The organism is Methylobacterium sp. 391_Methyba4, from assembly GCF_029691625.1.
In the GTDB taxonomy this organism is placed as follows: domain Bacteria; phylum Pseudomonadota; class Alphaproteobacteria; order Rhizobiales; family Beijerinckiaceae; genus Methylobacterium; species Methylobacterium fujisawaense.
This window is the reverse complement of record NZ_CP121475.1, coordinates 6,047,632-6,103,127: the sequence shown is the minus strand read 5'-3', so window position 1 is coordinate 6,103,127 and position 55,496 is coordinate 6,047,632. Positions and strand designations below refer to the sequence as shown.

Sequence of the window (55,496 nt, the reverse complement as noted above, 5' to 3'; positions counted from 1 at the left end):
CCGCAGCCTGCATGCCGGACAGGCCGGGGCGTCGCGGTCCAAGATCCAGCTCGCGCCCGCCAACCTCCACTGGTGCTCCGACGCGGCCCTCGAAGGGCTCGCCGGCCTGTCCGAATCCTACGACGTGCCGATGCACATGCACCTCGTCGAGACCGCCTACCAGAAGGCCTATGCGGAGAAGCGCGGCGGCGGCACCGCCGTCGAGTATCTCGATCGGTTCGGCATGCTCGGTCCGCGCCTGACCCTCGGCCACGGGGTCTGGCTGAACGAATCCGACATCGAGCGGGTCGCGGCGACCGGCACCTGCATCTGCCACAATTGTTCGTCGAACTTCCGGCTGCGCTCCGGCGTGGCGGCGCTCAACCGGTTCGAGGCGAAGGGGATCAACACGGCGATCGGCCTCGACGAGGCCGGCATCAACGACGACCGCGACATGCTCCAGGAGATGCGCCTCGTGCTCCGCGCCCACCGGGTGCCCGGCATGGACGAGGCCGACGTGCCGAGCATGGCGCAGGTGCTGCGCATGGCGACCGTCGGCGGCGCCCGCACCACGCCCTATGGCGATAGCCTGGGCACGATCGAAGTCGGCAAGGGCGCCGACATGGTCCTGATCGACTGGGACCAGATCGCCTACCCGTATCTCGACCCGGAGACGCCGCTCCTCGACGCCGTGATCCAGCGGGCCAAGACCGGCGGCGTGACCACGGTGCTGTGCGAGGGCGAGGTGCTCTACGCCGACGGCCGCTTCACCCGGGTCGACAAGGATGCCGCCCTGAAGGCGCTCCACGACGACCTGTCGCGGGCGCTGTCGGACGACGAGGTCGAGCGGCGCCAGCTCTCGAAGGCGCTGCTGCCCCACGCGCGGCGCTTCTACGCCGATTACATCGACCCGTCGCGGCACGAGCCGTTCTACCGCCCCAGCTCGCGCGTCTGACGGCGCAGGCCCGGGCCGGGCTTCAGCGGACCAGGCAGGGCTTCTTGTTGTCGAAGCTCCAGCCGGGGATCAGGAACTGCATGGCGGCCGCGTCGTCGCGGGCGCCGAGGCCGTGGTCGCGGTAGAGGGCGTGCGCCTCCTCCACCGCCGCCATGTCGAGCTCGATGCCGAGGCCCGGCCGCTCCGGCACCCGCACGAGGCCGCCGCGGATCACCAGCGGCTCCTTGGTCAGGCGCTCGCCGTCCTGCCAGATCCAGTGGGTGTCGATCGCCGTGACGTTGCCCGGGGCCGCCGCGGCCACGTGGGTGAACATGGCGAGCGACACGTCGAAATGGTTGTTCGAATGCGAGCCCCAGGTCAGGCCGTGGTCGCGGCAGAGCTGGGCCACCCGGACCGAGCCGGCGAGCGTCCAGAAATGCGGGTCGGCGAGCGGGATGTCGACGGCGCCGAGCTGGATCGCGTGGTTCATCTGCCGCCAGTCGGTGGCGATCATGTTGGTGGCGGTGGGCAGGCCGGTGGCGCGGCGGAACTCGGCCATGATCTCGCGGCCCGAGAACCCGCCCTCGGCGCCGCAGGGATCCTCCGCGTAGGCCAGGACGTGGCCCTGGCCCTTGCAGAGGCGGATCGCCTCGTCGAGGGACCACGCGCCGTTCGGGTCCAGCGTCACCCGCGCCTTGGGGAAGCGCGCGTGGATCGCGGTGACGGCGGCGATCTCCTCCTCGCCCCGCAGCACGCCGCCCTTCAGCTTGAAATCGTTGAAGCCGTACCGGTCGTAGGCGGCCTCGGCGAGGCGGGCCACGGCCTCCGGTGTCAGCGCCTCCTCGTCGCGCAGGCGGAACCATCCGTCGCGGGCGGTCGGCGCGCGATAATCGAGATCGGTGCGGGTGCGGTCGCCGACGTAGAACAGGTAGCCCAGCATCTCGACGGCGTCGCGCTGCTGGCCCTCGCCCAGGAGGGCGGCCACGGGCACGTCGAGGTACTGGCCGAGCAAGTCGAGGAAGGCGGATTCGACCGCCGTCACCGCGTGGATGGTTATGCGCAGGTCGAAGGTCTGCAGCCCGCGCCCGCCGGAATCGCGGTCCGCGAAGCGCGTCCGCATGGCGTTCAGCACCGCGTTCCAGGCGCCGAGCGGCTGCCCGACCACGAGGTCCCGGGCATCCTCCAGGGTCTTGCGGATGCCCTCGCCGCCGGGGACTTCGCCGAGGCCGGTGGCGCCGGTGGAGTCCGTGAGGATCACGAGGTTGCGGGTGAAGTACGGGCCGTGCGCGCCCGAGAGGTTGAGGAGCATGCTGTCGTGGCCGGCGACCGGCACGACCTTCATCTCGGTCACGGTGGGCGTGTTGCGCGCGGCATGACGGCTGTCGTTCGGCATGGCGTCCTCCTCGAAGATCCCCGGCCGGCCTGAGCCGGGCGCGGGGCGGGTTCGGAACGGGGCCGGTCCGGCCCGCGGGTCAGTGGGCCTTCAGCTCGACGCGGCGGATCTCGCCGACCACCACGAGGTAACAGAAGCAGGCGACGAGGGCGTTCAGGCCCACGAAGACCAGGGCGCCGTTGAACGAGCCCGTGCTCTGGACGATGTAGCCGATGGCGATCGGCGTGGTGATGCCGGCGGTGTTGCCGAAGGTGTTGAACAGGCCGCCCGAAAGGCCGCCGCTCTCCCGCGGGGAGGTGTCGGCGACGACCGCCCAGCCGAGCGCGCCGATGCCCTTGCCGAAGAAGGCGAGCGCCATCAGCCCGACCACGAGGGCATCCGCCTGGACGTAGTTGCAGCCGATGATGCTCATCGACAGCAGCATGCCGCCGACGATCGGGATCTTGCGGGCCGCCGTCAGGGAGAAGCCGCGGCGCAGGAGCAGGTCGGAGATCACGCCCCCGAGGATGCCGCCGATGAAGCCGCAGAGCGCCGGCAGCACCGCGGCGAAGCCGGCCTGGAGGATCGACAGGCCGCGCTCCTTGACGAGGTAGACCGGGAACCACGTCAGGAAGAAGTAGGTCAGCACGGTGATGCAGTACTGGCCGATATAGATGCCGAGCAGCATGCGGTTGGCGAGCAGCTGGCGCAGCGTCCGGCCGGCATCGCCCTGCCTGGTCCGGCTCTGCCCGTCCATGTCGAGCAGCGCGCCACCGGCCTCGATGTAGTCCCGCTCCGCCTGATTCATGGACGGGTGGTTCTTCGGGCTGTCGACGACGCGCAGCCACACCACCGCGAAGGCGAGGCCGAGCAGGCCCATGCTGGTGAAGACGTGGTGCCAGCCGAAATTGTGGACGATCCACGCCATCAGCGGCGTGAACAGCACAGTGGCGAAGTACTGCGCCGAGTTGAAGAACGCCGACGCCATGCCGCGCTCCCGGGTCGGGAACCACGCGGCGACGATCCGGGCATTGGCGGGGAAGACCGGCGCCTCGGTGAGGCCGACGGCGAGCCGCAGGGCGAACAGCAGCACCACGGCGGTGAGGCCGGAGAAGAAGCCGACGGCCCCCTGGACCAGGGTGAAGCCGGACCAGAGGGCGACGGCGGCGGCGTAGACCCATTTGACGCTGTAGCGGTCGAGGAGCCAGCCGCCCGGAATCTGGGCCAGAACGTAGGACCACGCGAAGGCCGAGAAGACGTAGCCCATCTGGACCGGAGACAGGCCGAGTTCCTTGGCCATGTCGGGTCCGGCGATCGAGATGGTCGCGCGGTCGGCGTAGTTGATCGTGGTGGCGGCGAACAGCATCGCGACGATCAGCAGGCGGACGCGGGTGCGGCGACCCGCATCGGCGGCGTCGAGCAGGGTGCTCGCCGCGCCGCTCGAACTGGCACTCATGGACGTTCTCCCTGGCTCGTCGCCGCCCGGTTGATCCAGGAGGCGGGTCGTTGCCGCCGTTGGCTCGGCGGGTCTGTCGTTGGTCGTCTCGTGGGGGCTCAGCGGCGGTCGCCGATCAGCGCCGTCAGCTCGGCGCGCTCCGCCGCGTCCAATTCGGTCAGCGGCGGCCGGACCGGGCCGGCGTGGCGGCCGACGGCGCTCATCCCCGCCTTGACGATCGAGACCGCGTAGCCGCGCTTGCGGTTGCGGATCGCGATGTAGGGGAGGACGAAGTCGCGCAGCTCCCGGTAGACGGCGTCGCGGTCCCGGCGGCGCACGCTGTCGTAGAAGGACAGCGCCCATTCGGGCAGGAAGTTGAAGATCGCCGAGGAGTAGGTGGTGACGCCCATCTCCAGATACGGCAGCGCGAAGGTCTCGGCGGTGGGCAGGCCGCCGACATAGGTCAGGCGGTCGCCCAAAGCGGCGTAGATCCGGGTCATCAGCTCGACATCGCCGACGCCGTCCTTGAAGCCGACGAGGTTCGGGCAGCGCTCGCACAGGCTGGCGAGCGTCTGCTCGTTGAGCTGGGCGTTGGCGCGGTTGTAGACGATGATCCCGAGAGAGGTCGCGCGGCAGACCGCCTCGATATGGGCGGCGAGACCGGCCTGCTCGGAGCCGACGAGGTAGGGCGGCAGCAGCAGAATTCCGTCCGCGCCGGCGGCCTCGGCGGCCCGGGCCATCTCGACCGCCAGGGCGGTGCCCTGGCCGGCGGGGGCGATGACCGGCGTGCGGCCGCGGGTCTCCGCGACGGCGGCGCGCAGGACCCGGTCGATCTCGGCGGGCGTCAGCGAGAAGAACTCGCCGGTGCCGCCGGCCGCGAACAGGCCCGAGACCTTGTAGTCGGCCAGCCGCCCGAGATTGTCCCGATAGGCGGTCTCGTCGAAGCCGAGATCGTCGCGGAAATGGGTGACCGGAAACGACAGCAGGCCGGAGCCCAACACGCGCGCCATCTCGACCGGGGTCATCCGCGCCATCGATTCCTCTCTCTGATGCGCACCGTTCGGTGTCGCGTCCGGGGTTAGGCGCAGGCCTTCGATGCGTCCAACGTTGATTTTGGCTGGATTATCCCGGATTTTGCATCAATGTTCGATCTCGGCCACGCCCGCAGCTTCATCGCCGTCGCAGAGGAGATGCATTTCGGCCGGGCCGCGGCACGGCTGAACCTGACCCAGTCGCCCCTGTCGCGGCAGATCCAGATGCTGGAGCAGACGCTGGGCGTGACGCTGCTCGAGCGGACCACACGGGCGGTGCGCCTGACCCCGGCGGGCCGGACCTTCCTGGCGGAGGCCCACCGGGTGCTGGCGGCGGCCGAGAACGCCGCGCGCATCACGCAGCGCGCCGACCGGGGCGAGAGCGGGGTGCTGCGCCTCAGCTTCACCGCCGCCTCGGCCTACCGGACGCTGCCCCAGGTCGTCGCCCATGTCCGCCGGACCCTGCCCGAGGTCGACCTCGTGCTGGAGGAGATGGTCTCGGACGAGCAGATCCTGGCTTTGGGCGAGAACCGCACCGATCTCGCGATCCTGCGGCCAAGTCCGGTCCTGCAGGATCCGAAATCCGCGATCGCGACGGCGCCGCTCGCACGGGAACGGCTGCTGCTCGCGGTCCCGCGCGGACACCGCCTGGCGACCGCCCGCACCCCGACCCTGCGGGATCTCGACGGCGAGGCCTTCGTGACGTGGTCGCCCCGGGGTGGCCGCTACTTCATCGACCTCCTCGACAGGCTGTTCGAGGCCGGGGGCGTGCAGCCGCGGATCGTGCAGCGGGTGAATCAGGTCCACGCGATGCTGGCGCTCGTCGGCGCGGGCATCGGCGTCGCGCTGGTGCCGGGCAGTGCCCGGGGCAACAGCATGGCCGATATCCGGCTCCGGCCGATCGCCCTGCCCGCCACGACCGGGCCGGAGCTGTGGCTCGCGTGGCGCACCGACAATGCCAATCCGTGCCTGCCTTCCGTGCGCGCCGCCGCGCTCGAAACCGGCGAGGCGTGACGGCCGGCTCGGCAGCGCCCTGGAAAGTCGATGCGGCCGGCGATAGCCTGCCGGCCCGCCCCGCGTCCGGTCGCAGAACCGTGCGGGGCCGCTTCCCCCGGATCAGGCAGGCACCATGAAAGTTTCGGCCGACCTCTGCATCGTGCCGATGGGCGTCGGCCCGTCGGTCTCGCCCTACGTCCGGGCGATCAAGGACATCATCGAGGCGAGCGGGCTCACCGCCACGATGCATCCCAACGGCACGAACATCGAGGGTGAGCTGTCGGAGATCTGCGCGCTGGCCGAGCGATGCGAGGCGAAGCTCGCCGAACTCGGCGTCCAGCGGACCTTCTTCACGCTGATCTTCTCGACGCGCCGCGACAAGGATCAGTCGATGGCCGACAAGCTCGCGGCGGTCTCCTGACCGCGAGGACGGGCACGGACGCAGAGCCGCTCCCGATCAGGTCGGCGGAGTGACGACAGCCGAGCCCGCGCCGAGCGAGGCGCGGGTCCCCTCTCCCGTGCGGGAGAGGGACAGGGTGAGGGGCGAGAGCTTTCCGGAAAGACCTGATCCCTCACCCCAACCCTCTCCCGCACGGGAGAGGGGGCGCGTCGCGGCTGTCTCGACCAAAGATGCCTTCTCCAGACCGTCGCAGCGCGATTGCGAGCGGCCCTAGCCGTGGCAGGCGCAGCCGGCGTGCTCGCAGCCGGCGTGATTCTTGTGGCCGTCCGCGCAGTCGTCGCAGCAATAGGCCTTGCCGTCCCGCGACACGGCCTTGGAGACCGGAATCACGCAGACGCAATCCTGGCACGCACACTTCACCATCTCGACGTCGACGCTGGCCATGGTTTCCTCCTCCGGCGGTCGGTCCGCGGCTCGACGTTAGATCCGCGCCATCGGCAAGGAAAGCCGTCCAAGAACGCGGTGACGCGCCCGTGATCCCATTCGCTCCCTCGTGCGTTCCCTTCGTCCGGTGATCGATGCGCCGGATGGGAGGACGGCATGGCCGATCAGAAGACCGACGACGTCCGGATCGAGCCCTATGACGGCCCGGCGGGCGGCTGGGGCTCGGCCCGCTCCCTCGTCGAGATCCTGACCCGTGAGGGCGTGCCGATCACCGGCTCGGCGATGCTGCTGAAGCAGAACAAGCCGGACGGCTACATGTGCACGTCCTGCGCCTGGGCGAAGCCCGCCAAGCCCCTCGCCTTCGAGTATTGCGAGAACGGCGCCAAGGCGACCGCCTGGGAGCAGACGCGGCGGCGGGCGACCCCGGACTTCTTCGCCGAACACACGGTGACCGAACTCCTCGGCTGGAGCGACTACGCCCTCGAAGAGCAGGGACGCCTCACCCATCCGATGCGGTACGATCCGGAGACGGACCGCTACCGGCCCGTCGCCTGGGCGGAGGCCCTCGCGGAGATCGGCCGGGAGCTGAAGGACCTGCGCGCGCAGGACCCGAAATCGGTGGTGTTCTACGCCTCGGGACGGGCCTCCCTCGAGACCAGCTACATGTGGGCGCTGCTCGCCCGGCTCTACGGCAACAACAACCTGCCGGATTCCTCCAACATGTGCCACGAGCCGACCTCGGTGGCCCTGCCGCAATCGATCGGCGCGCCGGTGGGCACGGTGCTGCTGGAGGACTTCGAGACCACCGATCTGATCTTCTTCTTCGGCCAGAATGTCGGGTCGAATTCGCCGCGGATGCTGCACCCGCTCCAGGAGGCGCGGCGCCGGGGGGCCCAGATCATCACCTTCAACCCCCTCCGGGAACGCGGGCTGGAGCGCTTCACCGACCCGCAATCGCCGGTAGAGATGCTGACGCGCTCCTCCACCAAGATTTCGACGCAGTATCACCAAGTGAAAGCCGGCGGGGATCTCGCGGCGCTCACCGGCCTGTGCAAGGCGCTGCTCGCCCTCGACCGGGCGGCGGACGCCGCCGGCCGGCCGGGGGTCCTCGATCGCGCCTTCATCACCGAGCACACCCACGGCTTCGAGGCCTTCGTCCGCTTCTGCGACGGGCAGGATTGGGCCGCCCTGGAGCGGCGCTCCGGACTGACCCGGACGGCGCTGGAGGCGGCCGCCGGCGTCTACGCCCGCGCGAAGGCGGTGATCGGCATCTACGGGATGGGCCTGACCCAGCACCGCAAGGGCACCGAGACCGTCCGGATGCTCGTCAACCTGCTGCTTCTGCGCGGCAATATCGGAAAGCCCGGCGCCGGGATCTGCCCGGTGCGGGGCCACTCGAACGTGCAGGGTCAGCGTACCGTCGGCATCACCGAGAAGCCCGAACTGGCACCGCTCGACCGGCTGAAGGAACTCTACGACTTCGAGCCACCGCGGGAGAAGGGGCTCAACACGGTGGAGACCTGCGAGGGGCTCCTCGATGGACGCGTGAAGGCGTTCATCGGGCTCGGCGGCAACTTCCTGCGGGCGATCCCCGATACCGGCCGGATGGAGCCGGCCTGGCGCCGGCAACGGCTCACGGTGCAGGTCTCGACCAAGCTCAACCGCTCCCACCTCGTGAACGGCGCCGTCGCCTACATCCTGCCGTGCCTCGGCCGGATCGAGATCGACCGGCAGGCGAGCGGCCCGCAGGCCGTGTCGATCGAGAGCTCCACCGCGCAGTTCCATGGCTCGCGGGGGGTGGCCGATCCGGTCGGTCCGCATGTGCGCGCCGAACCCTGGATCGTGGCGGAGATCGCCAAGGCGACCCTGCCGCCGAATCCCCGCATCGACTGGGATGCCTGGGTCGCCGATTACGCGCGGGTGCGCGACGCGATCGAAGCGACCTACCCGAGCGTGTTCCACGACCTGAACGGTCGGATGTTCCAGCCCGGCGGCCTGCTGAAACCGCTGGGCGCCCGCGACCGCAAGTGGGAGACCGAGACCGGGAAGGCGAATTTCGCGGTCCCCGAGGGCCTCGAGGCCGATCCGGACCTTCCCGCCCGCGGCCCGGACGTGCTCGATCTGATCACCCTGCGGTCGAACGATCAGTTCAACACCACGGTCTACGGCTACGACGACCGCTTCCGCGGGGTGAAGGGCACCCGCGACGTGCTGTTCATGAACCGGCGGGACATCGCCCGGCTGGGGCTGAGGGACGGCCTCACCGTCGCCGTGGCGACCGAGGCCGAGGACCAAGTGCCGCGGCGCGTCGGCGGCCTGCGCGTGGTGGCCTACGACATCCCGGAGGGCAACTGCGCCGGGTATTATCCGGAGCTGAACGTGCTGCTGCCGCTTTGGCACCATGACGAGCAGTCCAAGACGCCGGCCGCCAAGGCGATCGCCGTGCGGGTGGCGGCCGCGACCCAGGGCCCGTGAGCGGCGTGTCTGGCGTCCGGTCGCGCGTTCCGGCAAGGAACGACCATGGACCAAGCGACCCCACCCGATGCACGACCGGACACTCCGGTGGAGTCGCGGCTGCGCGCCCTCCTCGACCGGATCGCCGGCGGGGCGCCCCTGCATGAGCCGGGCGCGGACCTGTCGCAGCTGAGCGCCGGGCCGGACGCGCTCGCCGCACAGCCGGACGCCGGCATCGGCACGGACGTCGAGTCCGGCGGACTGGCGCTGGCCGGTGCGGACCTGTCCCGTGCCCGCATGGAGCAGGCCGACCTCTCCGGCGCCAACCTGCGCCGGGCACGCCTCGCCGGCGCCGTCGGACGCTCGACGCGCTTCACCGGCGCGATCCTGGAGGAGGCCGACCTGTCCGAGGCCGACCTCTCGGGGGCGGACTTCACCGGCATCGTCGCTGGTCAGGTGAAGTTCGCCGGGGCGATGCTGGAGGATGCCCGCTTCGGGCACGCCGCGATGCGCTTCGCCGACCTGTCCGGCGCCCTCCTGGACGGGACCGATTTCGCCGAGGCCGACCTCTGGGGTGCGGATTTCTCCGGGGCGGATGCGGACGACACGGTCTTCCGCGGGGCGCGGCTCGACGAGGCCAAGCTCACCGACGCCAATCTGACCCATGCGGATTTCGCCGAGGCGAGCCTGACCAAGGCGTCGCTCGCCGGCTCGCGGCTGCGGGGGGCGCATTTCACCGGGGCGAAGCTCGACGGTGCCGATCTTTCGGGCGCGGATCTCTCGGACACCGACCTCGTACGGCTGAACCTCGGCACCTGCCGCCTGCGGCATGCCCGCTTCGCCGGCGCCTGGCTCAACGGAACGCGGATGAGCGTGGAGCAGCTCGGCGGGGCGGTGGGCGAGGAAGTGGCCGGCGCCTACGAGGCCGCCCAGGCGAGCTACCTCGCGCTGGAGCAGAACTGGAAGAGCATCGGAAGCCACGACGCGGCGAGCTGGGCCTACAAGCGCGGCCGGCGGATGGGCCGCTTCCATGCCGGCCAGCAGGCCCGCGGCGCCTGGGGCGCCCGGGACGGGGCCGGCTTCCTGCGCCACGGCTATCGCTGGACCGCGGACCGCTTCGTCGAGTGGCTGTGCGATTACGGCGAGAGCCTGTCGCGCATCGCCCGGGCCTTCGCCCTGCTGATCGTGGTGTTCGCGGGCCTCTTCGGGCTCACCGGCGGCCTGTTCATCCTGGAGGGGCCGGAGGCGGGGCCGACCTACAATCCCCTCGACCTCCTGAGCTACAGCGCGCTCAACATGATGACCGCCAACCCGCCGGAGATCGGCCTCAAGCCCACCGGCCGCGTCACCAACCTGCTGGTCGGCATCGAGGGCGGCGTCGGCATCATCCTGATGGGGCTCTACGGCTTCGTCCTGGGCAACCGCCTGCGGCGGTGAGGCCGATCGCTCCAGCGCGGCGCAAGCGGCTCATCGCGGCTCCGAGGGCGCCTCAGTCGCTCACGCTGAGCCGCTCGATGACGAGGCTGAGATCCTTGCGGAGGGCGCGGATCTCCGGCTCGCTGAGTTCGAGCTGGCACATCACGCTCTCGCGGACGGAGACCGCGTCGGCGCGCAAAGCGGCGCCCTCGGGCGTCAGGGCGATCTCGACCTCGCGCTCGTCGGACTGGCGGCGGGTCCGGAGCAGGAAGCCCGCGCCCTCCAGGCGCTTCAGCACCGGTGTCAGCGTGCCGGAATCCAGACGCAGGCGCCGGCCGATCTCCGACACGGTGACGCCGTCCTGCTCCCACAGCACCAGCAGGACCAGATATTGCGGGTATGTCAGTCCGAGCCGCTCGAGCAGGGGCCGGTACGACTTGGTCATTCGATGCGCGGCAGCATAGAGCGCGTAGCAAAGCTGGTTATCGAGAAGCAGCGGATCCGTCTCCGGCTCCGCCTCAGCCGTATCGGCAATATACGCCATATCGTTCGCCCATCGCGGTCCACGCACCGCCACTCTCGACCGCGACCGCAGGTCCGTCATTATACCATAACACGGGATGCCGGCGCGCAAGATCCAGACGTGTGATCCGTTCTCTCAACAACCCTATGTGGTTCGTCGCCCGTCTTCAGCGCGCGTCAGCGCCGCCAGGGCGGCGAGGAAGCCGGCCTCGTCCTCCAGGGTCCGGAGGTCGAGGCGGACGGCCTCGTCGCTGATGCGGCCGATCACCGGCACCGGAAGCCGGCGCAGATCCTCGGCGAGCCGCCGGCACCGCCCGCCGCCGCCCCGTCCCCCCGGGGCGTTCGGCGTCAGGACCAGGGCGGCGCTGGGAAGCGTCTCCACCGGCAGGGCGCCGGATCCGATCTGGCTGATGCAGTCGGCGACCGAGACCGTGGCCCGGCCGGCGAGCCGCTCCGCCACCGCGGGGGCGAGGCGCTCGGCCTGTGCGGCGATCGCGTGCCGCTCGCGGGTGAGGAGCCGCAGGGTCGGCAGCTCCGCACGCAGCCGCTCGGGATGCAGATAGAGCCGCAGCACGGCTTCGAGGGCCGCGTAGGTCATCTTGTCGACGCGCAGGGCGCGCTTCAGGGGGTTCTTGCGCACACGGGCGATCAGGTCCTTCCGGCCGGCGACGATGCCGCACTGGACCGCGCCGAGCAGCTTGTCGCCGCTGAAGGTCACGACATCCGCCCGCTCCAGGGCGACCCGGACCGTGGGCTCGGGGGGCAGGCCGTAGGCCGCGAGGTCGACGAGGCTGCCGCTGCCGAGGTCGTCCGCCAGCGGCACGCCCCGCTCCCGGCAGAGGGCGTGGAGGGCGACGGGATCCGCCGCCGCGGTGAAGCCCGCGATGGCGTAGTTGCTCGGATGCACCTTCATCACCAAGCCGGTGCGGGGCCCGAGGGCCTCCGCATAGTCGCGCAGGTGGGTGCGGTTGGTGGTGCCGACCTCGCGCAGGCGGCAGCCGGCCCGCACCATCACGTCCGGCACCCGGAACGAGCCGCCGATCTCCACGAGCTCGCCGCGGGAGACCACCACCTCCTTGCGCATGGCGAGCGCGTTCAGCACCAGCAGGACCGCCGCCGCGTTGTTGTTGACGACCACCGCGGCCTCGGCGCCGGTCAGGCGGCAGATCAGCGCCTCGACATGGTCGTCGCGCTCGCCGCGGGCGCCGGTCGCCAGATCGAATTCGAGGTTGCTCGCCTGCACCATCACGGCGGCCACCGCCTCCGCGGCCGAGCGGGGCAGCAGGGCGCGACCGAGATTGGTGTGGAGCACCGTCCCGGTCAGGTTGAAGACCGGCCGCAGGGACGGGCGGCGCTCGGCGGCGAGCCGCGCGGACGCTTCGGCCCGGATCGCCGCCGCGTCCGGGACGGGGCGGCCCCCGGCCCGGATCCCGGCCAGAACCGTCCGGATGGCATCCGTGAAGGCCGTCCGTCCGTAGGTCTCGAGTTCCGCGGGCGACGCGGCGCCGACGAGGCGCTCCACCGAGGGGATCCGGCGCGGGGACGGCACCGGATCGTCGGCCGGGGGGGTGGGGACGGGCGCATTCATGTCAGGTCAGAAATAACCATCCCCCGGCACGGAGCCAGTCCGTTCCGGCGCGGATAATGCGCGCAGCTTGTTCAGTCTCCGCCCCGACGGTAAGGGCAGATCTGGAAATCGGCGGCCGAGAGTCCATCGCACCCGCGCGGGGCGGGCTCGGCCGCGCCCCCGCCGAGCCCTCTCGGGAGACGCCGCCATGTCCCGATCTTCGATCCAGATCCACCCGATGATCCTGTGCGGGGGGACGGGGACGCGGCTGTGGCCGGCGTCGCGGGAGAGCATGCCCAAGCAGTTCGCCCGGCTGGTGGATGCCGAGCGCTCGACCTTCCAGGCGACGCTGGCGCGGGTGTCGGACGCGTCCGTCTTCGCCAGGCCCACGGTCATCGCCTCGGCGGAGGCCCGCTTCATCGTCGCCGAGCAGCGTGACCAGCTGGGTCTTGCCGCCGACATCCTGCTGGAGCCGCAGGGCCGCGACTCGGCCGCCGCCGTGGCGGTGGCCGCACTGCACGCCGCCGCCGCCGACCCGCAGGCCGTGGTGCTGATCCTGGCCGCCGACCATGTCGTGCCCGACACGGAGGCCTTCGTCGACGCGGTGCGGCGCGCGGCCGCCGGCGCCCAGGCCGGCTACACCATGACGCTCGGCATCGAGCCGGACCGGCCCGCCACCGATTACGGCTACATCCGCCGGGGCGAGCCGATCGCCGAGGCGCCCGGCGCGGCCCGGGTCGCCCGCTTCGTCGAGAAGCCCGACCGGGCCGGCGCCGAGGCGCTGATCACGGACGGCGCCCTGTGGAACTCGGGCTACTTCCTGTTCCGCGCCGACCTGATGCTGGCCGAGCTGGAGGCGTTCGTCCCCGAGGTGCTGGCGGCCGCGCGGGCGGCGCTGGAGGCGGCGGTGACCGACCTCGACTTCGTGCGCCTCGATGCGGCGGCCTTCGCCCAGGCGCCCAAGATCTCGATCGACTACGCGGTGATGGAGCGGACCGCCCGGGCCGGCGTGCTGCCGGTGTCGTTCTCGTGGTCGGATGTCGGCACCTGGGACGCGGTCTGGCAGGTGCTGGACCACGACGCGGAAGGCAACGCCGTGCGCGGCCGGGTCTCGCTGATCGGCACGAAGAACAGCCTCGTGCACAGCCAGGGCGAGGGCCTGACCGCGGTGGTCGGCCTGGAGGACGTGGTGGTCGTCTCCACCCCCGACGCGGTGCTGGTGGCCTCCAAGGCGCATTCGGGCCAGGTGAAGGATCTGGTCAACGCCCTGCGGGCCTCGGGCGCGCCGGAGGCGGACGCGCATCTGCGGATGTACCGGCCCTGGGGCTGGTACCAGCGCATCGACATCGGCGAGCGCTTCCAGGTGAAGCGGATCCAGGTGGTGCCGGGCGGGCGGCTATCGCTGCAGAAGCACTACCACCGGGCGGAGCACTGGGTCGTGGTGCGCGGCACCGCCGAGGTGACGATCGACGACCGGGTGGTGCTGGTCCACGAGAACGAGGCGGTCTACCTGCCGATCGGCTCGATGCACCGGCTGGCCAATCCGGGGAAGATCCCGCTGGAGCTGATCGAGGTCCAGGTCGGCTCCTACACCGGCGAGGACGACATCATCCGCGTCGAGGACATCTACGGACGCTGAGCGCGCAGGACCCGACGTCCCTGCGACCCGATCGCCCGCAGGCGCGCTCGGAACATGCGGCCTCCCCGATCGATAGCACAGCGTGTGGCCGCTTCCGTGCGGCCGCGCCGGGCAGCATCGGGGATACCGCATGACGCATAAGCCGCTCCGCGCGCAGGTGATCGTGATCACCGGCGCCTCGTCGGGCATCGGCCTCGCCACGGCCCGTATGGCGGCCGAACGCGGCGCCCGGGTGGTGCTGGCGGCGCGCAGCGGCGACGCCCTGGCGCGCATCCGGGCCGAGATCGAGGGCGTCGGCGGCAAGGCGATCGACGTCGTGGCCGATGTCGGCCGGCGGGCCGACGTGCAGGCGGTCGCCGACCGGGCCGTGGCGACCTTCGGCGGTTTCGACACCTGGGTGAACGTCGCGGGCGGCTCGATCTACGGCCGGCTGCGCGAGGTCAGCGACGCCGACCATGAGCGCCTGATCCAGACCAACTTCTGGGGCACCGTCTACGGGTCCCTGGTGGCGACCGAGCACCTGCGGCAGCACGGTGGCGCCCTCATCAACGTCGGCAGCATCGCCTCGGATCTCGCCTTCCCGTACCAAGGCATGTACGCGGCCTCGAAACACGCCGTGAAGGGCTTCACCGATGCCCTGCGCATGGAGCTGATGGACGAGAAGGCGCCGGTCTCGGTGACGCTGATCAAGCCGGCCTCGATCGACACGCCCCTGCCCCAGCGGGCGCGCAACTACATGGACCGCGAACCGAGCCTGCCGCCTCCGATCTACCCGCCGGAGGAAGTCGCCAACGCCATCCTGCACGCGGCCGTGCACCCGCAGCGCGACATCATCGTGGGCGGGGCCGGCAAGGCCTTCGTGGCCGGCAAGGAATTCGCACCCGGGGCCTACGACCACCTCAGCTCGGCGATCATCGCCCTGCAGAAGCGGACGGACGCGCCGCGCAATCCGAACGGCGCCCTGCATGCGCCGGTGGCGGCCGGCGAGACGCGGGGCGACCCGCCCGTCCCGGTCATGCGGACCAGCGCCTATACCCGTGCGAGCCTGCACCCCCTCGCCGCCGCGGCCGGCCTCCTCGGCGTCGGCGCGGTCACGGCCTTCGCGGTGCTCGGCCCATCGTCCGGGCGCCGGCGGCGCCTGTAAGTGGCCGCTGGCACGGAGGCTCTGCCCGGCGCCGCTCGGCCGGCGCAGGGAGCCGGGGCCGATCCCCGGATCGTGCCGCGCCGGATCGTCGCTTTGGCGCAGGACCGGACGATCGCCTACGCGGAGACCGGCACCGGACCGGACCTCGTGGCGATCCACGGCACGCTGATGTGCCTGGAGGACGTCTGGCTCGGCCCCGTGCCGGCACTGGCCGAGCATTTCCGCGTGGTCGCCGTCGACCGACCGGGCCACGGCTTCAGCCGACGCCCGCGGGGCGCCGCCGCCGACATCTGGGATCAGGCCGCGAGCATCCGGGAAGCCGTGCAGCGCCTCGGCCTGCGGCGGCCGGTGATCCTGGGTCACTCGTTCGGCGGGGCCGTCGCCCTGGCGTACGGGATGCTCCATCCTGAGGAGATCGCCGGCGTCGTGGCCCTGGCGCCGATCTGCTTCCCGGAGCCGCGGCTGGAGCAGGTGCTGTTCGGGCCGCGGGCGCTGCCGTTCGGCGGCGACGCTCTGTCGGCCCTCCTGGCCGCGAGCAGCGACCGGATGCTCCTGCCGCTCCTGTGGAACGCGATGTTCTTTCCCGAGGCGATGCCGCCGCGCTTCGCTCGGGACTTCCCGTTCGATCTCGCGGGTCGCCCGGGGCAGATCACCGCCGAGGGGGAGGATGCCGGCTGGCTCTGGCCGGCGCTGACCCGCAACGTCCTCGGCTACCCGTCGCTGCACCGGCCCGTCCGCATCCTGGGCGGCAGCGCCGACCTGGTGGTGAACAGCACCCTGCACGGAATGCGGGCGGCCGGGATGATCCCCGGCGCGCGGTTCGAACGTCTGCCGGACGCCGGCCACATGCTCCATCATTTCCAGGCCGCTGCGGTCGTGCGCGCGGCCTGCGCGGTGCAAGCCTGCGCCTGACGCGTCCGGCGGCCCCGCGCGTGGCGAGGGTGCTTGAAGATGCTGCCCCGTGCAGATTCCGATCAGTCCACCGGACATGGCCCGATCACGGCCCGATCACGGCCTGCGACGGGAATGTTCCGATCCAACGACGCGCCGTTCACCTCGATCCAGCCCGTTATCGCTGCCCGTCGCCGCCGCCGTCGCTTTGACCGCCCGGTTTCCCGCGCAATAAATCTCAGCCGACCCGGAACTTTTCGCCTTCGCATGCGTCGGGCACGCGGATGCGGTGCCGCCAATCCCTGCGCGCGCCCGAAACCTCTTGCGCACACAAGTCGAAAATCGCGACACCAAGGAAAAAAACGCGCGATTAGGATTTTCTTTATCCGATACCCCGAAGATTGAGCACGTAATTCCAGCTCAATCACCTCGGATACTGGCGATCCACATGCCCCGCCTGACAATCGGCCGCAAACTGATTTTGTCGTCCGCCGTGACGGCCTTGTTCGCTACTGGCGTGATCTACAACCAATGGAACAGCGACCGTCGGATCGCGGAAGCGACCGACGCCGTCGCCCGGGAGCAGACGATCCTGACCGGGATCTCGCAGGCGCAGGTCGCCCTGAACCGGATCCAGCTGAGCTTCAAGGCCGTCGATCTGGCCCGGACCGCTTCCGAGGCCGACGCGGCCGTCACCCGGGCGGCCAAGGAAGCCGAGCAGGCGTCACGCGGCCTCGAGCGCCCGATCGCCATCGCGTTGAAGCCGCAGATCCTGCGTGACAGCGGGACAGCGTTGCAGGATCTGGCCGGCGCCGTGAGGACCTATGCCGACGCCGGACGGACGGACCTGCGCGGCGGCGCGGTCGATCCGGACGCGGCGAACGCGGCACGACGGTCGATCACGGAGCAGATCGCCCGGGCCGAGGGCATGATCGATCAGGCCGTGGCCAACGCGCGCGGCTTCACCGACAAGGCCATGGAGACCACGACCGAGCAGGTCAGCGCAGCGACGCGCTTCGGCCTCTTGGCGGGTGCGGCCATGCTGCTGAGCCTGCTCACGGCCGCGATCCTGCTGATGCTCAACATCCAGCGCCCGATCACCCGCTTGGTGGCGGTGCTGGAGCGCATGGCCGCCGGCGAGATCGACGCGGAGATCCCCGAAAGCCAGCGGGGCGACGAGATCGGCGCGCTCGGCCGCGCCGTCGACAACATCAAGACCATGGTCGCCCGCAAAGCCGCTGAGGAAGCGGAACTCCGGCAGATCGCCGATGCGGCCGCCGCGGCGGAGCGCCGGCGCACGATGGTCGAACTGGCCGACAGCTTCGAGCGGGCGGTCGGCGGCATCGTCAGCATGGTCTCTTCGTCCTCCACGGAGTTGCAGGCCACGGCGGAGCAGATGACCGCCAATGCGAGCCAGACGGCCGCGCAATCGACCACGGTCGCCGCGGCGGCCGAGGAGGCGGCGGCCAATGTCGGGACCGTGGCGGCAGCCGCCGAGGAATTGGGGACCTCCGTGCAGGAGATCGGCCGGCAGGTGGCCGGCTCGGCCGGGCTCGCCCAGGCTGCGGTGGCGGAGGCGGACCAGACCACGCGCCTCGTGCAGGAACTCAGCCAGGCCGCCGAGCAGATCGGCGCGATGGTGGGAATGATCTCGAACATCGCCGGCCAGACCAACCTGTTGGCCCTCAATGCGACGATCGAGGCCGCCCGGGCGGGAGAGTCGGGCCGCGGCTTCGCCGTGGTGGCGGCCGAGGTGAAGGAGCTGGCCAATCAGACGGCACGGGCCACCGAGGAGATCGGCCGGCGGATCGGGCAGGTGCAGGGCGTGACCGACCAGGCCGTTTCGGCCATCGGTGGGATCACGGGGCGGATCCGCGAGATCAACGACGTGGCCTCCAGCATCGCGGCGGCCGTCGAGCAGCAGAGCGCCGCCACGCAGGAGATCGTGCGCAACGTGGCGCAGGCTTCGAGCGGCACGGCCGAAGTGACCGGCAACATTGCGGGTGTGGCCCACGCCTCCGAAGACACGGGCGCAGCCGCCGCGCACGTCCTCACCTCGGCGTCCGAGCTGTCGCAGCAATCCGAACATCTGTCGGCCGAGGTGCGACGCTTCCTGACCACCGTCCGGGCGGCCTGAGCCCGCCCGGCAGGCCTCCTCGCGATGCCCGATCGGGTCGCGCCTGGCGGTGCGACCTAATCGGCCGAGGCGTAGGCCGGCCCCGAGGTCGCGATTCACACGACGTGCGCCGATCGGCCCTCGATACGCCAGACCGGCACATGGCTCTCAAACAATTGCAATCGTTGACGTTCGGAGGCGCTGCCGCTCAGCCCACAGATCGATGCTCCACCCCGGGCCAAGTGGCGCGCGGACAGATGCGCAGGATCGAAAGGTACGCATTGGCCCTCGGTCCTGCCGCAGAAGACGCCGTCGAAACCGACGCGCCGCCGGACCGCGCGTGATCCCCTCCGGGACCTCGTTACGAGGCCCGGCTCGCCCCCTGGCGCGCTTTGCCGGCTCGGTGGCGTGGCGGTGCCGTCAGAACGGTCCCCGCGCAGAACGTGCGACCGATGGAACGGCCAGCTCCGCGAAAGAGGGAGGTTTCTGGTGGGCGGTGAGGGACTCGAACCCCCGACCCTCTCCGTGTAAAGGAGACGCTCTACCAACTGAGCTAACCGCCCGGCCGGCGACCGTTACGGCATGGCGCCGGTGCGGTGCAAGGGGCTCCGTTTCGGATCGGCGTCAGGGATCGACGAGCCGCGCCGCCAGTGCCGGCGCCAAGCCAACGCTCTCCACGGGCTCTGGCCTGAACCGGACCGTCCCGGTCGCCCCCGCTGCCAGAACCGCACGGGTTCCCGCCTCGACCGAGCAGATCAGCGGAACGGGAACCTGCGCCGCGATCCGCCGCGCCAGTCCCGCGAGGCCGGCACCTCCGAGAATGACGCGCTCGGCGCCGGACGCCGCGCAGGCGCGGCAGGCCTCGGCCAGGGTCGCCAGGGCGGCGTCCGGATCACGGGCGATGGAGCCACCGCTCGGAGCCACCGTGTGGAGCGCCGCCAGAGCATCGGACAGGCCGAGGGCCGCCACGAATTCCCGCAGCATCGGCTCCCAGGCCGCGCCCCCGGTGACGATGCCGAAACGGCCCGCCGCGGCGGCCTCGCGACAGGCGGCTTCCGCCATGCCGATGACCGGCACCCGCGACAGCTCGCGCAGGGCGAGAAGACCCGGATCGCCGAAGCAGGCCAGATACACCGCGTCGCACTCAGCCCCATGCTCCGCGAGGGCGTCGAGCGCCGCATGGCCGGCGATGGATGCGGCAGCCCGGCTCGCGATGTAACGCGCCCCGAAGCGGCCTGTGACGGCGCGCAGTTCCGCTTGGTCACCGAGTTGCGCACGGACATGGGCGGCGACGAGGTCGGTGACATGCGCGCTGGTGTTCGGGTTGATCAGCAGGACGCGCATCCAAGCCTCCGCGCATGAAAAAGCCCCCGGGGCGCGAAGCTCCGGGGGCTCGTATCATTCGGACGTCTTCGTCAGTGAGCCACGAAGGCGGCGCCGTCTTCCTCGGTCCGGGCAGGCTTGGCCACCGGCAGCGGCTCTTCCCACTCGATCGCCTCGGGCTGACGGACCAGCGCCTTCTCCAGCACCTGATCCATCCGCGAGACCGGGACGATCTCCAGCCCGTTCTTCACGCTGTCGGGCACCTCGGCGATGTCCTTGGCGTTCTCCTCGGGGATCAGCACCGTCTTGATACCGCCGCGCAGCGCGGCGAGCAGCTTCTCCTTCAGGCCGCCGATCGGCAGGACCCGACCGCGGAGCGTCACCTCGCCGGTCATCGCGACGTCACGGCGGACCGGGATCCCGGTCAGCGTCGAGATGATCGCGGTGGCCATGGCGATGCCGGCCGACGGACCGTCCTTCGGGGTCGCCCCCTCCGGAACGTGGACGTGGATGTCGCGACGCTCAAAGAGCGGCGGCTCGATCCCGAAGTCGATCGCCCGGGAGCGGACGTAGCTCGCCGCCGCCGAGATCGACTCCTTCATCACGTCCTTCAGATTGCCGGTGACCGTCATCTTGCCCTTGCCGGGCATCATGACGCCCTCGATCGTCAGCAACTCGCCGCCGACCTCGGTCCAGGCCAGACCCGTGACCACACCCACCTGATCGTCCGCGTCGATCTCGCCGTAGCGGAACTTCGGCGGGCCGAGGAAGACCGGAAGGGTCTCCGTCGTCACCGCGACCGACTTGGTCTTGGTGATCAGGATCTCCTTCACCGCCTTGCGGATCAGGTTAGACAGCTCGCGCTCCAGGTTCCGGACGCCGGCCTCCCGCGTGTAGCGGCGGACCAGCATCATCAGCCCGTCATCGTCGATCGACCACTCGTGCGTCCCCAGCCCGTGCTTCTTCAGGGCGTTCGGGATCAGGTGCTTGCGCGCGATCTCGACCTTCTCCTCCTCGGTGTATCCGGCGATGCGGATCACCTCCATCCGGTCCATGAGCGGGCCCGGGATGTTGAGGGTGTTGGCCGTGGTCACGAACATCACGTTCGAGAGGTCGTAATCCACCTCCAGGTAGTGGTCGTTGAAGGTGCTGTTCTGCTCAGGGTCGAGCACCTCGAGGAGCGCCGCCGACGGATCGCCGCGGAAGTCCATGCCCATCTTGTCGATCTCGTCGAGCAGGATGAGCGGGTTCGAGGTCTTGGCCTTGCGCATCGACTGCACGATCTTGCCGGGCATCGAGCCGATATAGGTCCGGCGGTGACCGCGGATCTCGGCCTCGTCACGGACGCCGCCGAGCGACATGCGCACGAACTCACGACCCGTCGCCTTGGCGATGGACTTGCCGAGCGAGGTCTTGCCGACGCCGGGGGGACCGACGAGGCACAGGATCGGACCGGTGAGCTTATTCGCCCGCTGCTGCACGGCGAGGTACTCGACGATCCGCTCCTTGACCTTGTCAAGGCCGAAATGGTCCTCGTCGAGGAGCGCCTGCGCGCCGAGCAGATCCTTCTTGATCTTCGAGCGCTTGCCCCACGGGATGCCGAGCATCCAGTCGAGGTAGTTGCGCACGACGGTCGCCTCGGCCGACATCGGCGACATCTGGCGCAGCTTCTTCAGCTCCGCCGTCGCCTTGTCGCGGGCCTCCTTGGAGAGCTTTGTCTTCTCGATCTTCTCTTCCAGCTCAGCCAGCTCGTCGCGGCCATCCTCGGAGTCGCCCAACTCCTTCTGGATCGCCTTCATCTGCTCGTTCAGGTAGTACTCGCGCTGGGTCTTCTCCATCTGCCGCTTGACGCGGGTCCGGATGCGCTTCTCCACCTGCAGCACGGAGATCTCGCTCTCCATGAGCGACAGCACGCGCTCGAGGCGCTGCGCCACCGTGGGGGTCTCCAGGATGCCCTGCTTGTCGGAAATCTTAACGAGCAGATGCGAGCCGATCGTGTCGGCGAGCTTGGACGGCTCGTCGATCTGGGTCACGGCGGAGACGACCTCGGGCGAGATCTTCTTGTTCAGCTTGACGTAGTTCTCGAACTCCGAGAGCACCGAGCGCGCGAGCGCCTCGGCCTCGACGCGGTCGCCGAGTTCGTCGTGCAGGGCCTCGGCGGTGGCCTCGTAGTACTCGTCCGAGCGGGTGAAGCCCGTGACCTTGGCGCGGCCGACGCCTTCCACCAGCACCTTCACGGTGCCGTCGGGCAGCTTCAGGAGCTGGAGGACGGAGGCAAGGGTGCCGATCTTGTAGATCGCATCGGTGGCCGGATCGTCGTCGCCCGCGTTGATCTGGGTGGCGAGCAGGATGTGGCGGTCGGTGCGGACCGCCTCCTCAAGGGCGCGGATCGACTTCTCGCGCCCCACGAACAGGGGCACGATCATGTGCGGGAAGACGACGATGTCGCGCAGGGGGAGGACGGCGTAGGTGCCCGTCGTGCCCGGGACCACCGGCTGGCGCGATTTCGACTGTGACATGCTGACTTCCTCTCAGGGACGCCCGGGTTCAGCACCTCCAAGCATGGAGCGCGCCTACAGCCAGGGGCCGACCGGGCCGCGAGGGTCGGAATTTCGAAAACTTTGCGGCTGGTGACGCGGACCGGACCTCGAAGGAGCGTGCGGCCACCGCGCTGAGCCTGAGGTGGCTGCGGGGCGCAGCGTTTTCAAGATGTTCCCCGCAGCGCGCCCGGCCGGAGCCGGGCGCTTAACGCAACCCTACCAAGCGCTTACGCGCTGACGCTGGCGGGCGCTTCCTTGTTGCGGTCGCCGTGGATGTAGAGGGGACGCGACTTGCCCTCGACCACCTCCGGACCGATCACGACCTGCTCCACGGACTCGAGGCCCGGCAGGTCGTACATCGTGTCGAGCAGGATCGTCTCCAGTATGGAGCGCAGGCCGCGGGCGCCGGTCTTGCGCTCGATCGCCTTGCGGGCGACGAGCGACAGCGCGTCGTCCTGGAACGTCAGATCGACGTTCTCCATCTCGAAGAGCCGCTGGTACTGCTTGACCAGGGCGTTCTTCGGCTCCTGCAGGATCTTCTTCAGCGCGGCCTCGTCGAGATCCTCAAGCGTCGCCAGGACCGGCAGGCGGCCGACGAACTCGGGGATGAGGCCGAACTTCAGGAGGTCCTCCGGCTCGACCGAGCGGAAGATCTCGCCGGTGCGGCGGTCGTCCGGGGCCTGCACGGTCGCGCCGAAGCCGATCGAGGTGCCCTTGCCGCGCTGGGAGATGATCCGCTCCAGCCCCGCGAAGGCGCCGCCGCAGATGAACAGGATGTTGGTCGTGTCGACCTGCAGGAATTCCTGCTGCGGGTGCTTCCGGCCGCCCTGGGGCGGAACGGAGGCGACCGTGCCCTCCATGATCTTCAGGAGCGCCTGCTGCACGCCCTCGCCCGACACGTCGCGGGTGATCGACGGGTTGTCGGACTTGCGGGAGATCTTGTCGATCTCGTCGATGTAGACGATGCCGCGCTGCGCCCGCTCGACGTTGTAGTCCGAGGCCTGGAGCAGCTTGAGGATGATGTTCTCGACGTCCTCACCGACGTAGCCGGCCTCGGTGAGGGTCGTGGCATCCGCCATGGTGAACGGCACGTCGAGGATGCGGGCGAGCGTCTGCGCGAGCAGCGTCTTGCCCGAGCCGGTCGGCCCGATCAGCATGATGTTGGACTTGGCCAGCTCGACGTCGTTGTGCTTCGTCGCGTGCGCGAGCCGCTTGTAGTGGTTGTGCACGGCGACCGAGAGGACCTTCTTGGCGAAGTCCTGGCCGATGACGTAGTCGTCGAGGACGCGGCGGATCTCCTTCGGGGTCGGCACCCCGTCGCGGCTCTTCACCAGCGAGGATTTCGACTCCTCGCGGATGATGTCCATGCACAGCTCGACGCACTCGTCGCAGATGAACACGGTCGGGCCAGCGATCAGCTTGCGGACCTCGTGCTGGCTCTTGCCGCAGAACGAGCAATACAGCGTGCTCTTCGAGTCGTTGCCGCCAGTCTTGCTCATATCGGTCTCCGATTCCTCGCGTCCGCAGCCGGCAAGGGGGCGGACGCGCATCGTTTGAATGTAGGGGGCCCGTTTAAAGAAACAGTGTGCTGCGCGCCTTTGACCGAAGGGCCCGATCTCGGATGCAAACACGCTGCCGCGGCGGGATCAAGGCCGCGCCGCGGCGGTCAGGCGTCGCGGATCCGATCAGGCGGCTGCCGGCTCGGGGCGCTTCTCGATCACCTCGTCGATGAGCCCGAACTCCTTGGCCGCGTCCGCGGTCATGAAATTGTCGCGCTCAAGGGCGGTGTGGATCGTGTCGTAGTCGCGACCCGTGTGCTTCACGTAGATCTCGTTCAGGCGCCGCTTCAGCGCCTCGATCTCGCGGGCATGGATCAGTATGTCGGTCGCCTGGCCCTGGAAGCCGCCCGACGGCTGATGGACCATGATCCGGGCGTTCGGCAGGGCGAAGCGGTGGCCGGGCTCGCCGGCGGTGAGCAGCAGCGATCCCATGGAGGCGGCCTGGCCGACGCACAGCGTCGTCACCGGGCAGCGGATGAACTGCATCGTGTCGTAGATCGACAGGCCCGAGGTGACCACGCCGCCGGGGGAGTTGATGTAGAAGGAAATTTCCTTCTTCGGATTCTCCGCCTCGAGGAACAGCAGCTGCGCCACGATCAGCGACGCGCCGTAATCCTCCACGGGGCCGGTGAGGAAGATGATGCGCTCGCGCAGCAGGCGGGAGTAGATGTCGAAGGCGCGCTCGCCGCGGCTCGATTGCTCGACGACCATCGGCACGAGCGCATTGTTGTAGACGTCGATCGGATCTCTCATCTCGTCCTGCCCAGGAGTGAGGCCCGGGGCTGCCGCGAATCAGGGCAGCCCCGGGCATGTCAGCGAACACCGGCGATGCTTAACCATCGCCTAACCCTTGCCCGCCGTCGCTCGGACAGGGCGGGACTCAGTCGGCCTTTGCCTCGGTCTTGGCCTCGGCCTTGTCTGCCGGCTTCTCGCCGGTCGTGTCGTCGTCATCTTCGTCTGCGAAAAGCGCCTCTTTCGAGACAGGCTCCTCGACGAGTTTGACCTGCCCGAGGACGTGGTCAACGACCTTCTCCTCGAACAGGGGCGCGCGGAGTTCCGCGAGCGCCTGCGCATTCTTCCGGTAGAAGTCCCAGACCTGCTGCTCCTGGCCCGGGAACTGCCGGACCCGGGCGATGAGGGCCTGGTTCACCTCCTCATCCGAGACCTTGATATCGGCGCTCTCGCCGACCTGCGCAAGCACGAGACCGAGACGGACGCGCCGTTCCGCGATCTTCCGGTACTCGGCCTGGGCCTTCTCCTCGGTGGTGTCCTCATCCTCGAAGGTCTTGCCGCGCGTCTTGAGGTCCTGCTCGACCTGGGCCCAGACCGCGGCGAATTCCTGCGCCACCAGGGACGGAGGCAGCTCGAAGGCGTACTTGCCGTCCAGGGCGTCGAGGAGGTCCTTCTTGAGGCGGCGGCGCGTGGCGGCCTCGAAGTCGCGGCCGATCGCCTCCGACACGGCTTCGCGGAGCTTCTCCAGCGACTCCATGCCCATGGACTTGGCGAACTCGTCGTCCACCTTGGCCTCGCCCGGCGCCTGGATCTTCGTGACCGTCACGTCGAACTCGGCGTCCTTGCCGGCGAGGTGCTCGGCCCCGTAGGATTCGGGGAAGGTGACCTTCACGAGCGGCTTGTCGCCGACCTTGGCGCCGACGAGCTGGTCCTCGAAGCCCGGGATGAACGAGCCGGAGCCCAGCTCCAGATCGATGCCCTCGCCCTTGCCGCCCTGGAACTCCTCGCCGTCGATGCGGCCGACGAAGTCGATGGTGACGCGGTCGCCGCTCTGGGCCTCCGCGCCCTCGTCGCGCTCGGCGAACGGGCGGCCCTGGCCGGCCATGCGCTCCAGGGCCTCGTCCACCTCCGCGTCGGAAGGCTTGGCGACGCGCTTGGTCAGGCTGACGTCGGAGAGGTCGGCGAGTTCGAAGCTCGGCATCACCTCGAGGGCGACCTTGAAGGCGAGGTCACCCTTGGCGTCGAGCGCCTTCTCGACCTCGGCCTGATCGCTCGGGAACTCGACCTGCGGCTCCAGGGCGAGCTTGAGGCCGTTGTCGGCGACGATCTGGCGATTGGCCTCGTTGACGGCGTTCTGCACCACCTCAGCCATCACGGAGCGGCCGTAGACCTTGCGCAGATGCGCGACCGGCACCTTGCCGGGGCGGAAGCCCTTGAGCTGCACCTTGTCCTTCATGCCGGACAGCTCGTTGGTCAGGCGCTCCTCGAGTTCCTGGGCGGCCAGCAGAACCTGAAACTCGCGCTTCAGCCCCTGGGCGTTGATCTCGGTCACCTGCATCGTCGTCGTCGCTCTTCAAAGAAACCTGGGTTCGCCGGGCGGGCCGGCGTCGTGCTCGCGCGGACCGGGATGCCGAGATGTCGGGTACGGGACGGAGGGTCCCGAGGGGACCGCTACCGCAGCAGACGTCCTGGTGCGGGCGGAGGGGCTCGAACCCCCACGTCTTGCGACACTGGAACCTAAATCCAGCGCGTCTACCAGTTCCGCCACGCCCGCGCGCGCCGACATCCGGCGCATCGCCGGCCGCCGGAAGCGCGCCCTATAGCATGGGCCGGCCGGCCCGCAGCAAAAAACTTACCCCTGTGGCGCGGGAGCCGACACGCCGCTATGGAGCGAACCCGTCGCGAGCCGCAGCCGAGATCCCATGCCGCCATCCCGCCCCGTGCCGCCGACCGATTCGCGCGCCGGCTCGCCGTCGCGCCGGAGCCTCCTCGCCACCGCCGCCGCCTTCGGGCTGGTGCCGGACGCGGCGCGGGCCCAGGCGCCGAGCCCGCCCCCCGGCAGCGGGGCGGCGTCTCCGGCGCAACCGGAACCGGCCGCCCTGCCGGCGGCCCCCGGCCGGGCTCGGTTCCGGTCGGAGCCCGCGCCCGAAACGCCGGTCTGGTGCTTCGACGGTAAGGCCCTGCCGCCCGTCGTCCGGGTCAAGCTCGGCCAGCCGGTGCGGCTGAAGGTCGAGAACCGGACCGACAAGCCGCTCGCGTTGCACTGGCACGGGGTGCGCAACGTCAACGCCATGGACGGCGTCGGCGGGGTGACCCAGGCGCCGATCCCGCCGGGCGGCGACTTCCTCTACGCGTTCACGCCGCCGGATGCCGGCTCCTACCTGATCCGGCCGTTGGTCGTCGGGGGGTCGAGCGAACCGTCGGGGCGCGGGCTCGCGGGCATGCTGGTCGTCGAGGAGGCGAATCCGCCCGCCGTCGATGCCGATGTCAGCGTCGTCCTGCAGGATTGGCGGCTCGAGGATGACGGCACGCTCCTGCCCTTCGGGCAGGTTCCGCTCGCGGCCGCACACGGGCGCCTCGGCAACCTCGTCACGGTCAACGGCAAGCCGGTGCCGGGCATCTTCGAGGCCCGCCCCGGGGCCCGGGTCCGCCTGCGCCTCGGCAATGCCTGCAACGCCCGGGCGACGCGCATCAAGTTCGAAGGCGTCAAGGTCTATGTGGCGGCGGTCGACGGGCAGCCCACCGACACGTTCGAGCCGCTCCGGGCCACCCTGCCCTTCCCGCCGGGAACCCGCTACGACCTGCTCGTCGACCTGCCGGAGGAGGAAGGCGCCACCTGCGCGATCCACGCGCTGATCGGCAAGGGCCTCATCCTGGCCAGCGTCACCACGAAGGGCGCCAAGATCACCGAGAAGCGGCCGCCGATCGGGCCGATCGGCGAGAACAAGCGCCTGCCGGCCGAGGTCAAGCTCCAGAACGCCCTGCGCCGCGACGTCGTGATCACCGGCGGCGCCTTCGTGCCGAAGGACAAGGGAGGCGCCAAGGACGGTCCGGCGCCCGACGCCGTCTATACGGGCGATCCGCAGAAGATCTGGTCGGTGAACGGTGTGAGCGGCACCACGGGCCTCCAGCCGATCTTCTCGGTGAAGCGCGGCCAGGTCGTGGTGCTGGCCCTGCGCAACGATACCGCCTTTCCCCAGGCCCTGCACCTGCACGGCCATTGCTTCCGGCTGCTCCACCCCCTCGACGATGGCTGGGAGCCCTACTGGCTGGACACGTTCCAGCTCCTGGAGGGCAGGACCGCACGGATCGGCTTCCTGGCCGACAATCCGGGGCGCTGGCTGATCAGCGCCACGGTGCTGGAGCGGTTCGACACCGGCCTGTGGACCGTCTTCGAAGTCACCTGAGCGCGGATTCGACGAGGTCCCGGAGCACCGCCGGCATCAGCTCCGGGATGTCCTCGGCGATCAGGCCGGGACCGTGGCGCAGGCCGGCATCGCCGTGGAGCCACACCCCGGTGGCGGCGGCCTCGAAGGGGTCCATGCCCTGGGCCATCAGGCCGGCGATCAGGCCACCCAGCACATCCCCGGAGCCCGCAGTGCCGAGATAGGGGCTGCCGTGGTCGTTGATCGCCGCGCGGCCGTCCGGGGCGGCGACGACAGTATCGGCGCCCTTGAGGACCACGACGGCGCCGGTGAGTTCCGCCGCCGCGCGGGTCCGCGCGACCTTGTCGGCGGCGCCTGCCGCCGCCGTACCGTCGAAGAGCCGCGCGAACTCGCCGGCATGGGGGGTCAGGACGGCCCGGGCATCGCCATCCGCCAAATGGGCGGCGAGAAGGCGCGCCTGCCCGGCGAAGCTCGTCAGCGCGTCGGCATCGAGAACGAGGCCGCGCCCGGCCGCCGCCGCCACGGCGACGCGTTCCCGGGTGGGCTCGCCGGTCCCGAGTCCCGGACCGGCCAGAACCACATTCAGCCGCTCGTCGGTGAGCAGGTCGTCGAGGTCATCGGCACTCTCGCAAGGCCGCAGCATGATCGCCGTGAGATGCGCGGCGTTCTCAGCGAGCGCCGCGGGCGGCGACGCGACGGTCACGAGCCCGGCGCCGACCCGCAGGGCACCGCGGGCGGCCAGCCGGGCGGCCCCGGTCTTCGTGGCCGGCCCGGACAGCACGAGGGCGTGGCCGCGGGTGTATTTGTGGCTCAATCCGCTGAGCCGCGGGAAGGCTCCGGCCCACAGGTCGGGCCCGTTCCGATGGAGCGGCGGGCCGACGGCCAGACCGACCGCGAGCGCCTCCGGTCCGGTCCCGATATCCGCGAGGCTGAGTTGCCCGCAGAGGCTGCGTCCGGGTTGGAGCAGGTGTCCGGGCTTGAACGCCACGAAGGTCACGGTCTCCACCGCCCGGATCGCGACACCTCGCACCGCACCGGTATTGCCGTCGATCCCGGTCGGCACGTCGACCGCGAGCACCGGGACCCCGGCGGCGTTCACCGCCTCGACGAGCGCGCGGGCGGCGCCGTCGAGATCGCGCGACAGACCGGCCCCGAACAGGGCGTCGATCACGAGGTCGCAGGACGGCAGCGGGCTGCCGTCGACCTGACGCACCGGTCCCGTCCAGGCCTGGGCGGCCAGGGCGGCGTCCCCTTTTAGCGCCGCACGCTCACCGAGAAGGACGAGGTCGACGCCGTAGCCGGCCTCCGCCAGCAGGCGCGCGGCCACGAAGCCGTCGCCTCCGTTGTTGCCGGGTCCGCACAGGACGACCGTCTTTCCGCCCGCCGGCAGGCGAGCCCGGGCGCGGGCGGCGACCGCGGCGCCGGCAGCCTCCATCAGCCGGAGGACCGGCACGCCGCCGTCGATGGCTGCCGCATCGACCCGCCTCATCGCCGCGACCGTCAACAACCGCATGTCCGCCCTCCCCTCTGCCCGTGCACCGATCAGCCCTGACTAAAAACGCGCCAAAAACCGGAGAAGCGCCTGAAGGATGTGCGTGGATCGCACATGAAATAGGCACTATGGTTGGGCACGCCGCGAAAACGGCATGGCGGAGGCGTCACGAGGATGTTAGAAATGCCCGGCACCGCAGCGCAGGCCCGAGCGGCATGAAGAAGATCGAAGCGATCATCAAGCCTTTCAAGCTCGACGAAGTGAAGGAGGCGCTCCAGGAGGTCGGTCTCCAGGGCATCACCGTCATCGAGGCGAAGGGTTTCGGCCGTCAGAAGGGCCATACGGAGCTCTACCGGGGCGCCGAATACGTGGTCGACTTCCTGCCCAAGGTGAAGCTGGAGATCGTTCTGTCCGACGCCCTTGTGGAGGGCGCCGTCGAGGCGATCCGCAAGTCGGCCCAGACCGGCCGCATCGGCGACGGCAAGATCTTCGTCTCGACCATCGAGGAAGCGATCCGCATCCGCACCGGCGAGACCGGAACGGACGCGATCTGACGCGGGCCGTCCCGCTCCCGCAACGCTTCTCTGCCTAAGATTTCGCACTGCGCGAATGTCCGGCATCGGCGCGCTCCGCACTGGAGCGCCGCCTTCCACACCCCACATCATCGGGAACGGCTGGCCTGATCGGCCGCTTGAACCCGATGCAGGAGGATGTGCGATGGCCGCGACGGACCCGCGCGAGAGCGCCAAGATCTACGATCTGTCCGCGTTCCGGCGCTCGCGCCTGACCGCGCGGGCCGCTCCGGACGCGAAACCCGCACCCGTGCCGAGCCTCGGCGGCGGCGCGTGGTACCACGAGGCGGCGATCCGCGACGACGAGCGCCCGCGCCGATCCTGAGACCCGAAACTCGGGCGTTCCGCCCGTCCACGCACCCCGCGATACCCATACGTTACAGGGCCGCCGAGCGGAGCTCGCTATCCTGGAGCGCTGGCACGGGTCACGGACCGGCCCACCCGATCCGGAAACGGCGAAGCCGGACCCGAGGGCCCGGCTTCGTTCGTTCTGTGGGAAGCTGACGCTTCCGACGCGTCTTACGCGGCTGCAGCGGCCTCGGCCGGCACGGAAGCGATCGTCTTCAGCACCTGCGAGGCGATCTGGTAGGGGTCGCCTTGGGAGTTCGGACGGCGATCCTCGAGGTAGCCCTTGTAGCCGTTGTTCACGAAGGAATGCGGCACGCGGATCGAGGCGCCGCGATCGGCCACGCCGTACGAGAACTCGTGGATCGAGGCGGTCTCGTGCTTGCCGGTCAGGCGCATGTGGTTGTCCGGACCGTAGACGGCGATGTGCTCCTCGCGGGCGTTCTTGAACGCCTCCATGAGCTTCTCGAAATACGCCTTGCCGCCGTGCTCGCGCATGAACGCGGTCGAGAAGTTGCAGTGCATGCCCGACCCGTTCCAGTCGGTGTCGCCGAGCGGCTTGCAATGGTACTCGACGTCGATGCCGTACTTCTCGCAGAGGCGCTGCAGGAGGTAGCGGGCCATCCACATCTCGTCGGCGGCCTTCTTGGAGCCCTTGCCGAAGATCTGGAACTCCCACTGGCCCTTGGCCACCTCGGCGTTGATGCCCTCGTGGTTGATGCCGGCATCGAGGCAGAGGTCGAGGTGCTCCTCGACGATCTTGCGGGCGACGTCGCCGACGTTCGAGTAGCCGACGCCGGTGTAGTACGGGCCCTGCGGCGCCGGGTAGCCGGAGGCCGGGAAGCCGAGCGGGCGGCCGTCCTTGTACAGGAAGTACTCCTGCTCGAAGCCGAACCAGGCGCCGGCATCGTCCAAGATGGTGGCGCGCTTGTTGGATTCGTGCGGGGTCACGCCGTCCGGCATCATCACTTCGCACATCACCAGCACGCCGTTCTTGCGGGCCGGGTCGGGGAAGTGGCGCACGGGCTTCAGCATGCAGTCGGAGCTGCCGCCCTCGGCCTGCTTGGTGGACGAGCCGTCGAAGCCCCACATCGGGAGCTGCTCGAGGGTCGGGAAGCTGTCGAATTCCTTGATCTGCGTCTTACCGCGGAGGTTCGGGGTCGGCGTGTACCCGTCGAGCCATATGTACTCGAGCTTATATTTGGTCATTCCGGTTCTCTCGTCCGTATCGATGCGCGACCTGGGCAACCCGGGAAGACGCGAACGGCTTGCCGCCTCGTCGACGGCTGCGGCCGCCTTCGCATGGATCGTGCCAGCAGGGCCATTGCCGGAGAACAACGATGCCCTAGAAACGGTATGGCGCGATCACGGTTTCGAGATCGGACGCAATCGCGGACCGATCGTTCTATCCGGCCGCCGATTCCGGGGCCCGGCGGGTGGCAAGGCACGCCCGCGCCGGATATCAAGCCCCGCTTGCCGGCGCACGCGACCGCGTGCGGGTGCGCCCCGAGAGACGATTCAGAGATCCCTGGAGGATGCCCACGATGACCACTGCGGCCGAGGTGCTGAAGACGATCCGGGACAACGACGTGCGCTACGTGGACTTCCGGTTCACCGACCCGCGCGGCAAGTGGCAGCACGTCACGTTCGACGTGTCGCTCATCGACGAGGAGATCTTCGACGAGGGCACCATGTTCGACGGCTCCTCGATCGCCGGCTGGAAGGCGATCAACGAGTCCGACATGCTGCTGATGCCGGATCCGGTGACCGCCACCCTGGACCCGTTCTTCTCGGCCGCGACCATGTCGATCGTGTGCGACGTGCTGGAGCCGGCCACCGGCGAGCCCTACGGCCGCGACCCGCGCGGCACCGCCAAGCGCGCCGAGGCTTACCTGCAGCAGACCGGCATCGGCGACACGATCTATGTCGGCCCCGAGGCCGAGTTCTTCGTGTTCGACGACGTGAAGTTCGGCGCCGACCCCTACCGCACCGGCTTCGAGCTCGACTCCACCGAGCTGCCAACCAACGGCTTCACCGATTACGAGGGCGGCAACCTCGGCCACCGGGTGCAGACCAAGGGCGGCTACTTCCCCGTCCCGCCGCAGGATTCGGCGCAGGACATGCGCGGCGAGATGCTCGCGGCCATGCAGTCCATGGGCGTGAAGGTCGAGAAGCATCACCACGAGGTGGCCTCGGCCCAGCACGAGCTCGGCATGAAGTTCGACACGCTGACCCTGCTCGCCGACCACATGCAGATCTACAAGTACTGCATCCACAACGTCGCGCAGAGCTACGGCAAGTCGGCGACGTTCATGCCCAAGCCCGTCTACGGCGACAACGGCTCGGGCATGCACGTCCACCAGTCGATCTGGAAGGACGGCAAGCCGGTCTTCGCCGGCGACAAGTATGCCGGCCTCTCCCAGGAGTGCCTCTGGTACATCGGCGGCATCATCAAGCACGCCAAGGCGCTGAACGCCTTCACCAACCCGTCGACCAACTCGTACAAGCGCCTGGTGCCGGGCTACGAGGCGCCGGTGCTGCTGGCCTACTCGGCGCGCAACCGCTCGGCCTCCTGCCGCATCCCGTGGACCAAGAGCCCGAAGGCCAAGCGCGTGGAGGTCCGCTTCCCCGACCCAATGGCGAACCCCTACCTCGCCTTCTCGGCGCTGCTGATGGCCGGCCTCGACGGCATCCGCAACAAGATCGACCCGGGTCCGGCCATGGACAAGGATCTCTACGAGCTGCCGCCGCGGGAGCTGAAGAAGATCCCGACCGTGTGCGGCTCGCTCCGCGAGGCGCTCGCCAACCTCGACAAGGACCGGGCCTTCCTCAAGGAGGGCGGCGTGTTCTCGGACGACCAGATCGACTCGTTCATCGAGCTGAAGATGACCGAGGTGCTGCGCTACGAGATGACCCCGCACCCGATCGAGTTCGTGCAGTACTACTCGCTGTAAGGGGATTGCGGGCCGGGCACGATGCCCGGCCCGGATCTCTCCCAGGCCGGGGCCTCTCGCGGGGCCCCGGCCTTTTTCTTGGGGACGTTCCGGAGTTACCCATCCCCACCTGATTTTGCGGCGCCCGTCAGCACGAAGGCCGGGTCGGGACCTGCGCGGCCCCGGGAATGCCCTGGCCGCCGGCCGCCCAGGCGCTAGCGGTCACACGGAGCCCGCCCGATGCTTAGCCTCGACCACCTCGTCGTCGTCGCGCCCGCTCTCGCGGAAGGCGTGGCGCATGTCCGGGATTGCCTCGGCCTGACGATGCCGGAAGGCGGGCGCCACCGCGAGATGGGCACCCGCAACCATCTGATGCGTCTCGGCGACGCCACGTTCCTGGAGGTGATCGCTGTCGATCCCGAGGCGCCGGTCCCGCCGCGGGCGCGCTGGTTCGGCCTCGGCGATGCCGCACGGGTGCGGGCCGACTGGGATTCGGGCCGGCGGCTGCGCGGCTTCGTCGCCCGCACGGACGATCTCGACGGCGTTCTCGCCGCCCATGGCGCGCTCCTCGGCGCGGCGGCGACGATGACCCGCGGCGACCTGTCCTGGCGCTTCGCGGTGCCCCCGGGCGGGGTGTGGCCGGCGGACGGGGCAGCGCCGTGCGTCATGGATTGGGGGCAACGCGGGAATCCGGCGGGGCGGATGCCGGATCTCGGCGCTGGTCTGGAGGCGCTCATCCTGACGCATCCGGATCCCGACGCCGTCACGGAGCTGCACGCCGCGCTCGGCCTCGCCGATCCGCCGCGGGTCGTGGCGGGCCCCGGCCCGCGCTGGACCGCCCGGATCACGACGCCGTCCGGCCCGCGGACGCTGACCTGAGCACGACGGACCCTCCTCGCCGGCCTGATCGGGTGGGTGACCGGCGAGGAGGGACTGGCCGGGACCCGGAAGCCCTGGCAACCACAACTTACCAGCGACACATCGCGGTGCGGTGACAGGAAAGTCTCACTCCGCACAGGAAGTGTGCAGAATCCTCCGCCTCCTCAAGTATGCGCGAAGATGTCGGTCTCGGGCCAGCCGTCGAGGTCGAGGCGGGCCCGGGTCGGCAGGAAGGCGAAACAGGCGGCCGCGAGATCGCTGCGCCCTTCCCGGGCCAGCATCGCGTCGAGCCGGTCGCGGGCCGCGTGGAGGTGGAGCACGTCCGACGCCGCGTAATCGAGCTGGGCCTGCGACAGATTCTCGGCGCCCCAATCCGAGGATTGCTGCTGCTTCGACAGGTCGACGCCGACGAGTTCGCGGACCACGTCCTTCAGGCCGTGGCGATCCGTATAGGTCCGGGCGAGCTTCGAGGCGATCTTGGTGCAGTAGACCGGCATCGGCATCACCCCGAGCGCCCGATACAGGACCGCCACGTCGAACCGCGCGAAGTGGAAGATCTTGAGGATTTCCGGATCGGCCAGGACGCGCTTGAGCATCACCGGCTCCGGACCGTCTTGCGGGATCTGGACCACGTCGGCCGTCCCGTCGCCGGTGGAGAGCTGCACCACGCAGAGACGATCCCGATGCGGGTTGAGCCCGAGCGTCTCTGTGTCGATGGCCACCGCCCGGCCCGCATCGTAATCGGCGGGCAGGTCGCCGCGGTGGAGACGTACGGTGGGGCTCGGCATCTTTTTCGGACCTTACGGGTTTTTCGGCCGGTAGCATCGGCGTCCAGTGCCGGCAAGCGGCCGGCCGGACGCCGGCGCGGCGGATGGAGAGGCGGATCATGACGGCAGCCGAGGTGATCGCGACGCTGGGGCTGAAACCCCATCCCGAGGGCGGCCATTACCGCGAGACCTTTCGCGATCCCCGCACGGTGGAGGGGCGCTCGGTCGGCACGGCAATCTACTTTCTGCTGGATCTCGGCGAGGTCTCGGCGTGGCACCGGGTCGACGCCACCGAGATCTGGCACTGGCATGCCGGCGCGCCGCTCGTGATCACCACGAGCCCCAACGGGCACGACGCCACGGCCCAGCATCTCGGCCCGGATCTCGCCGCGGGGCAGCGCCCGCAATGCGTCGTGCCGACCGGCCACTGGCAGACCGCCACCAGCCTGGGCGCCTGGACGCTCGTCGGTTGCACGGTCTCGCCGGGCTTCGACTTCGCCGGCTTCGAGATGGCGCCGCCGGACTGGCGGCCGACGCCGCGGCGCTAGCCTCGCTTCGGCGCCGTCCGCGACGTCCGCGACGTCCGCACCGCCGTGAGCGCCCCCGCCACGATGAGCAGGCAGGCGACCGCCAGGGCGGGGCTCGGGCTGGCATAGCCCGCCGCCACCAGGATCAGCGTCGAGAGGACCGGCGCCGCGTAGGCCGTGACACCGAGGAGCCGGACGTCGCCGCGCTTGCAGCCGATATCCCAGAGATAGAAGGCCGCCCCCACGGGCCCGAGACCCAGCAGGAGCACGGCGCCCCATTGCACCGCATCGGCCGGCCAGACCGTCGCCTCGAAAGCCAGATGGCACGCGAGGCTGAGCGCCGCCGTGGCGAGGCAGAACCCTGCGACCGCGTCGGTCGGCACCTGCCCGACCCGGGCCGAGAGCACCGAGTATCCGGCCCAGACGAAGGCCGCCGCCAGGGAGGCCGCGTAGCCCGGCAGCGCGCCCGCAGCGAAGGTGAGATCGGCCCGTCCGGCGAACAGGGCCGCGACGCCGGCGAGACCGAGGACCGCCCCGATGAGATGGCCCGGGCGCAACCCGCCCGAGCCCGGCAGGCGGGCCGAGAACAGGACGATCAGCAGCGGCCAGAGATAGTTGATCAGCCCGGCCTCGGCCGGCGGCGCGAGGCGCAGGGCGCTGAAGTAAAGGGCGTGGTAGCCGAACAGGCCTCCGACCCCGAGCAGCCAGACCGGCCAGGGCTGGATCAAGGCGCGGGCGCGGCTCGGCCGGACGATCCAGGTTGCGCAGCCGCACAGGCCGCCGATCAGGAAGGTCATGGCGGCGAGCTGGAACGGCGGCACCGTCCCGGAGGCGGCCGTGAACAGGGCGAGCAGCGACCACAGCAGGATCGCACCGAAGCCCGCGACAGTGGCGGTTGCGCTCTGCGTGCGCAGGGTCGAGATCGATGCAGGCGCGGTCATGGCGTGCCGCTATCACGCCGCTTCCGAGTCGGCGAGACCGGGGTCACGCCGCTGTCACCGTGGCCCTCTACCGGCGACCTGAAACGGGAGGTTCGCGATGCGTGCGTTCATGATCGGGCTGGGGCTGCTCCTGGGGCCGGGACCCGGCCTCGCCGGCGAGGCCGCCCAGCTCGGGCCGCGGCCCTTCTACCTCGTCGACCAGCTGAAGCCCGGCCCGCTCAAGGACACGCTCGCCGCCTGCGGAATCGACCGGACCTACACGCCCAGGGCCTTCTCGATCTCGCATCGCGGCGCGCCGCTGATGTTTCCGGAGCATACACGGGAGGGGGTGCTCGCCGCCGACCGGATGGGCGCCGGGATCATCGAGTGCGACGTGGCCTTCACCAAGGACCGCCAGCTCGTCTGCCGTCACAGCCAGTGCGATCTGCACACGACCACCGACATCCTGGCCCGACCCGAGCTCGCGGCGAAATGCACGCAGGGCTTCACGCCGGCCGATCCGGCCACCGGCCGCAGGGCCTCGGCCAAGTGCTGCACCAGCGACCTGACGCTGGACGAGTTCAAGTCGCTGAACGGGAAGATGGACGCCGCCGATCCGGACGCCACCAGCGTGACGGCCTACATGAACGCGACCCCGCGCTGGCGTACCGATCTCTACGCCGGCACCGGCACGCTGATGTCCCACAAGGAGTACATCGCGCTGGTGAAGGGGCTGGGGCGGAAGTTCACCCCCGAATTGAAGGCCCCCCAGGTGCCGATGCCGTTCGACGGCACCTACACCCAGGACATGTACGCCCAGCAGCTGATCGACGAGTACCGGCAGGCCGGCATCCCGGCCTCCGACGTCTATCCGCAGAGCTTCCAGCTGCGGGACATCCTGTACTGGCTGGAGAAGGATCCGGATTTCGGCCGCCAGGCGATCTTCCTCGACGACCGCGACGAGACCGCGAAGGGTTTCGACCCGGAGAAGCCCGCTACGTGGCAGCCCGGCATGACCGAACTCGCGCAGAAGGGCGTGAAGATCCTGGCGCCACCGCTCTGGATGCTGGTGCGGCCGGGGCCTGACGGGACGATCGAGCCCTCGACCTACGCCCGGGAGGCGAAGAAGGCCGGCCTGGGCCTGATCGCGTGGTCCCTGGAGCGCTCGGGCCCCCTGAAGGGCGGCGGCGGGTACTATTATCAGTCGATCAAGCCGGTGGTGACCGGCGACGGCGACATCCTGCGGCTGCTCGATGTCCTGCACGGGCAGGTGGGCGTGCTGGGCGTCTTTTCCGACTGGCCTGCGACCACGACCTTCTACGCCAACTGCGTCGGCGCGCCCTAAGGGGTGCGGCTCAGTCGGCCCACAGGGCCACGAGGGAGAAGACGCCGGCCATCATGAAGTTGACGACGAGGAAGCCGGTGATGATCAGGGCGAGCGTCATGAGCGTTGTCTCGGGGTGAACGATCCGGAGAACCGGCAGCAGCCCCTCGGGGCGCTGCCGGGGATGGGCGTCTCAGAGCGGGGAGAGCAGCAGGACGAGATGACCCAGATGGCCGAAATCGAGCGGCTTCCAGCCGAACCATCGCTGAAGCGGCACGTAGATCACGCACTGCACCCCGGCACTTCCGAGCATCGCCAAGACGAACTATCCCCAGTCCTGCGTGACCATCCCGATCGTGGCCGCGAACATCGCCGTCGTGGCGAAGATGAACGTGCTGGCGTTCCCCGGCCGCGGCGTGATGACGTCCGACATCGTCGATCTCCCTGATAGCGGTCAGCGGGCGCGGCAGTTCGGGCCGTACCAAGTCATGGTCCGGCGATCCATGCCGCCATCGGACGAGGCGCCGCAGATGGGGAAGCGGGGGTCGCCGCTCCGCTGCAGGCTGGCGATCTTGTAGAGATCCTGCCGGGCCTCGCGGCGGCGGTTCTGCTCGGCGAGCTGCGCCTGCCAATACAGGTTGCTGTTGGCCTGGGCGACGGCGCGCTGCTGATGGAGGCCCATCATGCACTCGGCAAAGCCGTCGGTGTCGGGCTCGAAGCCGAAGGCGTAGCACTGGTTCTGATCCATCGCGTGGCGCTCCTGCGGCGTGACGCAGGCGGCCAAGCCCAGGGCGCAGGCCGCGGCGAGACCGAGCTTCGCGACGGTGGGCAGCGTGCGGTTGAGGCTGCCCTCGCTCTGGCCGGCACGCGAAGCCGTGTCGCGCAAAGAACTGTCCTGGCCGCCACCGATAAAATGAACGCCGAATTTACCGTGAAACCAGTTGTTCATGACGCCCGGGACCTCGATTTCTGTCGGCAGGACCATCCGCGAGCCGATGAAAGAAGGTCTATACGAGGCAGGTCGAATTGTTCGTGTCGCAGAACACGCGGGCGCCGGGGCCGATCGCTGCCCGCAATGCCCGTTATCCCGAAGCCGCGCGGAGACCGCGCAGGCCAGGTAGGACTTTCGTCAGGCTTGCCGGGTCGGATCGTCCGCGTCGCCGATCTGCGGAATCCGCGCGACGTCTGGCACTCGGGCGATCAGCGGGCGCCGCCGGACTCTCTCCGCGGCGACGGTCTGCACGGGCGAAGCGCACCCCGATGGGGAACGGGCGGCGCGCCGGCTGCGCGGCGCACTCGATGAGGCGCAGCCCGAGGCGGCCGTCATCGAAGCGATCGGGCGCGAGAGGGACCGGCCGCGGGGGCCTCGGCCCTGCGTCGGGCGCGCCGGATCGATCCGGCGCGCCCGCTGGCGATCAGACGAAGTGCTGGCCGCCGTTGATGGTCAGCGTCGAACCGTTCACGAAGCCGGCCTCGTCGCTGGCGAGGTACTCGACCGCGTGCGCGATCTCGCTGGCTTCGCCCAGGCGACCCGTGGGAATCGTGGAGATGATCTTGTTGCGGATCTCCTCCGGCACCGCCATCACCATCTCGGTGGCGATGTAGCCCGGCGCGATCACGTTCACCGTGATGCCCTTGGACGCGCTCTCCTGCGCCAGGGCCTTGGCAAAGCCGATCACGCCGGCCTTGGCGGCCGAGTAGTTGGTCTGGCCGGCCTGGCCCTTCTGGCCGTTGATCGACGAGATGATGATGATGCGGCCGAAGTTGCGGCTGCGCATGCCCTCGATCAGCGGACGCGTGCAGGTGAACATCGAATCGAGGTTGGTCTTGATGACCGCCTGCCACTTGTCGAAGGTCATCTTGTGGAAGGCACCGTCCCGCGTGATGCCGGCGTTGTTCACCAGCACCTCGATCGGCCCCAGCTCGGCCTCGACGGCCTTGATGCCGGCCTCGCAGCTCGCGAGATCGCCCACGTCGAACTTGAAGACCGGGATGCCGGTCTCGGCCTTGAAGGCGTTGGCCGCCTCGTCGTTGCCGCCGTAATTGGCCGCGACCCGATAGCCCTTGTCCTTGAGCCGCTTCGAGATCGCCGCGCCGATACCGCGAGTGCCGCCCGTGACCAGGGCGACGCGTCCTTGAGCCATTGTTTCCTCCTGTTCGCATCCCGTGATGCCGCGTGCGGATGGCGTCCGCACGCGAATTTTTGTGATCTCGGCCTTAAGTCTAAGTTGTCCAGCGGGGCTGACGCCCCGCTGCGCTCAGGTCCGCTCGATGCACATCGCGACGCCCATGCCGCCGCCGATGCAGAGAGTGGCGAGGCCCTTCTTGGCGTCGCGGCGCTTCATCTCGTGCAGCAGCGTGACGAGGACGCGGGCGCCGGACGCGCCGATCGGGTGGCCGATGGCGATGGCGCCGCCGTTGACGTTCACCTTCGCGTCGTCCCAGCCCATGTCCTTGTTCACCGCCAGCGCCTGAGCCGCGAAGGCTTCGTTGGCCTCGATCAGGTCGAGGTCGGAGGGCTTCCAGCCGGCCTTCTCCAGGGCCTTGCGGGAAGCCGGGATCGGGCCGGTGCCCATCACCTTGGGATCGACGCCCGCGGTCGCCCAGGACTTGATCTTGGCGAGCGGGGTCAGGCCGCGGCGCTCGGCCTCCGAGGCCGACATCAGCACGAGGGCGGCGGCGCCGTCGTTGAGGCCCGAGGCGTTGGCGGCCGTCACGGTGCCGTCCTTGGCGAAGGCCGGCTTCAGCTTGGCCATGGCCTCGATGGTGGCGCCGTCGCGGATGTACTCGTCGGTGTCGACGACGGTGTCGCCCTTCTTGCCCGGCACGGTGACGGGGACGATCTCGTCCTTGAAGCGGCCCTCCTTGCGGGCGGCCTCGGCCTTGTTCTGCGAGCGGGTCGCGAACTGGTCCTGCTGCTCGCGGGTGAGCTGGAAGGCCTGGGCGACGTTCTCGGCGGTCTGACCCATGTGGTAGCCGTTGAAGGCGTCCCAGAGCCCGTCCTTGATCATCGTGTCGACGAGCTTGACGTCGCCCATCTTCTGGCCGCCGCGCAGGTACTGCGCGTGGGGCGAGAGCGACATCGATTCCTGGCCGCCGGCGACGATGACCTTGGCGTCGCCGTTGGCGATCTGCTGCATGCCGATCGCGACCGTGCGCAGGCCCGAGCCGCAGACCTGGTTGAGGCCCCAGGCGGTGGCCTTCTCGGGAATGCCGGCCTTGATGGCCGCCTGACGGGCGGGATTCTGGCCGGCGCCCGCAGTGAGGACCTGGCCAAAGATCACCTCGTCCACATCGTCGGGCGAGACCTTGGCCCGCTCCAGGGCGGCCTTGATGGCGGTCGCACCGAGCTCATGGGCCGGCACCGCCCCGAAGGCGCCGCCGAACGAGCCGACCGGCGTGCGCGCGGCCCCGACGATGACGATCTCTTCGCTGCCTGCCATGTGAACGTTCTCCTCTCGCGAGCCGGCGCGCCTTCCACGTTTTGGGGCGCGCTCTGTGCCGGCCCTGGGATGAAGGGCTTGAGATGGGCGAAGTCAAGGTTGTCTATCAAAGCGCCAAAACGTGCCGATGACGCGTCCGCGAAACTGAAATGGCGCTCCGGCCCCACACCCTCTGCATTATTCTGCGTTGAAGAGGTGCAGTTTGCTGTTTTCTGCGCCCGGGGAAGGCTTTAAGGATCGTGCTGCGGGCGCGAAGACAGCCCCGCCAGACTGCACCGCGCGTCTGCAACGCCCCCCGGTCCCGAGTCCAGAAAGGCCGTTCCCGATGGCGGATACCGTCAAGGCCACCCAGACCGTCATCAAGAAGTACGCCAACCGGCGCCTCTATCACACAGGTACCTCGACCTACGTGACGCTGGAGGACCTCGCCACGATGGTCCAGAACGGCGAGGATTTCGTCGTGTACGATGCGCGCACCGGCGACGACATCACCCGCTCGGTCCTCACGCAGATCATCTTCGAGCAGGAGAACAAGGCCGGCGCCGAGAACCTGCTCCCGGTGGCCTTTCTGCGCCAGCTGATCCGCTTCTACGGCGACAGCATGCGCACAATGGTGCCGAGCTTCCTCGAATTCTCGATGGCGAATTTTGCCAAGGATCAGGACGGGCTCCGCGAGAAATTCGCTCAGAGCTTCGGTCCGTCGGCGTTCCAGAACGCGATCGAGCAGCAGGTGCGCACCAACATGAACTTCTTCGGCGACGCCATGAAGATGTTCACGGGCTTCGGGCCGCCCGCCCCCGGGACGCAGCCGCCGGCGCCGACACAGCCCACGCCCTATGCCGGGGGCGAACTGGACGATCTCAAGCGCCAGATGCTGGAGATGCAGCAGCGGCTCGAAGCGCTGGCGAAAAAGTAAATTCCCGTCGGCGCGACCGAACAAAGGGTTGACGATTAGTAAACACCGGCCCCACCTTTGCGACATCGGCACGGAAACGTGCGAAAGGTGTGCGCATGGTGCGTATCGGAACAGTCAGCCGTCTCGGCCCGACACAGGTCCGCTCCACCCGGCGCAAGCCGGTGTCGGAGCCGGACGCGTCTCCGGAGCCGGCCGAGACCGCAGCCCAGGCGCTGGTGGTGATCGACGGGGGGCGGTCCGAGGGGGAACCGGAGGGTCGGCCGGCGGATCGCGCGGGCCGAGGAAGACCCCGCGCCGGCTTTGTCGCCCAGCTGCTCACGGCCGACGATCCGACGCTGCTGCCGTCACGCCTGACACGGACCCAGATGGCCGCCGCGCGCTACGCGGAGGCCGCGCGGCGCCTCGCCTGAGGCGCCGCCTTCGCGAGGCTCAGGCCTCGGCGGACTTCACCTTGAGAACCTGACGGCCGCGATACATGCCGGTCTTCAGGTCGATGTGGTGCGGACGGCGCAGCTCGCCCGAATCCTTGTCCTCGACATAGGTCGGCGCCTTCAGGGCGTCGGCCGAGCGGCGCATGCCGCGGCGGGAGGGGGAGGTCTTTCGCTTCGGAACGGCCATGGCAGGATCCTTCGTGACGCCGCGGACAAAGCGGCGCGCGGGCGGCTCCTCAATCGAGGATCGCCACGCACACCGCGGGATACGGATGAGGGCGGGCTTATAGCTCCGGCGCCGGCCCGTGGCTAGGGGTGCCGGACCACAACCGTTAAGCGCGGGCGTTAAGCGCGGGTTCAAGCAGGCCGTCGCAGATCTGCCACGACGGCACCGCGCAGCGGGCCGCGTCCTTCGGGAGAACGCCATGGCTTCCTCCACCAAGACCCTCGCCCTTCTCGCCCTCCTGTCGAGCCTCGTGGCGGCCCCCGCCCTGGCGCAGGCGCCCCAGACGCCGACGACCGCAGCGCCGACGGCCCCCGCGAAACCCATGGCACCGAGCGCACCGGTGGCCGGATCGCCCAACGCCGCAAAGGGCGCGCTCATCGACCTCAACAGCGCCAGCACCGAGGAACTCGACGCCCTGCCGGGTATCGGCGCGGCGCGCGCGGCCGCGATCATCAAGGGGCGGCCGTATCGCGGGAAGGACGATCTCGTCTCCAAGAAGATCATCCCGAAGACCGTCTACGACGGCATCAAGGACAAGGTCATCGCCAAGCAGAAGTAGCCGCTACTCGGCGATCGCCCCCTGAGGCATGGAGAAGCCGGGGGGCGTCTTCGGGGCCGCGGCGGCCTTCGGCGCCGCGTGCCGGGGCGCCTTCTTGCGGGCTTCGGCCTTCGGCTCCTTCGGCGCCTTGACGGCGGGCGGGGTCTCGCAGGCGCGGAAGGTGAGCTGCGCCAGCGGCGTGCCCTCCTCGGTGACGATCGCGATCGGATCGGGGAAGGTCGGCAGCGTCGGCTGCCAGCGAATCGGGCCGCCGAGCATCGCCTCGATTCCCGCCGGGGCGCCGCCGCGCCGCAGCGTCGTGAAGTCAGGCCCGTAGGCGGTGGCGACCTTCCCGGCAATCACGACCTGCAGCACCTCGTTCAGTTCGGGCGTCAGCGGCCTGAGCGGGTTCGTCGTGCGGATCTGCCCGGACCGCGTGATCACCATCTTGAAGCCCTTGCCGCTCTCGAAGTGGGCCGCCTGGGTCCCACAGGGCTGCTCAAGGGCCGGGCCGGCCGCCGGCGTCGGGCTCGTCGCCTGAGGGGCACTCGGCTCCGGGGCGGGAGCCGGCGCAGCGGGCGCGGTCTGTGCCGGAACGTCCGGCGCAGGCGGCTTTCCGGCCGGCGCGGCCGAAACGGACTGCGCCATCGTCAGGTAGAGGGGGCCGGCCAGCAGCAGACCGGCCGCCCCGCGCAGGCTCACCGTCATCGGCTGCCTCCGGGCGGATCGCGGTGAAGCGCCTCGCTGCGCTGCGTCCTGTCGAGGGCGCGGATCGGTTCCAATTCCATCGCTTCCAGATCGAGCACTCGCGGATCGAGCACCTGTGCGCTGCGGTCGATCGGGCTCCTGCGGGGACCGACCGAGCCGATGAGCAGATCCTCGTCCTCAAGATCGAGGTCGGAGCCCATGCGCAGGGGCTCGCGCCGGCCGCGAGCCACCATCGCGGCGACGGCGACGACGGCGATGGCGAAAACCAGGATGGCCAGGATGATGAACAGGCGCTCCATAAGGCGGCAAGCTCTAACCTGCGGTTCAGGCCGCCGCCACCCCGTCGCGTGTCCGATCGCGTCCCCGATCGCGTGCGGAACGCTCCTTGCGTGCGCCGCCGGACCGGGTAGATGCGGGCAGACCGGAGCCGGGACCGACCGATGCAGCACGAGCCGAGCCGCGAGCCCGAGGAACTGGAGGCGCACCTCCTCGGACTGATTGAGGCTGCCCGGGAACAGGCCCGGGAGGACCCGTTCCGCAATCCCGTCCTGGCGGTGACCCTGGCGATCACCCGGCGGTTCGACAGGAACGAGATCTCGGCAGGCGACCTGGACGGCCTGTTCGTGCGCCTGCGCGCCGAAGCCCTGGCAGCCCGGGCGGAGCGGCTGCGGGCCTATGTCGGGCTCGATGCCAGCCCCGAGGATCCGCAGGCGGGGATTCCCGCCCGTCTCGTGGCGGCAATCCCCGACCGGTCGGACAGCGTCGAGGCCTTCGCGGCCCTCATCCACCGCACCGCCTTCGCGGTGGTATTCACCGCCCATCCCACCTTCGGCATGCCCCGGGCGGTCGCCGGCCTCCTCGCCGAGGCAGCGAGCCTGCCCGACGCTGCGGCCCGCGCCGGGCTGATCGAACGGGCGGCGACTTTGTCCACGCGGCCGGACGCGCCGATCACCCTCGACGTCGAGTTCGAGCAGGCCTGCGCGGCGGCCAATAACGGGCGGCTCGCCCTCGACGCCTTCAACGGCGCCCTGCTCGACGCCGCCCGCGCCCGCTGGCCCGACCGCTGGACCGAACTGACGCCCCGCCCCTTCGCCATCGCCAGCTGGGTCGGCTGCGACACGGACGGGCGGACCGACATCGGATGGTGGGACACTCTCCGCTACCGGCTGATCTCGAAGCGGATGCAGTTCGACCGGGTGATGCGCGATCTGCCCGCGAGTCCCGCGTGCCGGGAGGTCCGTGCCCTCGCCGAGAACGCGCTGGCGGCGGTGAACCGCCAGCTCACCGTGGCGCCGCGCCTCGGCGACCAGCCGTCCCTCGAGGCGGTGCACCGCTTCGCCCTGGCCCTCATCATCGAGCGCGAGCGCGCCCAGACCGACGCGGGCGCCCTCGTCGCCGCGCTGACCAAGGCCCTCGAGGCTGCCGACGACGGGGCCGACAGACGGCGGATCGCGGTCCTGCGCGCGGGCGTCGCGACGCACGGCCTGTCGAACGCCCTGCCGCATTTCCGGCTGAACGCCAGCCAGATCCACAATGCGGTACGCCGGGTGATCGACCTCGAAGGCGAGCCCACCGACGCGGCCCGGCGCCGGTCGCACCTCGCGACGATCCACACCCTGCTGAACGATGTCCGGCCGGTCGCCGTCGATTTCGGGGCGCTCGCGGCCGAGCGGGCCTCGGCCGCCCGGCTGATGATGACGATCGCCCAGATCCTCAAGCACGTCGACGGCACCCATCCGGTGCGCTTCCTCATCGCCGAGACCGAGACCGGCTACACCCTGCTGGCCGCCCTCTGGCTGGCGCGGCACTACGGCATCGCCGACAAGCTGGAGATCACGCCGCTGTTCGAGACGGCAAGCGCCCTCGAACAGGGCATTCGGGTGCTCGACGACGCCCTGCGCAACCCCCACTGGCGCCAGTATCTGAAGCGCATCGGCCGGCTGACCGTGCAGTTCGGCTATTCCGATTCGGGCCGCTATGTCGGCCAGCTTGCGGCGACCTTCTGGATCGAGCGACTGCGGCTGCGCATCACCGAGATGCTGGTCCAGAACGGCCTGTCCGACGTCGAGCTCGCGATCTTCGACACGCACGGCGAATCGATCGGGCGCGGCGCCCATCCGACCTCCCTGCGCGACCGCCTCGCCTACCTCGCCCCCGAGGATGCGCGGGACCGGGCCCGCAAGGCCGGCATCCGGGTCCGGCTCGAATCGAGCTTCCAGGGCACCGACGGCTACCTGCTGTACGGCACCGAGGCGCTGGCCCGCGCCAGCGTCGCCCGCATCGCCGAGCACGTCTACGCGCTCGACGTGACGGAGGAGGATTCGTTCTCGGACTACGCCCTGAACGACCATCCCAAGGCGGCCGACGCCAAGGTCGATCCGATCTACGCCGAGCCGGATTTCGCCCTCGAATTCTTCACCGCGGCCCGCCAGGACATGGAGGCGCTGGTCGACGATCCGGGCTACGCCGCCCTGCTCGGCACCTTCGGCCCGAGCCTGATCGACCGGACCGGCTCACGTCCGGTGGCACGCCAGACCGACAATGGCGGCCCGGCGCGGATCACCCATCCGCGCCAGATGCGGGCGATCCCCAACAACGCGATCCTGCACCAGCTCGGCTTCCTGGCGAATTCCCTGCACGGGATCGGCCGGGCCGCCCAGCGCGGCCCGGACCTGTTCCGCGACATGCGCCGCGATTCGGTGCGCTTCTCCCGGGCCTTCCGGCTGGTGCAGCACGCCGCCTCGGTGGGCGACCTCGACGTGCTGCGCGCCTATATCGACACCCTCGATCCGGCCGTGTGGCTGGAGCGGGCGCGGCGCACGCAGAAGGATTTCCGCAGGGACGAGCTGGTCGTGATCTCCGGGGCCCTGGAGCGCCTCGATCTCGCCCCCGCGCTCCGGAACCTGTTCGGACGCCTGACCCGCGACTGGCTCGCCCTGCGCGCGGCCGCCCCGGACCTTCCCGCCATGTCGGCGCGGCTGACCCTGCTCCACGCCCTGCGGCTCGCGCTGATCCACCGGATCTGGTTCCTGGCGGTGCACATCCCGGGTTTCCGGCCCCAGGCGGGCATCTCCCGCGAGCAGCTGCTGGAGCGCTTCCTGCGGCTGGACATCGACGGCTGCCTGAAGCTCCTCGACGCGATCTTCCCGATCACGCCGGATCCGACGCTCGGCCTGAACTTCGGCGAGCCGGCCGGCCCGCGGGACGTCGGCACCTACGAGGCGGAGCACGCCAACCTGTTCCAGCCGATCCGCCGGATGTTCGACCAGGTCCGCGAGATCTCCGGGATGATCCAGCACGAGGTCGGCGCGTTCGGATGACCGCGACGCCGTCCCGCAGGCCGAGGCCGGACGCGCAATCTGGCCCGACCTCGGCGCCGGCCTATATCGTCGACCATGGAACAGGTCGTCGTCTGGTTCGATGGAGGCTGCCCCCTCTGCCGGCGCGAGATCGCGCTGATGCGCCGGCTGGACCGGCGCGGCGCGATCACCTTCGTCGACGTGACAGAGGATGCGGACACCTGCCCGGCCTCGCGGGCGGACATGCTGGCGCGCTTCCATGCCCGCGAGGGCGAGTCCGTCCTCACCGGCGCCGCGGCCTTCGCGGCGATGTGGCGCGCGATCCCGGTTCTGCGCCCGCTCGGGCTCCTCGCGCGGTCGGGCCGCGTCCTGCAGGTCCTTGAGCGTCTCTACGGCGTGTTCCTGAGGGTCAGGCCCCGGCTGCAGCACCTCGCCCGGCGACTCGAACGGCCCCGGGCCTCAGCCTGAGGCGGGGATCCGCGGAGACGCGCTCACGCGGCCTCCACCTGCAGGATCGTCCCACGAATGGCCGTCACCCGAACCCGTTCCCCGGCCGGCAAATCGGGTCCCTCGACCCGCCAGAGCGTATCGTCGAAGCGGATGCGGCCAGCCCCCTGCACGATCGGCTCGTCGAGCACGCCGGCGCGCCCGATGAGGCCCCTGTCGGCGCGGTTCAGCGCGGGAGCCGGCGGTCCGGTACCCCGACGCTGCAGGCGCGCCGCGACGGCGACCAAGCCGACGGCCAGCACCGCGAACAGCAGGGTCTGACCCTGCCAGGGCAGGGGCAGCGCGGCGGCGGCCACGCCCGTCGCGACGGCGGCGAGGCCGAGCCAGATCAGGAAGACGCCGGGCAGCAGGATCTCGGCCCCCGCCAGGGTTAGCCCGGCGATCACCCAGCTCCAGGCGGGCCCGAGAGCCGCGACGGCGTCGGCGACGGAGGCGGGCATCGCCGGCGTCAGGTCCGCGGCGGGGCGACGTTGGGCGGCGTTCCCGCGCGCCTGGGCGCCGAGGGACCATCGCCGAACACGGTGCGGGTGAGTTCACCGATCCCGCCTAGGGTGCCGGCGAGAGCCGCCGCCTCGATCGGCACCACGACCACCCGCTGGTTCGGCGCGGTGGCGATTGCCCGTACGGCCTCGACGTATTTCTCGGCCACGAGGAAATTCGCCGCCGCGATGTCGCCCTCCGCGATCGCCCGGCTGACCATGCCGGTCGCCGCCGCCTCGGCCTCGGCGGAGCGCTCACGGGCCTCCGCGTCGCGGAAGGCGGCCTCGCGCCGGCCCTCCGCCTCCAGGATCGCCGATTGCTTGCGTCCCTCGGCCCGGAGGATCTCGGCGGCGCGCTGCCCCTCCGCCTCCAGGATCGAGGCGCGCTTCTCGCGCTCGGCCTTCATCTGGCGGGCCATGGCCCCGGCGAGATCGGCCGGAAGCACGATATCCTTGATCTCGATCCGGTTGATCTTGACGCCCCAGGGCGAGGCCGCCGCATCCATCACCCGGAGCAGGCGTTCGTTGATCTCGTCACGGTGAGCGAGGAGCTGGTCGAGATCCATCGCGCCGACCACGGTGCGAATGTTGGTCATCGTCAGGGTGGTGGCGGCGAGGTCGAGGTTCGAGACCTCGTAGGAGGCGCGCGCCGCGTCGAGCACTTGGTAGAACACCACCGCGTCGATGGTGACGCCGGCATTGTCGCGGGTGAAGGCCTGCTGGCTCGGCACGTCGATCACCTGCTCCATGACGTTCACCCGCCGGCCGATCCGCTCGACGAAGGGGGTGATCAGTCCGAGGCCGGCATCGAGGCTGCGGGCGTAGCGGCCGAAACGCTCCACCGTGTAGACGTAGCCCTGGGGGACGATCTTCACGCCCGCGGCCAGGGTGATGACCGCCAGCGCCGCCACGCCCACCGCGAAGACGCTCAGCCCGAACGGCAGCCCCATCGACACCCTCTCCGTCCCGGCCGCGCGTCCGGCGCGCGAGACGCAGCCTAGCAGGCCGATGCGCGCCTCGCGACCGCGGTCCCGGACAGCCGAGAAACGGGGCCGCCGCGGCCCGGCGTGAACGGGCCCCCATTCATTTCGATCATCTTTGGTTCAGGCCGCGGCGCTTAGGAAGTCGGCAAGCGTCGCGTTCGTCGTCGCTCCAGACCCTCCAACGCAACGCTTGTTGAAGAAACATTCGGCATGATCCCCGCCACCCTCGCCGCGGAAAGAAGTCCTTTCGCGCCGCTGCGGGCGGCAGAAATCCCCACCCAACCGGATCCGGTGCGCGCGTGAAGATCGCTGTCCTCGCACATCTGAAATACCCGATCGGCCAGCCCTATGCCGGCGGCTTGGAGATGCACACGCATCTCCTCACCGTCGCGCTGAAGCGGCACGGGCACGACGTCACGCTGTTCGCCAGCCGGGGCTCGGACCCGGCGCTCGATCCCGTGATGCTCTGCGATCCCACCGGGGACGCCCTCTTGGACCCGGACCGCGAGGAGGCGATCGACCGGGCGGAGCACGAGGCCTACCGGCGCATGATGGAGATGGTTGCGGCCGGGGGCTTCGATCTGGTCCACAACAATTCCCTGCACGCGCTGCCGCTGTGCGAGAGCACCCGGATCGGCCTCCCCTGGGTGACAGTGCTGCACACGCCGCCCTTCGAGTCCCTGGTCGCCGGCATCGTCGATGCCGATCCCGACATGGCCTTCCTCGCGGTCTCGCCGTCGCTGGCGCAGGAATGGGCGCATCTCGTCCCGAACGCGCAGGTGGTCGACAACGGCGTCGATCTGTCGACCTTCGTGTTCTCGGAAGAAGCCGACGTTCCGGCCTTCGCCTTCTGGTCGGGCCGAATCGTGCCCGAGAAGGGTCTGCACCTCGCCATCGACGCCGCCCGCGCCGCCGGGCTGCCGCTGACCTTCGCCGGCCCGAAGCTCAATCCCGGCTACTGGGCCGCCGAGATCGCCCCACGCATGGGGCCGGACCTGACGCATCTCGGCCATCTCGCGCACCGGGATCTGGCCCATCATCTCGGCCGGGCGCGGGTCGCGATCGTCTCGCCCCGCTGGGAAGAGCCCTTCGGCCTCGTCGTGGCGGAGGCGCTCGCCTGCGGCACCCCCGTGGCCGCCTTCCGCCGCGGTGCCATGCCCGACATCCTGGACGCGTCCTGCGGCCGCCTCGCCCGTCCGGACGATCCGCAGGATCTCGCAGTGGCCATCCGGGAGGCCGCCGGCCTGTCGCGCCGGGCCTGCCGCGACCGGGCCGAGGCGCTCTACGACGCCACCGCCATGACAGGACGCTACCTGGAAGCGTACGATGCGGTGATCGCGCGCTGCGCCGAGCGGGCGCGGCCCGCCCTGCGCGTCGCCGGAGGACGCGGCTGAGCGGCGCAGATACGCGCGCCGTGCCGCATTTCCGCACCCGAGCCCGGAGCCCGGCGGCTCGACGCCCCGCCCCCGACCTCCGCGGCGCATGACGGTGCCACGGGAGACCTGACATGACCACGGACGCCGACCATCCGGCCCCCCTGCCCTGCGTCGTCTGCATTCCCGCCCGGAACGAGGCCGAGCGCCTGCCCCGCCTGCTCGCCTCCCTGGCCGCGCAGGAGGGCGTTTCGGCACGGGCGCCCCTCAGGGTTGTGGTTCTCACCAACAACTGCACGGACGGGACCGTCCAGGCGGTGCGGGACGTCGAAGCCTCGGGCATTCTCGCAACCCTCGCCCTCCGCCTGACCGACGTCGAGCTGGCCGGCGCTGAGGCCCATGTCGGCACGGCCCGGCGCATGGCGCTGGAGGCCGGGGCCGACTGGCTGGAGGCCGACGGACAGCCGGACGGAATCCTCCTCACCACCGACGCGGATGCCCGCCTGCCCGCCGACTGGGTGACGGCGAACCTGCGCGCGTTGGAGGCCGCGGACGTCGTCGGCGGCCGGCTCGTGATCGACGAGGACGGCACCGCGGATCCCGACCTCGTGGCCCTGCACGCACGCATCGAGCGCTATTGGTCCGGTGTCCGCCGCCTGGAGGATCTCCTGGACCCGCCGCCGCACGATCCCGCCCCCCGCCACGGCGACCATACCGGGGCGAGCCTCGCCGTTCCGGCCGTCCTGTACCGGTCGGTCGGGGGGCTGCCGGCGCTGCCCTGCGGCGAGGACAATGCCCTCGTCGGGCTCCTGCGCGCCAACGGGGCGCGCCTGCGCCACTGCCCGGAGGTGCATGTGCTGGTCTCGTCCCGCCATCAGGGGCGGGTCTCGGGGGGCATGGCCACCGAGATGCTGCGCCGCGCCCGTGTCCTTCACGGAGAGGCCTACCTGCTGCCGGAGGCCGCCCATTGGCAGGCGCTGATCCTGCGCCGGGCGGCGCTGCGCCGGGCCTTCCATCTGGACCCCGAGGCCCGCGTCGCAGCCTGCGGGCGGCTCGGGCTCGCCCCGGAGGATCTCGACTCCGTCGGCGCCTGCCCCAACGACATCGCCTTCGTGGAGCGGGCCGACCGCATCCTCGAATCCCGCAGCGCGCCGGCGCGGGAATGTGCCCTGGATCAAGCGGTCGCGGATCTCGACGCCCTCGCCCTTTCCCTGAAGGCCGCCGCGTGACCCGCGGCATCGGCTGGTACGTCCACCACCAGGGCGCCGGCCATCTCCAGCGCGCCTGGGCCGTCGCGGGGGCCCTGCCTCGACCCTGCACGATCCTCGGTACGCTCGCCGGCTTCGACACCGCCGGCCTCGACGTCGTCGATCTGCCCGATGATCGCCCCCTCGGCGCCGCGGCCTTCGACGGCCGGGACGGCGAGGCCGAGCGGCCGCAGGCGCTCCACTACGCCCCTCTGAACCATCCCGGCATCCGCGCCCGGATGGCACGCATCGCCGCCTGGGCGGAGCGAACGGACCCGGCCCTGCTCGTGGTCGACGTCTCGGTGGAGGTCGCGCTCCTGGCGCGCCTGCTGTCGGTGCCGACCCTGGTGGTGCGGCTTGCCGGAACGCGGACCGACCGGCCACACCTCGAAGCCTTCCGCAGCGCCACGCGACTGCTGGCGCCCTTCCCCGCCGCGCTCGACGGGTCGTCCGTCCCGGACTGGGTCCGGGCCAAGACGCTGTATGCGGGCTTCCTCGGCGCTCCGGCCCAAGGGCTCACCGAGGGCAGCCGGGACATCGTGGTGGTGTTCGGCCGCGGCGGCACGGGGGGCAGCCTCGCGGATCTCGCCGCGGCGGCGCGGGCGGTGCCCGACCGGCCCTGGCACGTCCTCGGGCCGGTCTCGGGCAGCGGCGAGATGCCGGACAACCTGCACCTGCACGGCTGGGTCCCCGACGTCGAGGCGCGGGTTGCGCAGGCGGCGCTGCTGGTTGGCGGCGGCGGCGACGGTGTGGTCGCGCTCGCCGCCGCGCAGGCGAAGCGTTTCCTCTGCCTGCCGGAGGAGCGGGCCTACGGCGAGCAGACCGAGAAGGCGGAGGCGCTGGCGCGGCTCGGCGCCGCGATCGTCCATCCGGGCTGGCCCCCGGCCTCGGCCTGGCCGGGCCTGATCCGGGACGGCCTCGCCCTCGACCCGGCGGTGATCGGCGCCCTGCACGATCCGGATGCGGTCCGGGGCTGCGCAGCGGCGATCGAGGCGTTGGTGCGGCACGTCTGAATGATCGGCCCGCGACGGTCCGGGGCGGGCGTCCTTGCGGGCGCAGCGAGGCGGGAGAGCGAACTCCGTCTCCAAACGCACCGCCGCCGAAGCGAAGCTCGCTCCGGCGGACGTGTTTTAGGTTGGGCTCAGGAGATCAGATCGAGCTTCGCGGCCTCGATCCCGTCGGCGCGGATCGCGTCCGGCAGCGAAGAGAAGTCACGATATCCCGCCTCGCGCGCCATCGCGTCGAGGGCCGTCTGCTCGTCATCGGCCGCCCCGGTCCAGAGCACGGCGCCGCTCTTTGTCTGCCTAATCTGGAAAATGCTCATCGATCCCTCCCCGGTCGCGAAAAGACCTTCACGGTATTAACGTCGCCGTTCGTCGCCGGTTGCAGGGGGACCGAACGCAACAGCCGCGGTTCGTCGGCGCCAATCCCCTGCGGCGCGAGGCCCGGCGACGGCATCGCGCAATGGCGCTATTCTCATCCGCATCCAGGATGACTCGCCATGAAAACGCCGACCTGCCCGGCGAGGGAGAGACAAGATCAATCGAGCGCCGATTGTGAGGCCCCCGTCGTGAAGTATGTCCGTTGGCGCGCGTCCCGCCTCAGTCTCCTGTGCGGGCTCGCGATCCTCGCCGCGGCGCCGGCCCGGGCCGTCGAGACTGCCGCCGTTCCCGACGCGGCCGCCATCGCCCCGGCGGTGACCGTCGTGCCGGCCGAGAGCCGCGAGATCGTCGAGCGGGCCGTCGTCACCGGCACGCTGGTCCCCCGGGACGAGATCCTCGTATCCCCCGAAGTCGAGGGCCTGCGCATCACCGACCTGCTCGTCGAGGAGGGCGACCGCGTCACCAAGGGGCAGGTCCTCGCCAAGCTGTCGCTGGAGATGATCGCCACGCAGGAGGCCTCCAACGCCGCGGCGATCGCCCGGGCCGAGGCGGCCATCGTCCAGGCCCGGAGCCAGATCGTCCAGGCGGAGGCCGCCAACGTCGAGGCGCGGCAATCCCTGGAACGCGCCCAGGCGCTGGCCAAGACCGGCAACGCCACCGCGGCCGTGCTGGAGCAGCGCGTCTCGGCGGCCCAGGGGGCGGAAGGGCGCCTCGCCGCCGCCAAGGGCGGTCTGCAATCCGCCCAGGCCGACCTCGCCACCGCCCGCGCCGCGGGCTCCGAGATCGCCCTGCGGCGGGCCCGCACCGATATCCGCGCCCCCGAGGCCGGGATCATCAACCGCCGCACCGCCCGGATCGGGGCCACCGCCACCGCGGCGGCCGAGCCGCTGTTCCGGCTGATCGCCCGGGGCGAGATCGAGCTGGAGGGCGAGGTGCCCGAGACGTCCCTGGCGCGCCTCCAGGTCGGCAATCCGGCGAGCCTCGACCTCGACGACGGCCGCCGCCTCGCCGGCACGGTGCGCCGGGTCTATCCGGAGGTCGACCGGGCGACGCGGCTCGGCAAGGTGCGCATCCGCCTCGGCGACGATCCGGCCCTGCGCATCGGCGCCTTCGCCCGCGGCAACGTGGAGATCGCGCGCCGTACGGGCATCGCCGTGCCGGTCTCCAGCCTGCTCTACGCCGCCGACGGCCGCGCCAGCGTCCTCGTGGTGAAGGACGGGCGCGTCGAGGCGCGGCCCGTGACCACGGGCCTCTCCGCCGAGGGCTTCACGGAGATCCGCGCGGGCGTCGCCGCCGGCGAGAGCGTCGTGGCCCGCGCCGGCAGCTTCCTGCGCGACGGCGACCGGGTACGCCCCGTGCCGGCTGCCGCCAGCAGCACGCCGATCGCCGACGCGGCCCCGCGGTAGGACGAGTCGAAGGATCCGGCCATGCGCCTCAACGTCTCCGCCTGGGCGATCCGCAAGCCCCTGCCCTCGGTGGTCCTGTTCCTGGTCCTGATGATCCTCGGGCTGGTGAGCTTCCGCTCGCTGCCGATCACCCGCTTTCCCAACATCGACATCCCGATCGTCTCGGTGACGATCACCCAATCGGGGGCGGCCCCGTCCGAATTGCAGACCCAGGTGACCAAGTGGGTCGAGGATTCGGTCGCCGGCGTGAAGGGCGTCAAGCACATCCTCTCGACCATCACGGAGGGGACCTCGACGACGACGATCGAGTTCCGCCTGGAGGTAAACCAGGATCGGGCGACCAACGACGTCAAGGACGCCATCGCCAAGATCCGGCAGAACCTGCCGCGCACCATCGACGAACCGATCGTCTCCCGCGTGGAGATCGCCGGCCTGCCGATCATGGTCTACGGCGCCTCCGCGCCCGCCATGACCCCCGAGGACCTATCGTGGTTCGTGGACGACGTGGTCGCCCGCGGCCTGCAGAGCGTGAAGGGCGTCGGCGGCGTCGAGCGCCTGGGCGGCGTCGCCCGGGAGATCCGCGTCACCCTGAAGCCCGACCGGCTGCTGGCGCTGGGCATCACCGCCGCGGACGTGAACCGGCAGCTGCGCCTGACCTCGGCCGACATGGCCGGCGGCCGGGCCGAGGTCGGCGGCCAGGAGCAGTCGATCCGGGCGCTCGCCGCCTCGGCGAGCCTCGAGACGCTGGCCAAGACCTCCATCGTCGTGCCGGGCAACCGCAAGGTCCGCCTCGACGAGCTGGCGACCCTGTCCGACACCGCCGAGGAACCCCGCACCTTCGCGCGCTTCAACGGCGAGCCGGTGGTCGCCTTCGCGATCTCCCGGGCGAGCGGCGCCAGCGACGCCGACGTCTCGGTGG

The 55,496-nt window shown here is 70.3% G+C and carries 51 protein-coding genes and 2 tRNA genes (2 of these 53 only partly in view); 26 read left to right on the top strand and 27 right to left on the bottom strand.

From position 1 onward, the window contains the following. Positions 1-934, top strand: the 3' portion of a protein-coding gene (locus P9K36_RS28775; RefSeq protein WP_043760242.1) for an amidohydrolase family protein. 608 nt of this gene lie to the left of the window's left edge; 934 of the gene's 1,542 nt are visible here — the last part of the coding sequence; the start codon falls outside the window, past its left edge; the stop codon is at positions 932-934. A 22-nt stretch (positions 935-956) separates the two neighbouring features. On the opposite strand, the gene gudD is transcribed toward P9K36_RS28775, so the two are convergent. The 3 genes from gudD to kdgD all read right to left on the bottom strand — a co-directional run bounded on the left by gudD (position 957) and on the right by kdgD (position 4,754). Beyond that, complete coding sequence (gene gudD / locus P9K36_RS28770) at positions 957-2,306, bottom strand: glucarate dehydratase (RefSeq protein WP_278306280.1); 1,350 nt, start codon at positions 2,304-2,306, stop codon at positions 957-959. 79 nt (positions 2,307-2,385) lie between these two features. Then, the gene (locus tag P9K36_RS28765; protein ID WP_043386722.1) at positions 2,386-3,741 is read right to left on the bottom strand and encodes an MFS transporter; all 1,356 of its coding nucleotides are present in this window, start codon (positions 3,739-3,741) and stop codon (positions 2,386-2,388) included. Positions 3,742-3,839: 98 nt separating this feature from the next. After that, positions 3,840-4,754 (bottom strand): 5-dehydro-4-deoxyglucarate dehydratase, encoded by a 915-nt coding sequence (gene kdgD / locus P9K36_RS28760; protein WP_043760238.1) that lies wholly within the window; start codon positions 4,752-4,754, stop codon positions 3,840-3,842. 108 nt (positions 4,755-4,862) lie between these two features. Here kdgD and P9K36_RS28755 point away from each other — a divergent pair, with 108 nt between their 5' ends. Beyond that, positions 4,863-5,765 carry a LysR substrate-binding domain-containing protein gene (locus P9K36_RS28755; protein WP_043357021.1) on the top strand — a complete coding sequence of 301 codons (903 nt, stop codon included), beginning with the start codon at positions 4,863-4,865 and terminating at the stop codon, positions 5,763-5,765. Between the two features lie 115 nt (positions 5,766-5,880). Continuing rightward, on the top strand, positions 5,881-6,168 hold the full coding sequence (locus tag P9K36_RS28750) for an MTH1187 family thiamine-binding protein (RefSeq protein ID WP_043357022.1): 288 nt from the start codon (positions 5,881-5,883) through the stop codon (positions 6,166-6,168). A gap of 249 nt (positions 6,169-6,417) precedes the next feature. Here P9K36_RS28750 and P9K36_RS28745 read toward each other — a convergent pair whose 3' ends face one another. Continuing rightward, on the bottom strand, positions 6,418-6,591 hold the full coding sequence (locus tag P9K36_RS28745) for a metallothionein (protein WP_043357024.1): 174 nt from the start codon (positions 6,589-6,591) through the stop codon (positions 6,418-6,420). Positions 6,592-6,747: 156 nt separating this feature from the next. Between P9K36_RS28745 and P9K36_RS28740 the strand changes: the two genes are divergently transcribed. Beyond that, positions 6,748-9,066, top strand: a complete 2,319-nt coding sequence (locus P9K36_RS28740) for an FdhF/YdeP family oxidoreductase (protein ID WP_043760236.1) — start codon at positions 6,748-6,750, stop codon at positions 9,064-9,066. A gap of 45 nt (positions 9,067-9,111) precedes the next feature. Next, positions 9,112-10,482 (top strand): pentapeptide repeat-containing protein, encoded by a 1,371-nt coding sequence (locus P9K36_RS28735; RefSeq protein ID WP_043760234.1) that lies wholly within the window; start codon positions 9,112-9,114, stop codon positions 10,480-10,482. 52 nt (positions 10,483-10,534) lie between these two features. On the opposite strand, the gene P9K36_RS28730 is transcribed toward P9K36_RS28735, so the two are convergent. Beyond that, positions 10,535-11,005 (bottom strand): MarR family transcriptional regulator, encoded by a 471-nt coding sequence (locus tag P9K36_RS28730; RefSeq protein WP_043760232.1) that lies wholly within the window; start codon positions 11,003-11,005, stop codon positions 10,535-10,537. Positions 11,006-11,128: 123 nt separating this feature from the next. Next, on the bottom strand, positions 11,129-12,571 hold the full coding sequence (gene selA / locus P9K36_RS28725; RefSeq protein WP_052083774.1) for an L-seryl-tRNA(Sec) selenium transferase: 1,443 nt from the start codon (positions 12,569-12,571) through the stop codon (positions 11,129-11,131). Between the two features lie 187 nt (positions 12,572-12,758). Here selA and P9K36_RS28720 point away from each other — a divergent pair, with 187 nt between their 5' ends. The 4 genes from P9K36_RS28720 to P9K36_RS28705 all read left to right on the top strand — a co-directional run bounded on the left by P9K36_RS28720 (position 12,759) and on the right by P9K36_RS28705 (position 18,361). Next, positions 12,759-14,189 (top strand): mannose-1-phosphate guanylyltransferase/mannose-6-phosphate isomerase, encoded by a 1,431-nt coding sequence (locus tag P9K36_RS28720; RefSeq protein ID WP_274926289.1) that lies wholly within the window; start codon positions 12,759-12,761, stop codon positions 14,187-14,189. Between the two features lie 130 nt (positions 14,190-14,319). Next, a complete protein-coding gene (locus tag P9K36_RS28715) occupies positions 14,320-15,333 on the top strand; it encodes an SDR family oxidoreductase (protein ID WP_278306279.1) in 1,014 nt (337 codons plus the stop codon). Further along, positions 15,334-16,245 (top strand): alpha/beta hydrolase, encoded by a 912-nt coding sequence (locus P9K36_RS28710; RefSeq protein ID WP_043760228.1) that lies wholly within the window; start codon positions 15,334-15,336, stop codon positions 16,243-16,245. 427 nt (positions 16,246-16,672) lie between these two features. Further along, positions 16,673-18,361, top strand: coding sequence for a HAMP domain-containing methyl-accepting chemotaxis protein (locus P9K36_RS28705; RefSeq protein WP_043760226.1), 1,689 nt, complete (start codon positions 16,673-16,675; stop codon positions 18,359-18,361). A 466-nt stretch (positions 18,362-18,827) separates the two neighbouring features. Here the strand turns inward: P9K36_RS28705 and P9K36_RS28700 are convergent. The 7 genes from P9K36_RS28700 to P9K36_RS28670 form a co-directional block, all read right to left on the bottom strand. Continuing rightward, a tRNA-Val gene (locus tag P9K36_RS28700) sits at positions 18,828-18,903 on the bottom strand. A 61-nt stretch (positions 18,904-18,964) separates the two neighbouring features. Then, positions 18,965-19,684: an aspartate/glutamate racemase family protein gene (locus P9K36_RS28695; RefSeq protein WP_043760225.1), complete on the bottom strand. Its 720-nt coding sequence runs from the start codon at positions 19,682-19,684 to the stop codon at positions 18,965-18,967. A 71-nt stretch (positions 19,685-19,755) separates the two neighbouring features. Continuing rightward, complete coding sequence (gene lon / locus P9K36_RS28690; RefSeq protein WP_043357208.1) at positions 19,756-22,182, bottom strand: endopeptidase La; 2,427 nt, start codon at positions 22,180-22,182, stop codon at positions 19,756-19,758. Positions 22,183-22,430: 248 nt separating this feature from the next. Continuing rightward, on the bottom strand, positions 22,431-23,702 hold the full coding sequence (gene clpX, locus P9K36_RS28685; RefSeq protein WP_043385521.1) for an ATP-dependent Clp protease ATP-binding subunit ClpX: 1,272 nt from the start codon (positions 23,700-23,702) through the stop codon (positions 22,431-22,433). 186 nt (positions 23,703-23,888) lie between these two features. After that, complete coding sequence (locus tag P9K36_RS28680) at positions 23,889-24,515, bottom strand: ATP-dependent Clp protease proteolytic subunit (protein WP_012322036.1); 627 nt, start codon at positions 24,513-24,515, stop codon at positions 23,889-23,891. Between the two features lie 127 nt (positions 24,516-24,642). Further along, the gene (tig, locus tag P9K36_RS28675) at positions 24,643-26,052 is read right to left on the bottom strand and encodes a trigger factor (RefSeq protein WP_043347496.1); all 1,410 of its coding nucleotides are present in this window, start codon (positions 26,050-26,052) and stop codon (positions 24,643-24,645) included. A gap of 131 nt (positions 26,053-26,183) precedes the next feature. Beyond that, positions 26,184-26,268: transfer RNA gene (locus P9K36_RS28670), tRNA-Leu, on the bottom strand. A 148-nt stretch (positions 26,269-26,416) separates the two neighbouring features. Between P9K36_RS28670 and P9K36_RS28665 the strand changes: the two genes are divergently transcribed. Continuing rightward, a complete protein-coding gene (locus tag P9K36_RS28665) occupies positions 26,417-27,901 on the top strand; it encodes a multicopper oxidase family protein (protein ID WP_043760222.1) in 1,485 nt (494 codons plus the stop codon). On the opposite strand, the gene P9K36_RS28660 is transcribed toward P9K36_RS28665, so the two are convergent. Beyond that, on the bottom strand, positions 27,894-29,393 hold the full coding sequence (locus P9K36_RS28660) for an NAD(P)H-hydrate dehydratase (RefSeq protein ID WP_278306278.1): 1,500 nt from the start codon (positions 29,391-29,393) through the stop codon (positions 27,894-27,896). The genes P9K36_RS28665 and P9K36_RS28660 overlap by 8 nt on opposite strands. Before the next feature lie 194 nt (positions 29,394-29,587). Here P9K36_RS28660 and P9K36_RS28655 point away from each other — a divergent pair, with 194 nt between their 5' ends. Continuing rightward, positions 29,588-29,926 (top strand): P-II family nitrogen regulator, encoded by a 339-nt coding sequence (locus P9K36_RS28655; RefSeq protein WP_003600526.1) that lies wholly within the window; start codon positions 29,588-29,590, stop codon positions 29,924-29,926. A 163-nt stretch (positions 29,927-30,089) separates the two neighbouring features. After that, complete coding sequence (locus P9K36_RS28650) at positions 30,090-30,269, top strand: DUF2735 domain-containing protein (RefSeq protein ID WP_043347490.1); 180 nt, start codon at positions 30,090-30,092, stop codon at positions 30,267-30,269. 194 nt (positions 30,270-30,463) lie between these two features. Here the strand turns inward: P9K36_RS28650 and P9K36_RS28645 are convergent, their stop codons facing one another. Further along, on the bottom strand, positions 30,464-31,498 hold the full coding sequence (locus tag P9K36_RS28645) for a glutamine synthetase beta-grasp domain-containing protein (protein ID WP_043347488.1): 1,035 nt from the start codon (positions 31,496-31,498) through the stop codon (positions 30,464-30,466). A gap of 335 nt (positions 31,499-31,833) precedes the next feature. On the opposite strand from P9K36_RS28645, the gene glnA reads away from it, so the two are divergent. Both glnA and P9K36_RS28635 read left to right on the top strand, forming a co-directional pair. Next, on the top strand, positions 31,834-33,243 hold the full coding sequence (glnA, locus tag P9K36_RS28640; RefSeq protein ID WP_043385529.1) for a type I glutamate--ammonia ligase: 1,410 nt from the start codon (positions 31,834-31,836) through the stop codon (positions 33,241-33,243). Positions 33,244-33,462: 219 nt separating this feature from the next. Next, positions 33,463-34,101, top strand: a complete 639-nt coding sequence (locus P9K36_RS28635; RefSeq protein WP_278306277.1) for a VOC family protein — start codon at positions 33,463-33,465, stop codon at positions 34,099-34,101. Between the two features lie 164 nt (positions 34,102-34,265). Here the strand turns inward: P9K36_RS28635 and P9K36_RS28630 are convergent, their stop codons facing one another. Then, positions 34,266-34,889, bottom strand: a complete 624-nt coding sequence (locus P9K36_RS28630; protein WP_043760216.1) for a ribonuclease D — start codon at positions 34,887-34,889, stop codon at positions 34,266-34,268. Between the two features lie 98 nt (positions 34,890-34,987). On the opposite strand from P9K36_RS28630, the gene P9K36_RS28625 reads away from it, so the two are divergent. Continuing rightward, positions 34,988-35,416, top strand: a complete 429-nt coding sequence (locus tag P9K36_RS28625) for a cupin domain-containing protein (RefSeq protein ID WP_078947133.1) — start codon at positions 34,988-34,990, stop codon at positions 35,414-35,416. On the opposite strand, the gene P9K36_RS28620 is transcribed toward P9K36_RS28625, so the two are convergent. After that, complete coding sequence (locus P9K36_RS28620; protein WP_278306276.1) at positions 35,413-36,336, bottom strand: EamA family transporter; 924 nt, start codon at positions 36,334-36,336, stop codon at positions 35,413-35,415. The genes P9K36_RS28625 and P9K36_RS28620 overlap by 4 nt on opposite strands. 97 nt (positions 36,337-36,433) lie before the next feature. Between P9K36_RS28620 and P9K36_RS28615 the strand changes: the two genes are divergently transcribed. Continuing rightward, entirely contained in the window at positions 36,434-37,660 is a 1,227-nt protein-coding gene (locus P9K36_RS28615; RefSeq protein WP_043760214.1) for a glycerophosphodiester phosphodiesterase family protein, read from the top strand. A gap of 172 nt (positions 37,661-37,832) precedes the next feature. Here the strand turns inward: P9K36_RS28615 and P9K36_RS28610 are convergent, their stop codons facing one another. The 4 genes from P9K36_RS28610 to P9K36_RS28595 form a co-directional block, all read right to left on the bottom strand. After that, positions 37,833-37,958 (bottom strand): hypothetical protein, encoded by a 126-nt coding sequence (locus P9K36_RS28610; protein ID WP_278306275.1) that lies wholly within the window; start codon positions 37,956-37,958, stop codon positions 37,833-37,835. A gap of 135 nt (positions 37,959-38,093) precedes the next feature. Further along, positions 38,094-38,525 (bottom strand): hypothetical protein, encoded by a 432-nt coding sequence (locus tag P9K36_RS28605; protein ID WP_081948722.1) that lies wholly within the window; start codon positions 38,523-38,525, stop codon positions 38,094-38,096. 529 nt (positions 38,526-39,054) lie between these two features. Continuing rightward, entirely contained in the window at positions 39,055-39,783 is a 729-nt protein-coding gene (phbB, locus tag P9K36_RS28600) for an acetoacetyl-CoA reductase (protein WP_043347469.1), read from the bottom strand. Positions 39,784-39,897: 114 nt separating this feature from the next. Next, positions 39,898-41,082, bottom strand: coding sequence for an acetyl-CoA C-acetyltransferase (locus tag P9K36_RS28595; protein WP_043347468.1), 1,185 nt, complete (start codon positions 41,080-41,082; stop codon positions 39,898-39,900). Positions 41,083-41,407: 325 nt separating this feature from the next. Between P9K36_RS28595 and phaR the strand changes: the two genes are divergently transcribed. Both phaR and P9K36_RS28585 read left to right on the top strand, forming a co-directional pair. Beyond that, a complete protein-coding gene (gene phaR, locus P9K36_RS28590) occupies positions 41,408-41,998 on the top strand; it encodes a polyhydroxyalkanoate synthesis repressor PhaR (protein WP_043385545.1) in 591 nt (196 codons plus the stop codon). Positions 41,999-42,093: 95 nt separating this feature from the next. After that, positions 42,094-42,408, top strand: a complete 315-nt coding sequence (locus P9K36_RS28585; protein ID WP_043385547.1) for a hypothetical protein — start codon at positions 42,094-42,096, stop codon at positions 42,406-42,408. A 19-nt stretch (positions 42,409-42,427) separates the two neighbouring features. Here the strand turns inward: P9K36_RS28585 and rpmF are convergent, their stop codons facing one another. Continuing rightward, complete coding sequence (rpmF, locus tag P9K36_RS28580) at positions 42,428-42,616, bottom strand: 50S ribosomal protein L32 (protein WP_003601373.1); 189 nt, start codon at positions 42,614-42,616, stop codon at positions 42,428-42,430. A 238-nt stretch (positions 42,617-42,854) separates the two neighbouring features. Between rpmF and P9K36_RS28575 the strand changes: the two genes are divergently transcribed. Then, a complete protein-coding gene (locus tag P9K36_RS28575) occupies positions 42,855-43,214 on the top strand; it encodes a helix-hairpin-helix domain-containing protein (protein ID WP_043357356.1) in 360 nt (119 codons plus the stop codon). Positions 43,215-43,217: 3 nt separating this feature from the next. On the opposite strand, the gene P9K36_RS28570 is transcribed toward P9K36_RS28575, so the two are convergent. Together P9K36_RS28570 and P9K36_RS28565 are read right to left on the bottom strand one after the other, a co-directional pair. Further along, a complete protein-coding gene (locus P9K36_RS28570; protein ID WP_043760211.1) occupies positions 43,218-43,901 on the bottom strand; it encodes a hypothetical protein in 684 nt (227 codons plus the stop codon). Then, positions 43,898-44,200 carry a hypothetical protein gene (locus tag P9K36_RS28565; RefSeq protein WP_043385555.1) on the bottom strand — a complete coding sequence of 101 codons (303 nt, stop codon included), beginning with the start codon at positions 44,198-44,200 and terminating at the stop codon, positions 43,898-43,900. The genes P9K36_RS28570 and P9K36_RS28565 overlap by 4 nt, the downstream gene beginning before the upstream one ends. Before the next feature lie 141 nt (positions 44,201-44,341). On the opposite strand from P9K36_RS28565, the gene P9K36_RS28560 reads away from it, so the two are divergent. Both P9K36_RS28560 and P9K36_RS28555 read left to right on the top strand, forming a co-directional pair. Next, on the top strand, positions 44,342-47,221 hold the full coding sequence (locus tag P9K36_RS28560; protein WP_043357361.1) for a phosphoenolpyruvate carboxylase: 2,880 nt from the start codon (positions 44,342-44,344) through the stop codon (positions 47,219-47,221). Positions 47,222-47,296: 75 nt separating this feature from the next. Further along, positions 47,297-47,668, top strand: a complete 372-nt coding sequence (locus P9K36_RS28555; RefSeq protein WP_043760209.1) for a DUF393 domain-containing protein — start codon at positions 47,297-47,299, stop codon at positions 47,666-47,668. A gap of 23 nt (positions 47,669-47,691) precedes the next feature. Here P9K36_RS28555 and P9K36_RS28550 read toward each other — a convergent pair whose 3' ends face one another. Next, positions 47,692-48,147 (bottom strand): NfeD family protein, encoded by a 456-nt coding sequence (locus P9K36_RS28550; RefSeq protein ID WP_043760207.1) that lies wholly within the window; start codon positions 48,145-48,147, stop codon positions 47,692-47,694. An 8-nt stretch (positions 48,148-48,155) separates the two neighbouring features. After that, positions 48,156-49,136, bottom strand: a complete 981-nt coding sequence (locus P9K36_RS28545) for an SPFH domain-containing protein (protein ID WP_043385564.1) — start codon at positions 49,134-49,136, stop codon at positions 48,156-48,158. A gap of 332 nt (positions 49,137-49,468) precedes the next feature. On the opposite strand from P9K36_RS28545, the gene P9K36_RS28540 reads away from it, so the two are divergent. The 3 genes from P9K36_RS28540 to P9K36_RS28530 all read left to right on the top strand — a co-directional run bounded on the left by P9K36_RS28540 (position 49,469) and on the right by P9K36_RS28530 (position 52,802). Next, the gene (locus P9K36_RS28540; protein ID WP_043353349.1) at positions 49,469-50,563 is read left to right on the top strand and encodes a glycosyltransferase family 4 protein; all 1,095 of its coding nucleotides are present in this window, start codon (positions 49,469-49,471) and stop codon (positions 50,561-50,563) included. 113 nt (positions 50,564-50,676) lie between these two features. After that, positions 50,677-51,771: a glycosyltransferase gene (locus tag P9K36_RS28535; protein ID WP_043760205.1), complete on the top strand. Its 1,095-nt coding sequence runs from the start codon at positions 50,677-50,679 to the stop codon at positions 51,769-51,771. Then, positions 51,768-52,802 carry a glycosyl transferase gene (locus P9K36_RS28530; protein WP_043760203.1) on the top strand — a complete coding sequence of 345 codons (1,035 nt, stop codon included), beginning with the start codon at positions 51,768-51,770 and terminating at the stop codon, positions 52,800-52,802. Before P9K36_RS28535 ends, P9K36_RS28530 begins: the two co-directional genes overlap by 4 nt. Before the next feature lie 128 nt (positions 52,803-52,930). Here the strand turns inward: P9K36_RS28530 and P9K36_RS28525 are convergent, their stop codons facing one another. Further along, positions 52,931-53,113, bottom strand: coding sequence for a hypothetical protein (locus tag P9K36_RS28525; RefSeq protein ID WP_043353351.1), 183 nt, complete (start codon positions 53,111-53,113; stop codon positions 52,931-52,933). Between the two features lie 177 nt (positions 53,114-53,290). On the opposite strand from P9K36_RS28525, the gene P9K36_RS28520 reads away from it, so the two are divergent. Together P9K36_RS28520 and P9K36_RS28515 are read left to right on the top strand one after the other, a co-directional pair. Beyond that, positions 53,291-54,577, top strand: a complete 1,287-nt coding sequence (locus P9K36_RS28520; RefSeq protein ID WP_043353353.1) for an efflux RND transporter periplasmic adaptor subunit — start codon at positions 53,291-53,293, stop codon at positions 54,575-54,577. Positions 54,578-54,598: 21 nt separating this feature from the next. After that, positions 54,599-55,496: the beginning of an efflux RND transporter permease subunit gene (locus P9K36_RS28515; RefSeq protein WP_043385575.1), read on the top strand. 2,240 nt of this gene lie beyond the right edge of the window; only the first 898 of its 3,138 coding nucleotides appear in the window; it begins with the start codon at positions 54,599-54,601; the stop codon falls past the right edge of the window.

What these genes read in the sequence shown, in the direction of transcription:
- gudD (WP_278306280.1), bottom strand. Translation starts at nt 2,306, where the DNA reads ATGCCGAACGACAGCCGTCATGCCGCGCGCAACACGCCCACCGTGACC.
- P9K36_RS28765 (WP_043386722.1), bottom strand. Translation starts at nt 3,741, where the DNA reads ATGAGTGCCAGTTCGAGCGGCGCGGCGAGCACCCTGCTCGACGCCGCC.
- kdgD (WP_043760238.1), bottom strand. Translation starts at nt 4,754, where the DNA reads ATGGCGCGGATGACCCCGGTCGAGATGGCGCGCGTGTTGGGCTCCGGC.
- P9K36_RS28755 (WP_043357021.1), top strand. Translation starts at nt 4,863, where the DNA reads ATGTTCGATCTCGGCCACGCCCGCAGCTTCATCGCCGTCGCAGAGGAG.
- P9K36_RS28750 (WP_043357022.1), top strand. Translation starts at nt 5,881, where the DNA reads ATGAAAGTTTCGGCCGACCTCTGCATCGTGCCGATGGGCGTCGGCCCG.
- P9K36_RS28745 (WP_043357024.1), bottom strand. Translation starts at nt 6,591, where the DNA reads ATGGCCAGCGTCGACGTCGAGATGGTGAAGTGTGCGTGCCAGGATTGC.
- P9K36_RS28740 (WP_043760236.1), top strand. Translation starts at nt 6,748, where the DNA reads ATGGCCGATCAGAAGACCGACGACGTCCGGATCGAGCCCTATGACGGC.
- P9K36_RS28735 (WP_043760234.1), top strand. Translation starts at nt 9,112, where the DNA reads ATGGACCAAGCGACCCCACCCGATGCACGACCGGACACTCCGGTGGAG.
- P9K36_RS28730 (WP_043760232.1), bottom strand. Translation starts at nt 11,005, where the DNA reads ATGGCGTATATTGCCGATACGGCTGAGGCGGAGCCGGAGACGGATCCG.
- selA (WP_052083774.1), bottom strand. Translation starts at nt 12,571, where the DNA reads ATGAATGCGCCCGTCCCCACCCCCCCGGCCGACGATCCGGTGCCGTCC.
- P9K36_RS28720 (WP_274926289.1), top strand. Translation starts at nt 12,759, where the DNA reads ATGTCCCGATCTTCGATCCAGATCCACCCGATGATCCTGTGCGGGGGG.
- P9K36_RS28715 (WP_278306279.1), top strand. Translation starts at nt 14,320, where the DNA reads ATGACGCATAAGCCGCTCCGCGCGCAGGTGATCGTGATCACCGGCGCC.
- P9K36_RS28705 (WP_043760226.1), top strand. Translation starts at nt 16,673, where the DNA reads ATGCCCCGCCTGACAATCGGCCGCAAACTGATTTTGTCGTCCGCCGTG.
- P9K36_RS28695 (WP_043760225.1), bottom strand. Translation starts at nt 19,684, where the DNA reads ATGCGCGTCCTGCTGATCAACCCGAACACCAGCGCGCATGTCACCGAC.
- lon (WP_043357208.1), bottom strand. Translation starts at nt 22,182, where the DNA reads ATGTCACAGTCGAAATCGCGCCAGCCGGTGGTCCCGGGCACGACGGGC.
- clpX (WP_043385521.1), bottom strand. Translation starts at nt 23,702, where the DNA reads ATGAGCAAGACTGGCGGCAACGACTCGAAGAGCACGCTGTATTGCTCG.
- P9K36_RS28680 (WP_012322036.1), bottom strand. Translation starts at nt 24,515, where the DNA reads ATGAGAGATCCGATCGACGTCTACAACAATGCGCTCGTGCCGATGGTC.
- tig (WP_043347496.1), bottom strand. Translation starts at nt 26,052, where the DNA reads ATGCAGGTGACCGAGATCAACGCCCAGGGGCTGAAGCGCGAGTTTCAG.
- P9K36_RS28665 (WP_043760222.1), top strand. Translation starts at nt 26,417, where the DNA reads ATGCCGCCATCCCGCCCCGTGCCGCCGACCGATTCGCGCGCCGGCTCG.
- P9K36_RS28660 (WP_278306278.1), bottom strand. Translation starts at nt 29,393, where the DNA reads ATGCGGTTGTTGACGGTCGCGGCGATGAGGCGGGTCGATGCGGCAGCC.
- P9K36_RS28655 (WP_003600526.1), top strand. Translation starts at nt 29,588, where the DNA reads ATGAAGAAGATCGAAGCGATCATCAAGCCTTTCAAGCTCGACGAAGTG.
- P9K36_RS28650 (WP_043347490.1), top strand. Translation starts at nt 30,090, where the DNA reads ATGGCCGCGACGGACCCGCGCGAGAGCGCCAAGATCTACGATCTGTCC.
- P9K36_RS28645 (WP_043347488.1), bottom strand. Translation starts at nt 31,498, where the DNA reads ATGACCAAATATAAGCTCGAGTACATATGGCTCGACGGGTACACGCCG.
- glnA (WP_043385529.1), top strand. Translation starts at nt 31,834, where the DNA reads ATGACCACTGCGGCCGAGGTGCTGAAGACGATCCGGGACAACGACGTG.
- P9K36_RS28635 (WP_278306277.1), top strand. Translation starts at nt 33,463, where the DNA reads ATGCTTAGCCTCGACCACCTCGTCGTCGTCGCGCCCGCTCTCGCGGAA.
- P9K36_RS28630 (WP_043760216.1), bottom strand. Translation starts at nt 34,889, where the DNA reads ATGCCGAGCCCCACCGTACGTCTCCACCGCGGCGACCTGCCCGCCGAT.
- P9K36_RS28625 (WP_078947133.1), top strand. Translation starts at nt 34,988, where the DNA reads ATGACGGCAGCCGAGGTGATCGCGACGCTGGGGCTGAAACCCCATCCC.
- P9K36_RS28620 (WP_278306276.1), bottom strand. Translation starts at nt 36,336, where the DNA reads ATGACCGCGCCTGCATCGATCTCGACCCTGCGCACGCAGAGCGCAACC.
- P9K36_RS28615 (WP_043760214.1), top strand. Translation starts at nt 36,434, where the DNA reads ATGCGTGCGTTCATGATCGGGCTGGGGCTGCTCCTGGGGCCGGGACCC.
- phbB (WP_043347469.1), bottom strand. Translation starts at nt 39,783, where the DNA reads ATGGCTCAAGGACGCGTCGCCCTGGTCACGGGCGGCACTCGCGGTATC.
- P9K36_RS28595 (WP_043347468.1), bottom strand. Translation starts at nt 41,082, where the DNA reads ATGGCAGGCAGCGAAGAGATCGTCATCGTCGGGGCCGCGCGCACGCCG.
- phaR (WP_043385545.1), top strand. Translation starts at nt 41,408, where the DNA reads ATGGCGGATACCGTCAAGGCCACCCAGACCGTCATCAAGAAGTACGCC.
- P9K36_RS28585 (WP_043385547.1), top strand. Translation starts at nt 42,094, where the DNA reads ATGGTGCGTATCGGAACAGTCAGCCGTCTCGGCCCGACACAGGTCCGC.
- rpmF (WP_003601373.1), bottom strand. Translation starts at nt 42,616, where the DNA reads ATGGCCGTTCCGAAGCGAAAGACCTCCCCCTCCCGCCGCGGCATGCGC.
- P9K36_RS28575 (WP_043357356.1), top strand. Translation starts at nt 42,855, where the DNA reads ATGGCTTCCTCCACCAAGACCCTCGCCCTTCTCGCCCTCCTGTCGAGC.
- P9K36_RS28570 (WP_043760211.1), bottom strand. Translation starts at nt 43,901, where the DNA reads ATGACGGTGAGCCTGCGCGGGGCGGCCGGTCTGCTGCTGGCCGGCCCC.
- P9K36_RS28565 (WP_043385555.1), bottom strand. Translation starts at nt 44,200, where the DNA reads ATGGAGCGCCTGTTCATCATCCTGGCCATCCTGGTTTTCGCCATCGCC.
- P9K36_RS28560 (WP_043357361.1), top strand. Translation starts at nt 44,342, where the DNA reads ATGCAGCACGAGCCGAGCCGCGAGCCCGAGGAACTGGAGGCGCACCTC.
- P9K36_RS28555 (WP_043760209.1), top strand. Translation starts at nt 47,297, where the DNA reads ATGGAACAGGTCGTCGTCTGGTTCGATGGAGGCTGCCCCCTCTGCCGG.
- P9K36_RS28550 (WP_043760207.1), bottom strand. Translation starts at nt 48,147, where the DNA reads ATGCCCGCCTCCGTCGCCGACGCCGTCGCGGCTCTCGGGCCCGCCTGG.
- P9K36_RS28545 (WP_043385564.1), bottom strand. Translation starts at nt 49,136, where the DNA reads ATGGGGCTGCCGTTCGGGCTGAGCGTCTTCGCGGTGGGCGTGGCGGCG.
- P9K36_RS28535 (WP_043760205.1), top strand. Translation starts at nt 50,677, where the DNA reads ATGACCACGGACGCCGACCATCCGGCCCCCCTGCCCTGCGTCGTCTGC.
- P9K36_RS28525 (WP_043353351.1), bottom strand. Translation starts at nt 53,113, where the DNA reads ATGAGCATTTTCCAGATTAGGCAGACAAAGAGCGGCGCCGTGCTCTGG.
- P9K36_RS28520 (WP_043353353.1), top strand. Translation starts at nt 53,291, where the DNA reads ATGAAAACGCCGACCTGCCCGGCGAGGGAGAGACAAGATCAATCGAGC.